Genomic DNA, 57671 nt, shown 5'->3' with positions numbered 1-57671 from the left:
CAGCGGGATCCCGGCGTGCTGGATCGCCTCGCGACGGGCCTGCCAGAGTTCCGGGAAGATCCAGCCCGGACGCTCCCCCTTCCCGGCGATCGCGCTGGCCACTCGGCGGTGGAAGGAGACCAGCGACTCGAACGCCGCCACCGCCACCGCCACCACGAGCACGTCTTCTCCTCCGGCCAGCAACGCCCAGGGAGCCAGGCGATCGATCGCCCCCTCCGGGGGGCCCCCCTCCTCCCCCGCGCCCAGGGTCGAATCGTAGACGACCGGCACCCCCTCGGCCGAGGGCACCGCCGCCGCCTGTGCCGAGCCGGGACCCAGCACCGCGCCGGCATACGGCCCGATCGCCAGGTCCGCCGCGATCGCCGCCGCCGGGCCGAGCTCCTCGGGCAATCCCACCACCCGAACCATCCCCACCCCCACGTCCCTCGCCTTCTGGGAGGCGATCACCGCCGCCCGGGCCAGAACCAGGGGGGGCAGCCCCCGCTTCGACTCCAGCACGGCCGTCGAGGCGTGCTCCGGCCCCACCCTCCCCTCTTGATTGGCGTCGAATTCTCCCCGCTCCAGCCGAGCGAGCCAGGTCACGAGCGAGGCGATGCCGAACTCGTGGGCAGCGACTGCATCATACCAGAGCAGCAATCGGGCCATCGCCGAGGCCCGCTCCCGGGCCAGGCCGGCTCGGGAGAGCAAGTCGGTGGCCAGTCGGCGCAACTCCTCGGGGCGATAGCGGTGGGATTGGCTCACGATCAGGACGCTCCGGGGCAGGCGGGGACCGCTCGGATCTTGCCGGACATCCCGAGTTTACCGTATCAACCGGGCGGAGCGCAACGCCGAACCGACCCGGCCCCGGTGGGTCGAGGTTCTCCCGAGAATCGCCGAGGGGGAGCCGGAGGCAATCCGATCAAGATCCGAGGATCAGGCCCAGTTGCCCCGAGGCCCCCTCGGCCCGCTCCCGTTCCCATTCCTGCCGGACAAGCGAGAGCCCGAACGCGCAGAGCTCGAACTCCACGCTCAGGCGGCGCAGGACGGGAGCCTCGTCCCCGCTGTAAGTGCTGGCGAGATAATACGATCGCTTTCCCTGCTCCTGGAAGTCGATCAGGTGGTCGGCCGACATCGCCGCCCGAAGCTTCGGCAGGGCCTCGGGGTACACTCCGGTCCAGAACAGGGTGAAGTCGCCGATGTGCCGGTGACACTCGCGTCGGCGCTCCTCGTCGGCTGACGACTCGGCCTGCGCGACCATCGCCGTCACCTCGGAAACTTGCTTCCCCTCGGCGTCCCGCAGCTTGTAAATCGCTTGCGAGGGCACGAACCGGGTGAGCAGCCCGGCCACGTAGTCCACCAGTCTCGGGTCGGCGATCCCTAATTCAGTCTGGAACGTGTTCTCCGTGATCCCCCAGAACAGGCGGTTCAGTGGATGACGCTCGGGCACGTCTCTCGTCATGGTTGGGCGCTCCTCACCCTGGACGGAAACGAGGACCTCGGGAGGCCGGGCGATGCGAAGAGAAGAAATGAGATCGCCCTTCAAGCAAATTCTACGCCAATCCCGGATACCGGACAAGCGAACATTCACCCCCCATCCCGCTGTGTCGCCTTGAAGGGACGGGCGAAGCATGGCAAGATGGAATTTTATAGAAGAGAGCCGGCATCCTCCGCAGACGGCGAGGGGGGGTTGCTCCGAGAATCGTCGCATCGGCGGGGGGAGGAGGGTCGTTTGCGTATCACGTTCCATGGCGCGACCAAGCAAGTCACTGGGAGCGCCCACTTGGTTGAGATCGGCTCCAAGCGAGTCCTGCTCGACTGCGGCCTCTTCGAGAGCGACCGCTTCAACCCCGACAGCCCGAATCGCCGCTTCGACTTCGATCCGGCTTCCCTCGACGCGGTGATCGTCTCGCACGCGCACAACGACCACATCGGCCGCCTCCCCGTGCTCGTGAAGGCCGGCTACACCGGGCCAATCTACGTCACCCCCCCCACGGCCGACATCCTCAACATCATGCTCCGGGACAGCGCCCGCATCCAGCGCGAGGACGCCCGGAACGCCCAGCTCCGCAACCCCGACGCCGAACCGCTGGACCCCCTGTTCGAGCTCACCGACGTCGAGTGGGTGATCGAGCGCCTCGTCCGCCTCCCCTACGAACGCCCGACCGAGATCCTCCCCGGCATCACCCTCACCTATCACGACGCCGGCCATATCCTCGGCTCGGCGATGGTCCAGCTCGACTTCAAGGAACACGACGCCCGCCGCCGCTTCCTCTTCACCGGCGACCTCGGCCGTCGCGACATGGGGATGCTCTCCAACCCCACGGTCGTCAAGGAGATTGACGTCCTCGTCTCTGAGAGCACCTACGGCGCCAAGCAGCTCGACACCTACGACACCCTGCTCAAGCAGCTCCACGCCATCGTCCTCCGAGCCATCCGGCTGCAGAGCAAGATCATCATCCCGGCCTTCAGCCTCGGCCGCACCCAGCGGATGATCTACAGCCTGCTGGAGCTCTTCCACCAGCACCGTGTGAAGCCCATCCCCATCTACGTCGACAGCCCGCTGGCCACCCGACTGACCGAGGTCCACCGCGATCACCCTTCCGCCTATACCGAGGAGTCCCGCCGGCTGCTCGACTCCGAAGGGGGCTTCTTCAACTCCCCCGACGTCCACTTCTGCCCCACCTGGGACGACTCCCGCCGCCTGAACTACCTGCATGGTCCTCTCGTCATCATCGCCTCCAGCGGCATGTGCGAGGCCGGCCGCATCCGCCACCACCTCCGCCACGCCGTCGAGGACCCGGACAACGCCGTCGTCATCGTCAGCTACCAGGCCGAGAATACCCTCGGCCGCCAGATCGCCGAGGGGGTCGAGCGCATCCAAATCATGGACCGCTGGCACGACCTCAACTGCGCCGTCTACGTCCTCGACGGATTCTCCGGCCACGCCGACCGCAACGATTTCGCCTGGTGGTACGAGCAGACCGGCGGCGGCATCGAATCCGCCTTCCTCGTCCACGGCGAGCCCGAGAGCATGGAGGCCCTCGCCCCGCTGCTCCAGTCCCACGTGCAGAGCCCGGTCATCATCCCCGAGAAAGGCCAGGGATTCGACGTCTGATCTTCCCTGGCTCCTCCCCCTCGCTCCCCCAATCGGCCGTCCGTCCCGGCGCCCTCGGTCGATCCTACCGGTGCCATCCACCCATTCCGCGGCAATCTCCCCGCCTCACTCCGGCACGAGAAGGCTCATCTCCTTGACCCGGAACCGGCTCGGCCTGTTGTCGGGCTGGATCCGGATCGCATCGATCGCCCCGGCGATCCACACCACCAGGCTCCGGTCCTTCCCGGTCGGCAGGGTCCAGCGATCGTACTGTTGGTCCGTCGGGAACCCGGACTGATCCGACCTCCTCCAGCCCAGCTTGAACCGTGCCGACGTCTCCGACCCGTTCTCGTGATCGTACCGGATCCGGATCCCCGCCACCCAGGTCCGCTCCGGCAGGGTGAAGGTCGCCCAGGGATCCACTCCGGTCGCCTCGATCGTGCGCGACTTCGGCTCCCAGCGCGCCAGAACCATCGAATCGGGGGCTGAGGTGATCGGGATCTCCCGCATCGGCGGATCGGGCTTCAGATCCCGGAACACGCCGAGTCTCGCCGCTCCGAGCATCGGCAGCGCCGTCGCCAGCTCGTCATGCGACGAGTGCAGGAAGCCGGAATGGCGAGCCGCCAGCACGAAGGGGGGCACCCCCGACCGGATCTCGGCGAGCACGGTGTCGGAGTTCGCCTTCCGCGCTCGAGCCTGATCCAGCCCAGACCGCGAGTTCGGCCAGAGCAGCAGGAGCAAGGCCGACAGGATCGTCATCGGAACGAGCCGACGACCCGTGTCGGACCCGAACCGAGCCCACGCCAGCGCCGCCAGAATCGGAATCGGCGCTGAGAGGGTGACGTACCTCGGCTCCAGTCCCGACCGATCGTTCCCCCCCGCCCTCCCCCAGGCCAGGCCCAGGCAGAGCAGGCCGAACCCCACCAGGACGGCCAGGAGCCCCAGCGCCGAGGCCCGGTCCCCCGCCTTCCGCCAGCTCACCGCGACGAGCATCGCCGCCGTCGCGATCGCCAGGAGGAGCACCAGGCCCCCTGCGATCCGCCAGCCTTCCCCTGCGGTCGGCCCCAGTCCGATCGAGAGAAACTGGACCCCGGTCCTCACGACCGCCCCCAGGCTCGACGCCCGGTCGATCTGCCGCGGCCGGTCGTAATTCACGAAGTAGAAGGCCGTCAGTGCCACTCCAGGAACCGAGGCGGCGATCGCTCCCCAGCCTCCCGACGCCTTCTTCCGGAGCCGGGCGATCCCGACACCCACCAGCCAGGCGGCCAGCGGGGGCACCATGGCCAGGCCGTTGGCCCCGCACAGGGGAAGCATCGCCAGCAGGACACCCAGCGTCACCAGGGTTCCAGGGCCAACCCGCCCTCGGTTCCCGGCGAGCAGGGCGGCGGCCCAGAGCCCCAGCATCGTCGAGAGGCCGAACTGGATCTGCCAGCTCCAGAGCAGGTTGTTGAAGTGCCCGAAGTGCAGCAAGGCGATCGGGAACACCGCGTCGGCATAGCTCGATCCGCCCCGGAACCTCCTCGAGGCCCCGATCAGCAGCGCCGAGGAGGCCGACAGGCACGCCACCGTGCCGAACATCCCCGCCCGAAAGTCATAACCCGCGGCGGGATAAGCGAGCAGGAGGACCAGCCTCGGCAAGGGGAGTCGATGCTCGTTATGCATCGACCACAAGTATCCGAGCGAGACCTCCTGGTTCCCCACCAACGCCGGCACGATCGCGAAATCGTCGTAGAGCGGCACTTCCGGGCCGAACCGGGCGATCAGCCACACCGCCGCGACCGTCATCGCCAGCCAGGAGCTTCCGCAGAACCAGGACGCCCCCGGCTCGGGATCGGGGAGAGGCATCGGCCGATCGGGGGGAGACGGATCGGACATCGATCAGCGAGCCCCCGCCGCCTGGGCCTCGGAGAGCATCGCGATCGCCTCCTGCCTGGTCGACTCGGCGGCCGAGTCTCCTCGGAGCATCGCGGCCAGCTCGTCGACCCGATCGTCGGCCACGAGTTCCTCGATCGTCGTCCGGGTCCTGCCCTTGCTCGTTCGCTTGCGGATGACCCACTGGTGCGAGGCGAAGCTGGCCATCTGAGGCAGGTGCGTGACGCAGATCACCTGATGGTGCTCCGCCAGCGCCGCCAGCTTCTTTCCCAGCACCGCCCCCAGTCGGCCGCCGACCCCGGTGTCGATCTCGTCGAAGACCAGCGTTGGCACCCGGTCGACCCCCGCCAGCACCGTCTTGATCGCCAGGGTGAGCCGAGACAGCTCGCCGCCGGAGGCGATCTTCCGTAGCGGCCGGATCGGCTCCCCGGGATTCGGGGCAAACAGGATCTCGATCCGGTCGGCTCCCGACTCCGGCGGGGGGCAGGCGGTCGGGTCGTCTCCCATCGGTTCCGGCTCGAGCTGGACCGCCAGCCGGGCGTCTCCCAGGTTCAGGTCCTTCAGGTGGGCCTGCACCGCCCTGGCGAATGCCTTGCAGGTTCTCCGTCGGGCGTCCGACAGCTCCCGGGCGGCCACCTTCAGGGCCTCCCAGGCCTGCGACAGCGGGGCGTCGAGCTGTTGGAGATCGGCGTCGTCGCGCTCGATCGCCGCGAGCTGGTCCTCCACCTCCTCCAGCCGAGCGGCCAGCCCGTCGGGCTCGCACCGGAACCGCTGGCTGAGCTTTCGATAGAGCGCCAGCCTCGATTCGAGCCGATCGAGCCGCTTCGGGTCGTCCCCGGTCTCCTCGGCGAGGTCCCGAAGGGTGTAGGCGATCTCTCTCGCCTCGTCCGCCAGGCGGGAGAGCGTCGCCGAGGCCGCTCCCAGCTCCGGGACCGCATCGGCCAGCGGCTCCAGCCGGCGGGAGACCTTGCCCAGCAGGGCCTGGGCCGACCGCTCCGCATCGTAGAGCAGCGCGTACCCCTCGGCGGCCGCCTCCCGGATCGCCTCCGAGCCCGCCAGCCGCTTCGCTTCTCGACTCAGCTCCTCGTATTCCCCCGGCTTTGGGTCGGCGGCCGACAGCTCGTCGCGCTCGAAGGCCAGGAGGTCGCGCTCGCGACGGCGCCGCTCGGCCGCCTCGATGAGGGCCAGCCGCGTTCTTCGGAGCGAGTCGTGGGCCGCCCGGGCCTCCCGATACGAGGCGACGACCGCCTCCAGCCCGCCATACGCGTCGAGCAGGGCCCGCTGCCGGTCGGGGTCCAGCAGCGTTCTCGTCTCGTGCTGGCCGTGCACGTCGATCAGCCGCGGGGCCAGCCTCCGGAGCGTCGCCACCGGCACCGGCAGTCCGTTGGCGTGCGCGACGCTCCGGCCGTTCGAGCCGATCCGGCGGGTGAGGATCAACTGGTCGTCGTCGATCGGGCCGCCGAGGATCGCCTCGACCTCCTCGCGCAGCTCCGCGTCGGCCGAGAGGTCGAAGACGGCGGCGGCGCGGGCTTCCTCCTTGCCGGATCGGACCAGCTCCAGCGACGCCTTGCCGCCGAGCACCAGCCCCAAGGCCGTCAGCAGCAGGCTCTTGCCCGCCCCGGTCTCGCCGGTCCAGGCACAGTAGCCGCCCCGAAGCTCGACCCGGGCGTCCTCGATCAGCGCCAGGTTCTGCACCGACAGTTCTCGGAGCACGGCGAGCGACCTCCGGTTGTCCTCACCACCCGAGCCCGGCCCTCCCAACGGGGCGATCGCCTAGCGCAGCCCCAGGTTCCGGGCGTGGAAGTCGACGGCCTCCCGCACGTGGGCGTCCCAGTACGCCCAGTCGTGGCCGCCGGGGAACTCCTCGTACTCATGCGGAATCCGCAACGCGTTCAGGTGCTCGTGGAAGGCCCGATTCTGGTCGAGGAGGAAGTCGTCGGTGCCGCAGTCGAGCCGGAGCTTCGGCAGAATCCCGTGGTCAATCCGCTCGACCAGGGCGAACGGGTCCTCATCCCCGTTGGAGGGATCCTCCCCGAAGATCCGGCTGAACTCCGGGCTTCGCTCCCTCCCTTCGCCGAGGCCGTGGACGAATCCCACCGCGCCGGAGTGCGAGGTGACGCTGGCGAACCGATCGTGATGCTTCACCCCGATCTTGACCGCCCCATAGCCTCCCATCGAGAGGCCGCCAATCGCCCGTCCCGCGCGCTCGGCCTTCACCGGGAACGTCCGGTCGATCAACCCAACCACCTCGAGCACGTCATCCTCGTAGGCCGCCCCCTCGACCGCGTTCGTGTACCATCCCCGACCGCCGTCGGGCATGACCACCACCAGCGGCAGGCCGGCGACGTATCGCTCGATGCTCGTCCGACGCATCCAGATCGAATGGTCGTCCGAAAGCCCGTGCAGCAGGTAGAACACCGACCAAGGGCGGGGCGTCTCCTCGTCTTCGGGAAAGACGACGTTGAACGAGGACGCCTTGCGCAGGGCCTTGCTGAAGGAGTGAATCGTGGCGAACGCCATGGGACGGCCTCCGTCGGCGGTCGGGGTCGCGAGCGACACGCTCCGGAGGCGTCACTTCACCCTTGAGCCGGGGGCGCAGTCCGGGTCGCTCGGGGACAGCAGGATGACCTTATCGCCCGAGCTGGCCGCCAGCAACATGCCGTTGGACGCCTCGCCGCGCAGCATCGCCGGCGCCAGGTTGTTCACCACCACGATCAGCTTCCCGACCAGCTCCTCCGGCTGGTAGTGCGGGCGGATGCCGGCGACGATCTGCTTCGTCTCGTCTCCCACGTCCACCTGCAAGAGCAGCAGCTTGTCGGCGTTCGGATGCGGGCGCGCCTCCAGCACCTTGGCCACGCGCAACTCGATCTTGGCGAAGTCGTCGTAGGAAATCGGATCGGCCATCGTCGACTCGATAGGCTCCGGGTCAAGCGGGACCGGGCCGGCCCGCCTCCCCGATTCGGCTGGGTCCTCGGTCGGGGCACGAACTCCGCACCCCTCGGCCGGTCATCCTATCGCCCCGTTGATCGGCCCGTCAAGCCATCGGTCTGAACTGGCGTTCACAATTTTCCGCCACGGCCGAGGGACCGATTCGGTCCCCCGGCCCGTCCTCCGGCCCCTGCCTCCGCGCTCGGCACGCCGGCCGATCGAGGCCAGGCGATCGCCCTCGGCGCTCGGGTCATTGCGCCGCCCGTTCCGGATCGAATCGGATCGAATCGGATCGGATCGGATCGTGGCGGGGAAGCGATCCTGGTCCCCTCCCCTGCTCGTTCCCCCGGCGAGGCGAGGCCAGCCGGCCCAGGCCCCGGGCGAGGTCCCGGACCACCGCCCAGGCGATCACGAACGGCGTGCTCGGCCGGGAGAGGATCGTCGGCAGGTTGCGCTCGAACAGGAAGTGCCCGGAGAACATGAAGGCGTAGCCCCCCAGGAACAGCCCCAGCGACCAGAGCGGCCGGAACGGCAGCAGCAGCAGGGCCGCCGCCACCATCGGCCAGCCGACACCGACGTGCAGCACGTGGTTGACCGGGTGCGAGTGGTCGCGGCGATACTTCGCCACGAACTCGGAGAGCCAGGGGGAGCCGGAGGCCGAGGGCATCAGCGAGGGCATCGGCGGTACTCCTCGCCCGATCGAGCGGGCGGCCAGCAGAGGGGAATCCGTTCCGGACCCGGCCCGCGGTGACGGCCGGGGCGCCCCACGCTATCCGGGACGCCGCCGGCCTCCAAGATCAGTCGCTCCCGGCCGAGGGTCAATCCGCCTCGCCGTCCGCCTCCGGGCCCGGGATCAAGGCGGGATCCAGCCCCGTCCTCGTCGCCGGGTCGTCGTAGCGGTCCAGGCCGGAGTGGACGACATCCGGCCAGCGCTTGGCAAAGTCCCAGTGCGGATCGTTGTCGCTGTCGTGGCAGCGGATGCAGAGCGACCGCTCCGCCTGTTCGAGCGTGACCCGGACGTGTTCCCGGTACTCCGGGTTCATCGGGTCGGAGACGTGCCGCGAGCCGGGCCCGTGGCAGTTCTCGCACTGCTGCCCCTTGAGATGGGGGGTCTGCGCGGCGTTGACAAACCCGGTCTCGAAGCCGAAGCCGGTCGAGTGGCAACTGACGCACTCGGCGTCCATCGTCCGGTTGCCCCGGCGTCCCGTCTCGATCGCCGGCCAGGCGAAGGCGTGCCTGGTGCCCGACCACTTCTCGAAGGTGTTCGGATGGCAGGCCTTGCACGTCTCGGCGCCGACGAACGTCGCGCCGCTGGGGTGCGGCCGGCGGGGGAAGTTCTCCAGCACGTCGTTTTGGTCGAGCCGAACGAGGTACTCCTCCGCCAGCAGCGATCTGATGGGCTCGGCGTCCTCGTACCGGAGGTCCAGCGGCACCCGACGATACCGAGGCCGAGCTCCGTCCCCTTCAAAGAGATCCACCAGGCCGACCTGCTGCCCCTTCTTCCCCACGAGCACCAGCGTTGTCCCGCCATCGTGGAACAACTCCGGCTTCATCGGGAAGGAGTCGAACTCGGATCGGCCGACGACGACCTCGACCTCGGGCATCGCCTCGGCCACCGATCGGGCCAGGTCGCTCGGCCCCTGCACCAGCACCACCTGCACGTCCGACTCCGCCTCCAGTTCGGGCAGGGCGTCGCGGGCCGCTTCGATCGGGTCGCGCAGCTCGGACAGGAAGAGTTCGAACTCGGGATCGCCGAGCGACGCGATCGCCTCGGGGTCGACCACCGCGAGCACCCCCACGGTCAACGGCCCGGCCTCGACCGTCACCCTGGGCCGGAAGAGTTCCTCGAACCCTTCGACCGGGGTCGCGTTGGTGACCACCACCGGAGGGGCGTCGGGCACGTTGAAATGCTGGCCGACGTACTCGCTGATACCGACTTCCAGGTCCTCCGCCCCCAGGGCCATCGCCTGGTAGCCGAGCCGAGCGAGCGCCTCGAGGCCGATACCGAGCTTGATCCGCTCCTGCTCCGGCCCCCCTCGGGAGGCGGCCGGGTCGGAGATCAGGCTGCCCAGGTCCAGGGGAACCAGTGGCGTGCCGTCCGCTCGAAGCCGGCTCATCAGGTCCGCTCGGCGTCCGAGCCCGCCGCTCTGCCCCTCGGTGCAGCCGCACGGTTCGAGATAGCCGAGCTGCTGGCCGGACACCAGCAGAATCACGTCCGGTTTCGGGCCGTCGTCCTCGGCGACAGCCTCCGAGGCGGAAGAACCTGCCCGGTCGGACGAGCCCGGCGTTGAGCCCGGCTTCGAGCCCGACGAACAACCGACAGAGGCGAGGATTGCCGCCGCCAGGCCGACGGCGGAGACGGCCCGCCAGGGGTTTCCTTCGTTCGCCATCGCTTCCGATCTCCGGGGCGGGTGGGCGTCGGAGGACCGGGCCCTCCAGGGCTCGGGGGGGGCCAGGCCCGTCGGCGATCGGCCGACGTCGCCTGCTACGCCGCCGGCCTCCGCTCGGTTCGACGAGAGGCGACGATCAGCCTCCCCGGATGAGCACCTCGACCGGGATCTTCACCTCCTCGGCCTGCGGATGATCGGTCTTGAGCACCACCGTTCCCCGATGAACCCCGGGCCGGGCCCCTTTCGGAACGCGGAGATCCAGCCGGTACTGGCGGAACTCAGCCCCCTCGGGGCTGATCGGCTCGGGGTCGATCGACGCCTCGAGCACTTCCTGGAGCGCCTCGGGGAGCTGGATCGTGAACGACGTCCGGTCGTGGTTGCGGACGTTGACCGTGACCGAGGTCGACCGGCCCCTGCTGCTGGGGACGCCGGGCATGTAGACCCGCTCGGGCATCGTCGCGATCGGCCCGACGACCTGGCCGCTGACCGGGATGCGGACCTCCGGCTTGATCGGGTGGTCGGTCGTCAGCGACACCTCGTCGGTGAATCTCCCCAACGGCAGGCCGGGCTTGACGGTCAGGGTCAGCAAGTAGCCGTTGCGAAGCTCGGGCGTTTCCTTCCGATCGCCGCCGATGGGGGGCCCGCCCGAAACCTGAGACGGCGGATTGATGAGCATCGGGGCCCGCTCCTCGTTGAATGCCCGAAGCTCCTCATCCGACAGCGGCCGGATCGTCGCCACCACCGTGTCGGGCCGGGAGGTGGACGGCCCCTTCGTGATCGCCAGGGTCTCTGTGCTCGGGGAGAACAGCACCGCGTCGGTCGAAACCTCCTCGTCGCTGGGAACCGTCCCCAGGTCCAGCCGGTTGGGATCGACCACCACCGAGGGGGTGACCAGCCCCTTGATATTGAGCGTCAGGGATGGGTTGAACTCGTAATCGTTGGTCGAGAAGCGGGCGAAGGTGCTGAAGGCGCCGATCTTCTGCCGGGTCTCCCAGACCAGGCTGATCTCGGCCCGCTCGCCCGGTTCAATCACGAACTCTTCCCCCTCGACCATCGACTTCTGATCCGGCCCGATCCGGACGCCGGTGCAGGTGCACGGCTTCTCGGCGAACCGGAGGCGCAGCGGGCCCTCCCCCTCGTTGCGGATGACCCAGGTCCGCTCCCCTTCGTCCTCCTCGCTCATGAGGCCGAAATCGAAGGTGTCGTCTCCCTCCACCACGGCTTTCGGGGGAGGACCGGCCTCCTCCTCCAGCCGGGCCGAGGGGACCGGGCTGCCGACGTCGGCCGGCAGGTAAGACACGGCCAGCGGGACCGTGGCGGCCACGAGGACGACCAGCACGGCCAGGATGATCCAGCGGACCATGATGGGACAACTCCGTGTCGGGGGTCGGCCGGCGACCGGGGATTGGATCGCGGCGGAGAGGTCGGCCCGGCCCGTCGAGTTCACGACGACGAATGAACGCATGAAGGCGGGGCGATTCGAACGGGTTCCGATGCCCCCCAGGATCTTACAGGATCTTAAGAGAACCGCTCCGCGATGGTCAAGCCGCCCACCCTCCGCACCCTCCGCTCCCCGGGCCGATCGGTTCGATCGGTCAGTCGGTGTTGGGGTGTCTCGAGGGCCGGGGGGCCGGGGCGGTGCGCCCGCGCAACGCAACGAGCCCACCGGACGCGAACGCGGGCCCGCCCTCAGCGGCTCTCCGACCGACGGACCAACCACCCTGGCCCCCGCCGGGGGGCGATCGGTTCGATTCGAGGAGACGGGGAGCCGCCGTTCCGGGATCCAGGAGCCTCGGGCCTTGCCGAAGCCCCCTCCCCGGCTCGTCTCCCCAGGCCGCCGGGGCCCTCCTCGATTGGTGGAAAAATCCAACGAACGGACGATTGACATGCGCATCCGGAGGCGTTACACATTCAAATCGCCTCCGTAGCGAATCCGGCTGTGGAGGGCATCGCGGGGAGGACCTCCCCGCTGTCGGTCGGGAGGAGCGTCGGATCGCGTTGACGACGTCATGACTTCGCAACCCTATCCGTCCCGCGCCGGGCCCCTCACGGTGCCCAGCACCTCCAGTTTCCCTTCTCCGTTTGCGATCGGTGGAGAGCCTGTCCCAGCCCAGGCGAACGTCATGGCGAAGCGACTCTACGTCGGAAACCTAGCCTACTCGGTCAATGATGCGGACCTGCTCGCCCTCTTCGAGCAATATGGTTCGGTCCGCTCCGCCCAGGTCCTGAAGGACCGGGAGACGAACCGGAGCCGCGGCTTCGGCTTCGTCGAGATGGACAACGACGACGAGGCCGACAACGCCATCTCGGCCCTCGATGGCCAGGACCATGCGGGTCGCCGCCTGACCGTCAACGAGGCCCGCCCGCGCACCCCGGGAGGCGGCAATGGCGGCGGCCGGGGCGGCTACGGCGGCGGTGGCGGCCGGGGCGGCTACGGCGGGGGCGGCGGCTACGGCGGGGGCGGCGGCTACGGCGGGGGCGGCGGCTACGGCGGGGGCGGCGGCTACGACCGATACTGAGCGACCCTTGCGATGAACCCCTCCCCGCCCGGCGCCCCCCGGCGGAGGAATCGCCCGGATGAAATCCACCCATCCCCCCACCTCCTCCGATCCGGACCCCCGCCATGCCCTGCGGCTTCGGATCGAGGAGGTGCTCGATCGGGACGTCCGCCCCGAGTTGCGGGCCGACGGCGGTGATGTCGAACTTGTCGGCGTCGACGAGGACCGGATTGTCCAGATCCGCCTCTCCGGCGTCTGCCAGGGCTGCTCCTCAGCGGCGATCGCCCTGGCGATGCGGATCGAAGCCGCGGTCAAAGCCCAGATCCCCGAGGTCCGGTTCCTCGAACCGGTCCCCTGAGCCCGACGGCCGATCGACCGCCCCGACCTGCCGGAAGACCGCGTCGGCCCTGCCGCCGGCTCCGCTCCGACCCCGGGGGCCGGCCGAGTTCCACCCCGGGGCCGCCTTCCCTCTCCCCTCGTCCCCGGGGATCCGCCGTCGATGACCGTCGTCCTCGCCCCGATCGACCGCTCCTGCCCGGCCGATCCCCCCTGGATCCGGCCCCGGGCCGCGTACATCCACATCCCCTTCTGCGCCCACAAGTGCGGCTACTGCGACTTCGCCTCGCTCGCCGGCGCCGATCACCTCGCCAACCGCTACCTTGACGCCCTCGCCGCCGAACTGGAGCTGGCCCTCGACGGCCCCCGCCCGGTCGCTTCCCTCTTCATCGGCGGCGGCACGCCCACCCGGCTCAACGCGGACCAGCTCTCCCGGTTGCTGGCGACCATCGCCCGGTGGTTCCCCCTCTTGGACGACGGCGAATGGACCGTCGAGGCCAACCCAGGCACCCTCGACCCCGACAAGGTCGACGCCCTGGCCTCGGGAGGAGTCAACCGGATCAGCCTGGGCGCCCAGTCCTTCCAGCCCTCCTCGCTCCGGGCGCTGGAGCGCAACCACGACCCCGACGACGTAAGCCGGGCCGTCGCGCTGATTGCCCCCCGCTTCGACCGCTGGTCGCTCGACCTGATCTTCGGCGCCCCCGGTTCAACGCTCGATCAGTGGCGGGACGACCTCGACCGCGCCCTGGCGCTCGGCCCTTCCCACCTGTCCTGCTACGGCCTGGTCTTCGAGAAGGGCACGTCGCTGTGGAAGCGGCGGCTCGACGGGCTCGTCCGGCCGGTCGACGAGGAGGTCGAGCACGCCATGTACGCCGAGACGATCGACCGGCTCTCGGCCGCCGGCCTGCTCCAGTACGAGATTTCCAACTTCGCCCGCCCCGGGCACGAGTCCCGGCACAACCTCGTCTACTGGGCCAACGACGCCTACTACGGCTTCGGCCTCGGGGCCGCCCGCTATGTCGCTGGCGTCCGATCCGTCAACACCCGGGACCTGCCCGCCTACCTCCGCCGGATCGAGTCCGGCCAGGACGCCACCGGCCCGGTTGAGCGCCTCGACCCGGAGGCCCGAGCCCGAGAGACGGCCGTGCTCATGCTCCGCCGCACCGCGATCGGAATCGACCGCGAGGACTTCCGCCTCCGCACCGGCTTCGACCTCGACGCCCTCTGCGGCCCGTCGCTCCGGCGCTCCTGTTCCCGAGGCTGGCTCGAGGATGACGGCCGTCGCGTCCGGCTCACCAGGTCCGGCCTCTTCCTGGCCGATACGGTGATGAGCGACCTGCTCTGACGGCGTCCCGGGAGGACTCCCGGGCCCGATTCCGCCCCAGGAGGGGATCTCCGATGCTCTCGAGCCGGATGCTCGTCACGACCCTGGCCCTGACCGCCCTCCCCGGCTGCGCCGCCGCCGGCCCGCGCCGCCCACTGGCCGATCGCGTCGTCCCCTGCCCCTGCGCGGTCGGCGACCTGGCCCTCCTGCCGGCCGAGCATCCCCGGATCGCGATTGACCGCGATCCGGACCGAGCCACCGAGCGCTACCACCCCGGCGCCCGGGTGTCCTACCGCCTCTTCGACCCCGACACCGATCCCGTCGCCGGCAACCAGTGTGCCTACGACGCCTCCGGCTCCCTCATCCCTTCCGGCCCCGCCGCCGGCACCCCCGACCGCGTTTCCCCTCGCCGCAGCCTCCTCGGCCACTGGCTCCTGGACGTCCGACCATTCCGCCGGCTCGGTTGGATGGAGTACCATCGTCGGGGATGGGCTCCCGTCTCCGAGCCGTGTTCGCCCGGTTCGGGCTGAGCCTGATCGGGCCGGCGACAAGCGTTCTGGAACCCCTCGGGTGGGTCGATCGGCGCGATGACTCAACCGAGCCAACTCCCGGGATGCCCCCCCGATGCTCACCGGCAACCTCGTCCGCGTGCGGATCTCCAAGAACCGGGTCATCCCGCAGTACCTCGACCGGGACAATCCCTATTGGCTGGAGGTCGCCGAGAGCCTGCTCCTCATCTTCCGGGAGGGCGTGGGCCTGACCCGGGGCGAGATCGCCTCGGAGATCGAGGCGGTCGTCGGCAAGGGGATGTCCTCGCTCGTCCACCAGGGACTGGCCAAGGTGCTGGAAGACCGCGCCGAGTTCGAGGTCGTGGCCGACATCCCTCCCGAGACCATCCGGGAGAAGGTCTTCACCGCCGCCGCCAAGCGGCGCCGCGTCCTGGCGGGCTCCTCCAAACCCGGGTGCCGTGAGCCCTTCCGGCGCGACGAGGTCCTGGCCGACGTCTCCCGGGAGCTGGGCCTGCCCCCGGAACAGCTCGTCTCGGCCATGTTCGCCGACCTGAAGGAGGAGAACCGCCTGCTCTCCTTCGACGGCCTCTCGGCGGTCGGCCTGATCGACCGCTACAACGTCGCGCTGGCCCAGGCGATCCTGCTCCGCTCCGTCCGGCTCGACGTCGAGGTCCGGGGAGAGCGGCCCTCCCGGTACCGTCAACTCTTCCGGTTCCTGAAGTTCCACCGCCTGCTCTACCAGGTGACCGGCTCGATGGCCTCCGGCTACACCTTCTCCCTCGACGGCCCGCTCAGCCTCTTCCTGGCGACGCAACGCTACGGGCTCCAGATGGCCCTGTTCCTGCCCGCCCTGCTGCTCTGCTCCGACTTCCGCCTCGACGCCGAGCTGCGCTGGGGCCCAAAGAAGGAGCACCGCACCTTCCACCTCGACTCCTCCGACGGCCTCGTCTCCCACTACCAGGACACCGGCCAGTACGTCCCGGCTGAGATCGCCGCCTTCCTCGACCGCTTCCGCCAGGTCGCCCCCGACTGGGAGGTCCTCGAATCCTCCGAGCTGGTCGACCTCGGCCGCGACGGGGTCTGGGTCCCCGACTACACGTTCGTCCACACCCCCACTGGCACCGATGTCCTGGTCGAGATCCTCGGCTTCTGGAAGCGATCGGCCCTGGAGCGCCTCCTCCGAGTCCTGCCTACCCACGGCCCCTCCCGCTACCTGCTGGCCATCTCCGACTCCATGAAAGTCGACGAGGGGGCCGCCACCAACCTCAGCGGCCCGATCCTCCGCTTCAAGGAAATCCCCAACGCCCGGGAGATGCTCGCCCTGCTCCGAGGCTTCCTCCCCGGCGCCTCGCAGCCCTCGCTCATCGACGCCGAATCACCTTGACGGATGGACACTCCCCCCCTGCCCTGGCCTTCGGACAGCAGCGGCGCCCCAAGCGGGTGAGCCGACCGGCCGCCTCGCAGCGACCGTCCGCCGTTACTTTGGGGCGACCCCGGGGAATCGAGTTCACAGGCATCCCGTCGCGAGCGCCGCACTACGCTCCGCGTAGGACCGCGCTCGCCGAACAAGACGGGTGGGCAGCGCCCGTCCTGGCCACTTGCCGCGCTGCTCCATCCGCCAGAACGACGACCGGCTGTTCGAGGACCGTTGCCCCGAGCTTCGCCGAGCGTTCGACCTTCCCGACGGCCTCGACCCCCTCTGAGGGCCCAATCGCCGGGGAGTCAACCTGACCGCTTCGATCCGATCAGCGGCTCTCGCCCTCCCGGTTCGGACCCGGAAGGGGGGCCCCGACCCGGGCTCGCCAGGCGTCCAGCTCCTCGAGCAACCGCTTCACCTCCTCGGGACGCTCGCCGGCCAGGTTGCGCGATTCGCCGAGATCCCGGGCCAGGTCGTACAGCTCGATCGTCCCGTGCTCCAAGAACTGCAACAGCTTCAGGTCCCCCGATCGGATCACGCTCACCGGGGTGGTCCGCCACTGCCCCTGGCCCGCTCCCAGGTAGCCCGGGAAGTGCCAGAACAGGGCCGGTCGATCGATCGAGTCGGCCTTGCCGGTCAGCATCGGCACCAGGTTTTCCCCGTCCAGCGGCTGTCCGGCCGGGGGATCGCCCCCGGCCAGTTCGAGGAGCGTCGGATACAGATCGACGCTGAGGATCGGCTCGACGCTCTCCGATCCCGCCGCGATCGTCCCCGGCCATCGGAAGATCCAGGGGACCCGGATCCCTCCCTCATACAGGCTCCCCTTGCCGCTCCGGAGCGGGGCGTTCGTCGTGACCTCCCGTATTCCGGAGATCCCCGCCGCCTCGTAGCCCCCCCCCCCGCCGTTGTCCGACGAGAAGATCACCAGCGTCCGATCCCGGATCCCCTCCTCGTCGATCGCCTCCAGCACCCGGCCGACGCTCTCGTCCAGGCTGGCGATCATCGCCGCGTAGGTCGGGTTGCGGTGCCCTCCCGCCCTCGGGAGCGACCGGAACCGTCGGATCAGGTCCTCCTTGGCCTCGATCGGGCTATGGACGACGAAATGAGGCAGGTACAGGAAGAACGGCTCGTCCGCGTGCCGTTCGATGAAGTCGACCGCCCGATCCGTCAGGAAGTCGGCCAGGTAGGTCCCCTCCGGGACCGCCACCGGAGGAGTCGTCTCGAAGTCGAAATGCTTCCCCTGGCTGATGATCGCCTCGTCGAACCCCTGCGCCGGCGGGAGGCACGCCTCCCGCTTCCCCAGGTGCCACTTCCCGAAGATTCCGGTGACGTAGCCCGCCGCCTTCAACGCCTCGGCCACCGTCACCACCCCCGGATCGAGCTCCAGGACGTTCTCCGGGGGCTCCAGCGGTCGAGTCCTCCAGGCGAACCGATCTCGGGAACCAACGGTGTACACCCCCGTCCTCGGCCCGTACTGGCCGCTCATCAGCGCCGCCCGGGTCGGCTGGCAGTTCGGCCCGCACGAATAACCGGCCCGGAAGACCATCCCCTCCGCCGCCAAGCGGTCGAGGTTCGGGGTCCGGTAGTAACCGCTCCCGAAGCAATGCAGGTCGGTCCATCCCAGGTCATCCGCCAGGATGAACACGACGTTCGGCCGGTCGTCGAGAGGTCCCGTCTTCCCCTTCGAGATCCCGGCCCCCTCCCCGAACACCGCCACCGCCAGGATCACGGCCAGCCAAGGGCCCCTCCCCCTTCCATTGCCCATCGCTCGACCTCCCCAAAGACCACGACGGCCCCCGCTCCCCCGGGAGCCCGACGTCTCCGATCGCCCCCACCATAGAAGGCGCGCCTCCGAGCTGCAATCGCCCCGGTTTCCCCCACCGCTTCCCCGGTGCCGATCGTCGCGGTGCGCTCCTGATTTGCGACTCAATGATTGACATTCGGTCCAATAACGGTTAAACAGCGTGATGAGACACCCGGCGTCGCGATCTGGCGACAGGGGAACGGATCGACGCTCCCGGGCCCTTGGCCCGGAAGCCGAACCGCCAATTCCACAGGGGAGTATTCCCATGCTGACGATCTTCGGGCGAAAGACCGGCGGATTCTGCGACGGCATCAGCCGGCGCGGGTTCCTGAAGATCGGCGGCCTGGCCTTCGGGTCGAGCCTGGTGACGCTTCCGGACATCCTCCGGGCGGAAGAGGCCGGCCGGCGCGCCGGCGTTCCCCCGAAGCGGCACAAGGCCGTCATCAACATCTTCCTCGCCGGCGGCCCTCCCCACCAGGACATGTGGGATCTGAAGCCCGACGCCCCCGAGGAGATTCGGGGAGAGTTCAAGCCGATCGAGACGAACGTCCCGGGCATCTTCGTTGGCGAGTGCTTCCCGAAGCTCGCCGGCCTGATGGACCGCGCCGCCCTGATCCGATCGGTCGTCGGCGCCACCGGCCGGCATGACCTGTACCAGTGCAACGCCGGCTACAAGTTCGACGACCAGCAGGCCATCGGCGGCTGGCCCAGCATCGGCTCGTTCGTCAGCAAGATGCACGGCCCGGTCGACCCCGCCGTTCCTCCCTTCGTCGGCCTGGCCGAAACCACTCGGCACGTCCCCTGGAGCGACCCGGGCGCCCCCGGCTTTCTCGGGCCGGCCTTTGCCGCGTTCAAGCCTGACGGCTCGGCCCTCCAGAACATGACCCTCAACGGCATCACCGCCGAGCGCCTCGCCGACCGCCGCGCCCTGCTCTCCAGCTTCGACTCCCTCCGCCGCGAGGTCGACGCCAGCGGCGCCCTCGAGGGAGTCGATTCAGCCACCGCCCTGGCCTTCGACGTGCTCAGCTCCAGCAAGCTCGTCGACGCCCTCGACCTCTCCAAGGAGGACCCCCGCGTCCGGGAGAGGTACGGCGACGGCAAACCGTACAAGTACCAGTACGACGGCGCCCCGACCGTCAACGACCAGCTCCTGATGGCCCGCCGGCTCGTCGAGGCCGGCGTCCGCTGCGTGACCCTCAGCTACGGCCGATGGGATAGCCACGGCCAGAACTTCGACCTGGTCCGCGACCACGGCTCCAAGCTCGACCAGTGCCTCTCCGCCCTGATCGAGGACCTGGAGGTCCGCGGCATGCTCGACGACACCGTCGTCATCGCCTGGGGAGAATTCGGCCGCACGCCGAAGGTGAACAACCAGGCCGGCCGAGACCACTGGCCCCAGGTCGGCGCCGCCTGGATCGGCGGCGGCGGCCTGAAGACCGGCCAGGTCATCGGCGCCACCAACCGCCTCGGGGAGCAGGCCGTCGAGCGCCCCGTCCACTTCAAGGAAGTCCTCGCCACCCTCTACCACTGCCTCGGCATCGACGTCACCAAGGACACCGTCATCGACCCCGCCGGCCGTCCCCAGTACCCGGTCGACATGCCCCCCATCCACGAGCTGATCTGACCCGATCCCCCGCTCCCCCGACCAGGCCGGGCCTCCTCCTCCGCCCGGCCCCCCCTCCCGCCCGGGAGCCCGACGGTTTCCCCACCGTCCGGCATCCCGGGCGTCGTCGTCTCCGATCATCCCCCTCCCCGCCTCCCGGCCTCCTCCTCCGCCTCCCCTTCCCCTCGGCTCCCCTCCTCCTGGCAGCGGACCGATCGCACCTCCTCCCCACTCCGACGATCCCTCCGCGACCCACTTGTGCGTCAGGTCCCGTTCAACCCTCCTCCTGAGCAACCCCCCTCCTCACTTCGATGATATCGATACCGACGGGCGCTCTCGGCCCCGAGGGACCGGCATTCGCCAATCAAAAACCGCATCCAACTTTTATTGCAATCATCGACTCTTGAGGTTCTCGCTGTGACCGCCGCGATCGAAAACGCTGCTCTCCGCTTCCTGATCTGGTTCATGGAGGACAGGCTGCCTGCCGAGTGCGCGGCGTCGGGCGCCGAACGAACCCATCGCGCGGTGTTCCGTTCGCCGCAATCCCTTTTGGGCTATGTCGTAACAGCGAACCAGCGTCGTTCGCGATTCGCGCACCGGTTCCGGCCTTGCTCCCGGCGAGCGGATGGGCGATCGCGGATCAAGGGCCGGCGTGCTGCCGCCCCCGGTGCGGACGATCTCCGGCGGGAATCGGAGGAGCGTGCCGAGCGGAGCGAAGCCAATTTTCCTCCGACTCGCCGCCATAACCCTTCTTGTGGTCGACGATTCCGGCGACGGCCATGGCGTGGATCCGAGCGTACCGCTCCGATCGCGGTGGGTTGGCCCGCCTGGCTCAAGGATCGGTCCCGTCGCTCTCGGCGGACGGCGGAGGTTCCGATCCCTTCCAGGGGGGCGAAGCGATCGTTACGCGAGGCTCGCCGCCTCCGGTTGAGTCGAGGCGAGTGCGATTCCCGGCTCGACGGCCCTCCGAGGGCTTGGCGGGCTGGGGAGTCCCTCCCGGGGCGGCCTCGGGTCGGTTACGATCGGCCGTCGCTGCGAATTCCCGTCGCATCGACGCCGCCGCCTGTCTCGATCCACCCCAGGGAGGTCCCGACGATGACCGGATCGAACCCGAATCGCCGATCGTTCCTCAAGGCCGCGGGAGCCGCTGGCCTCTGCGCCGCCGCCGCTCGGTTCTCCCGGGCCGCCGACGACCAGGACGGCCCGCTGCCCGTGGTCGGCTCGGGCGAATACCAGTATGAGTGCCTCCACGGCTGGGGGAAGGTTCCCGATCACATCGAGTGGTACGAGACGCACGGCGTCGCCGTCGACCGCGACGGCCTGATCTACGTCACCCACCGCGCCGGCCCGGATCGGCCGTCGTCCGACGCGATGGCCCAGGACACGATCGTCGTCTTCGACCCCGACGGCACGTTCGTCCGCTCCTTCGGCAAGCGGTGGCACGGCGGCGGCCACGGCATCGACATCCGGGAGGAGGGGGGCCAGGAGTTCCTCTATCTGGCCTTCATGTTCCCGGTCAACCTCGTCGTGAAGACCGACCTCAAGGGGGAGGTCGTCTGGATCAAGGAGAAGCCCGAGGAGCCCGGCGTCTACGCCGATCCCGAGGCCCGCTTCAGCCCGACCAACGTCGCCTTCTCCCCCGATGGCGGGTTTTACGTCGGCGACGGCTACGGCTCGAACTACATCCATCAGTACGACAAGAACGGCGAATGGGTCCGCACCTGGGGAGGCACCGGCACCGAGCCCGGCAAGATGCGCACCCCGCACGGCATCTGGTTCGATGACCGCCCCGGCCGGGAGGCCGACGTCGTCGTCGCCGACCGCGCCAACGCCCGCCTCCAGTACTTCTCCCCCGACGGAGCGTTCAAGGCGATCGTCGACGAGGTTTCCTTCCCCGCCCACTTCGACATCCGGGGAGACGTCCTCCTCGTCCCCGACCTCCACGCCCGGGTCAGCCTGTTCGACCGAGAGAACAACGTCATCAGCCACCTGGGTTACGACCCCGACTGGACCGCCGAGGTCCTCGACGGCTTCACGGTCCGGGTCGAGCCCGATCGCTGGCGCCCCGGCCGCTTCGTCCACCCGCACGACGCCTGCTTCGACGCCGAGGGCAACATCTTCGTCGCCGAATGGGTCCGCCCCGGTCGGCTCACCAAGCTCCGCAAGCGCTCCTGATCCTCCCCGTGACGGCGGCGGCCGGCCCGAGCGCCGGCTGCCGCCTCCTCCGAGGGAATTCGTTGACTCGACGACGCCCGACGATCAGACTCGGGGCGAGGACCCCCGGCCGGTCCCGGGACGAATCGCCCTGACCCTGCAACCGAACGTTGCGACTCCCCGGCCGGTCGGTCACTGCCTGTCCCTTTCCCCTGCCGGAGTCTCCCCGAGATGACCCGCCGCCTCCTCCTGATCGCCCTGCCGGCCGCGTTGGCCGGCTGCTCCTCCCCGGAAGGGACCGGCTCCGCTTCCCCGGCGGAAGACCGCGTGGTGGTCTACACCGCCCTGGACCGCGAGTTCTCCGAGCCGATCCTCGACGCCTATGCCAAGGAGACTGGCGTCCAGGTCGACGCCCGGTACGACGTGGAGAGCACCAAGACCGTCGGCCTGACCAACGCCCTGATCGCCGAGGCCGACCGGCCCCGGGCGGACCTCTTCTGGAACAACGAGATCCTCAACACCCTGCGCCTCCAGCAGCTCGGCCTGCTCTCCCCGTTCACTCCCGAGCATGCCGACGCGATCCCCGAGCCGTACCGGGCCTCGGACGGCTCCTGGTACGGGTTCGCCGCCCGGGCTCGGATCCTGATTGTCAACACCGAGCTCGTCCCCGAGGACGACCGCCCGACCGGGATCCGGGATCTGGCCGACCCGAAGTGGACGGGCAAGGTCGGCATCGCCAAGCCCCTGTTCGGCACCACCGCCTCGCACGCCGCCTGCCTGTTCGAGGCCTGGGGAGACGAGGAGGCGAAGCGCTACTTCCTCGACCTGAAGGCCAACGACGTGAAGGTCCTCTCCGGCAACAAGCAGGTCGCCCAGGACGTCGCGTCCGGCCGGCTCGCCTTCGGCCTAACCGACACCGACGACGCGATGGTCATGATCGAGGAGCTTGGGGCCCCGGTCGCCATCATCTACCCCGACCAGGGAGAGGACGGCCTCGGGACCCTCTTCATTCCGAACACGATCGCCCTGATGAAGGGAGCTCCTCACCCCGAGGCCGCCGCCGACCTGGCGAGCGCCCTGCTCAGCTCCGAGGTTGAGGCCACCCTGGCCGCCGGCCCCAGCGCCCAGATCCCGATCCTCCTGGGGACCGAGGCCTCCGCCCGAGTCGAGACGCCGGCCACCGTCAAGGCCATGGCCGTCGACTTCGAGGCTGCCGCCTCCCGCTGGGACGAGGTCGCCACCTTCATCCGGGAGGAGTTCTCCCCCGAGTGACCGGCTCCGCAGCCGGGGGGCGAACCTCATCCCGGTCGTTCCCCTCGGCCCTTCGGCTTGGGCCGTCCGGCCCTCCCCATTCCCGACCCGATCGGAGGCCGTCCTCCTCCTCGTCGTTTCCTCGAAAAGTCCCCTGGACACGACCCGGAGGATTTGGGAAGACCATCCTCGCACCGACGTCCGCATCGAGGCGGGCGTCACTTGCGCTGGAGCCTTGAGGAACGCACGGATGGGCACCCTGAAGCGTGGCCGGCCGGGGCGGCTGAGCCTGGCCCTGATGATCGCCGGCATTGGGATGGGCATCGCGACGGACAACCGGGCCAGGGCCTCCGCCATCGAGCCGAAGGTGGAGCAACGGGCGGTTTACTACTCGACCTCGGGGACGATCGGAACGCCGGGCGATGGCTCGGCGGAGTTCATCGGCTTCGAGGGGATTGGCGGCTCGTGGTCATCGTCGGCGCCGGCGGGCGTCTTCTATGCGCCGGGGGTCTTCTCCCTCGGCGCGTTCCAGGTGAGCGGCCTTTCTCCCGGCAAGGCCCGGGAGTTCGACGCCCTGCCGTTCTCCATCACCCTGAACGTGTTCGGGGATCCCTACGCCGGTCAGGCGATCTCCCGGATCCGGATCGACGGCGTGCTCGACGGCGAGCTGTCCAACACCCCGGGACGGGGCCTGCTCGCCTCGGTGAAGTCGGTTTCTCAGATCGGCTCGCCGATCGGGACTCCGCCGTTCCGCCTGGAGGACCTGCAAATCCTCGCGCCGCAGTTCCTCCTGCCGGCCGGCTCGATGCCGTCCCGGTTGAATCCGATCTACGGGTATGTGGGATCGGCGGTCCCCGAGCCGACGGCGCTGGTCACGCTCGGCCTCGGAGCGGCGGTGGTCGCCTGGCGATCGATCCGACGTTCGCGACGCCCGGCGAGGCCGCCGGTCTCGGCAGGCTGATACGAAGGTGGAGCCGGGCATGAGGCGGCAACCACCGATGGTTGTCGCCTCTTGCGCCGGGAGAGGACGCCTGGGATCCCTCAGGAGAAGAGGGCCCGACTCGGGTGGCCGCCGTCGGTGATCGGCACGGGGCGGGGCCCTCCTATCAGCGACTTCGAGGGATCGATCCCGAGGGCCGCGTGGATCGTGGCGTGGACCTCGGGGATCGTGATCGGGTCCTGCTGGATCGCCCCAGAGCGATCGTCGGTTTCGCCGAAGGCGCCGAGGTGACGAAACCCGCCGCCGGCCTACGCGGGGCTCGGATCGACCCCCCAGCCGATTCAGCACACGACCAGGGCCCATCTCGGAGCGAGGAGCAGCCACCCATCCGAATCATCCATCCCGAGGGGAATTCCATCCGGGTTCGATCGGTCGATCCGGATCCGACACGACCGGTCCCCTCGCGTCATGCCGTCAGGGCGGGGAGGAGGGCTGTGGAGGCGGGGGAGTCGCTTGGGGGGGAGATCAGATCGGGGAGAGGTTGATCAGGCGGGCCCGGGTGACGACCGTGACGGAGCTGAGCGACATCGCCAGGGCGGCGACCATCGGGCCATAGGCTCCGAAGAGCCCCAGGGCGGCGACGGGGATGCCCACGGCGTTGTAGAAGAACGCCCAGAAGAGGTTCTGCCGGATCGCCCGGAGCGTGGCTCGGCCGAGGGCGAGGGCTCGGGGGACGCCGCGGAGGTCGCCGGTGGCGATCACCACATCGGCGGCGGCTTTGGCCACGTCGGTGCCGGTGCCGAGCGCGATGCCGACATCGGCGGCGGCCAGGGCGGGGGCGTCGTTGATGCCGTCGCCGACCATCGCCACGCGACGCGCTCGCCCTCCCTCCGCCATGCGGAGCGCCGCGACCTTGCTCGCCTTCTCGTCTGGGAGGACCCGGGCGAAAACGTGATGCGGAGGAATGCCGACCGCCTCGGCCACCGCTCGCGCGGGGGAGGGATCGTCTCCGGTCAGCAGGAAGACCTCGATGCCCTGGCGGCGGAGGGTGTCGATGGCCTCCCGGGAGTGGGGCTTGGGAGCGTCGGCCAGCACGATCGAACCGGCGAGGGCGCCGTCGACGGCGACGTGGACTACGGTGCGTCCAACACCCCCCGCGTCGACATCGGGAACGGCGATCCCCCTTCCTTCCAGGAACGCGGCGGAGCCGACAAGGACCATCCGGCCGTCGACCGACGCCGAAACCCCGCCTCCCCGAACCGCCCGGAAGCCGTCGACGGCGATCTCCCGGCCGTCGGCGAAGGCCGAAAGGGCATGTGCGACCGGGTGCTCGCTGCCTCGCTCGGCGGCGCCGGCGAGCAGGAGAAGGCGGTCGCGGTCGAGGGAACCGTGCAGGATCACGTCGGAGACGGTCGGCTTCCCCTCGGTGACGGTGCCGGTCTTGTCCAGCACGACGGCGCCGATGCGATCCATGCGCTCGAACGCCGAGGCGTCTCGCACGAGCAGGCCCGCTCGGGCCCCTCGGCCGGTGGCCACGGCCACGGCGACCGGGGTGGCAAGCCCAAGGGCACAGGGGCAGGAGATGATGAGCACGGCCGCCGCGTTCAGCACGCCGGCGCGCCAGCTTCCCGACCCCAGGCCCCAGCCGAGCAGCGTGATCAGGGCGATCACCAGCACGGTCGGCACGAAGACCGACGCGATCCGGTCGGCCAGGCGCTGCACGCCGGCCTTCGAGCCCTGCGCCTCGCGCACCAGCTCGACAATCTGTTGCAGCGCGCTGTCCTTACCCAGCCGGGTCGCCCGGACGAGGATCGTCCCCTCGGCGTTCCGGGAGCCGCCGACGACGGTGTCTCCCGGCCGCTTGGTCACGGGCAGCGACTCGCCGGTCAACATCGACTCATCGACGTCCGATTCCCCCTCGATCACCTCCCCGTCGACCGGAATCGACTCTCCGGGGCGGACGCGGACCACGTCTCCGAGCGCGACGTCGGCGAGGGGCACGTCCTCTTCCCGGCCCCCCGGTCGGACGACTCGGGCGGTCTTGGGGGCGAGGTCGAGCAATCGCTCAATCGCCTGGCCGGCCGCCCCCCGGGAGCGAGCCTCTAGGAACGATCCGAGGGTGATCAGGGTGAGGATGATGCCGGCGTCCATGAAGAAGTGCGTGCCTTCATGGTCGCCAACGGCGAGGTGATAGACGCTATAGCCGAAGGCGGTCGAGGTGCCCAGCGCGACCAGGGTATCCATGTTCGTCGAGCCGTGCCGCAGGCGGTCGATCGCCCCGGCAAGATACGGCCCCCCCAGGTAGACCTGGAGGACCGTCGCCGGAAGGAGCATCGCCCAGCCGATCCACCGCGCCTGCGCCCAAGCCCCGCCGAGCAGCATGGGCCCCAGGCCAAGCACAACCAGCGGCGAGACCAGCACCAGCCCGACGATCAGCCGGCGCCTCCAGTACGCGACGCGACCCTCCCGATCTCGGCGCATCCGCTCGGCGGCGCGCGAGGGATCGGCGTCGTCCTCGACCGGACGGGCGTCATAGCCTGCCTCGGAGACGGCGAGGCGGAGGGCCTGCTCGTCGAATCGGGAGGGGTCGACGACGACCCGGGCGCGCTCGGTCGCCAGGTTGACCCTCGCCTCGGAGACTCCCGGAACCCCGGACAGGGCACGCTCGACCCGGGCCACGCAACTGGCGCAATGCATCCCCGAGATCGCCAGCTCCCGAGGCTCGCCCGCCCCGACCGGGAGATCGGGGGCCTCCCCGGCGCGATCGGCCCCCGGCATCGACCCGATCGAGACGACCGGCGGGAGGGGGGCGGAGGCGTTGGCTGGCGAAGGCCGAGGTGGGGGCCCTTCCGAATCGTCTCCCGAGCCGGCTGAGTCCTCGTCCGAGGCATCGGCGGTGTCGGCGGCGGCCGGGACCTCCCCGCTGGAGGCCTCGATCTCCCCCTCGTAGCCGGCCTGGGAGACGGCGGAGCGCAGGCCCTGCTCGTCGACCCAGCCGGGGATGACGCGGACCTCGGCGCGACCGGAGGCGAGGTCGACGCTCGCCGATCGGACGCCGGGGACGGACTCGATCGCCTTGCGGACCGTCCGGACGCAATGGTCGCAGGACATGCCGGCGATCGTCATGCGGACGAGCTTGCCATCGGTCTCGATCATCTCGCCCCCAGGGCACTGGCCCGATCGCGGCCCGAGCCCGACCGTCGGGCCGGATGGGGCCGCCTCGCTGGTCTCCGGCTCCGCTCGGGAACCCGCGTCGATCCGGGGCCGACCGACCGGCCGGGGACGACGGGCGGCGCCCCAGTCGCGCTCCCCCGGATCGGGAGGACCGAGGGCCGGCCTTCGGGTCGTTCTGGTGATCGCCGCGCCAGGCGCCTTCCCCGTGAGGGGGGGCCGGTCGCGATGGGCCTGGGAGATCCGCGACGGCCACCAGGACCGGCGACCGCCCCGGACCGAGGGATCTCGGTCGGGGATCCCCTTTCAAAGGGGAGCCCCTCGAAGCCCCTCCAATTATTACGACGCAGCCGTCTGGGAAACCAGTTCCTTCCGCCCGAATCGGCCTCCCCGCCCCGCTCCCCCCGACCGGCCGGCATTGACCGGCCTCGGCGACGCCCGCGATAATGCCCTTCTGATCGGCCCCCGCCGACGGACCTCCCCTTGCCTCCCACTCCGGTCGGGCCCCGACCTCCCCGCCCTCCCGAAGCTCGATCCCGCAACGAGGACCCCGTTCGGTGCTCATCGTCGACCGTCTGGAGCCGGTGCCCGATCGCCTGAGGCGAGCGGTCATTTCGATCGGGAACTTCGACGGCGTCCACCTCGGGCACGTCGCTCTGCTCGATCGCCTGATCCGGATGGCCCGCCGGCTCGACGCCCCGGCCGTCGCCCTTACCTTCGACCCGCACCCGATCGCCCTGCTCCGCCCCGACCAGGCGCCTCCCCCGCTGACCTGGACCGGACGCAAGGTCGAGCTGATGCGACGGGCGGGGGCCGACGAGGTCGTCGTCTTCAAGACCGGCCCCTGGCTGCTGGGCCTGACGGCTCGGGAGTTCTTCGACCGGGTGATCCGGGAGCAGTTCCAGGCGGTCGGGATTGTCGAGGGCCCAACCTTCGGCTTCGGCCGAGATCGAGCCGGGACGGTGGAGACGCTCGACGACTGGTGCGCCGAGGCCGGCCTCCACTTCGAGATCGCCCCGCCGGCCGACCGGGACGGCCGGATCGTCTCCTCCACCCGGATCCGGCACGCACTGCTCGACGGCAAGGCGGACGAGGCCGCCGCCCTGCTCGGGCGCCCGCACCGGCTGCGGGGGACGGTCGTTCGGGGAGCGGGCCGGGGCCGGGCGATCGGCGTTCCCACAGCCAATCTCGGCGGGATCGACACGCTCATCCCGGCCGACGGGGTGTACGCCGGGGTCAGTTTCCTCGACGACGGCGAGGGGCCGATCCCCTCCGCCGTCCACATCGGCCCGAACGCCACCTTCGGCGCCGAGATCCGCACAGTCGAGGTCCACCTGCTCGATTTCGAGGCCGACCTGTACGGCCGAGGCCTCGAACTCGATGTGCTCGCCCGGCTCCGCCCGACCGAGACGTTCGCCGGCCTCGAACCGCTGCTGGCTCAGATGCGGATCGACGTGTCCCGGGCCCGGGAGGTCATCGCCTCGGCGGCCGCTCAGGGCCGCCCAGCGGACTGACTCGGGGACGAGATCAGGGGATCACGGAGCTGGCGGTCCCTCGGGGAACGGTGGCGAGGCCGGCGATCGGCCCCGCCCCCGGAAGCGGGGGCGCGTCGACCCGATGCCGCCTCGATCCGGCTGCTTCCTTCTCGGCCAGGGCCTCCGAGAGGGTGTCGATGATCGTCCGAGCGACGCGGTCCCAGTTGTAGCGCTCGTCGAGGGATTTCGTCGCGAGGTCGACCGGACCCCGGGCCTGGAAGGCGAGCCAGGCCTCGTCGACCGAGGACGGGTCTGCCGGGTCGAAGAACGAAATGCCGGGGGTGTCGAACTCCTTCAGGGCACTGTTGTAGCTGGCGAGGACCGGGGTGCCGTGGCGGAGGGAGTCGAGCACGGGGAAGCCGAAGCCCTCGTAGAGGGACGGATAGATCGACCAGCCGGCCGTCCGGTAGAGGCGGCAGAGTTCCGTGTCGGGCACCACGCCGAGGAAGCGGACCCGGCGGCCGTTCGGGAGGCGTCGGTACCGCTCCAGCGATCGCCGGGAGGTCATCCAGCCGAGGGGCCCGACCCACCAGAGCTCGCTCGAGGGGGGCAGAACCCGGGTTTCCCGGAACCAGTCCAGCAGGAAGAAGGCGTTCTTCCTCGGCTCCAGGGTCGAGACGACCAGGCCGACGTTCGGCCGGCGCTCGACGGGGCGGTCGTCGCCGTGGCGGGACACGCAGAGGCTCGGCCCGGAGGGGCAGACGACGATCCGGTCCTGAGGGAAGGGGGTCAGCCAGCCGGCGTCCGCCTTCGTGGCGTGCGAGACCGCCAGGGCGCGATCCGACGAGAGCAGGCTCTTGGCGAAGAAGCCGCGGAACATCCCCCGGGTCTTCTCGGAATGCGTCCAGGGAACGACCAGGGGAGTGAAGTCGTGCAGGATGCTCAGCTCGACGGGGAAGTGACGCTCGATCGGCCGCAGGCAGCCGAAGACGCCGGCCCCCCGGGGCGGGGGAGGCCCGAGCGGCACCCTTCGGCTCTTCCAGATGCGGCGTCCCAGCTCGGCGAGGTCCTGGTCGGGGTCCGGGTCGAGCGGACCGCCGAGGATCAGCTCCTTGCCGTTGGAGAAGAAGCGAAGCGGGACGTGCCTCGACAGCGCCAGCACGATCCGGGCCGTGTAGCGGCCGATGCCGGTCAGGTGCCGATCGGCCAGGGGATTGGCGTCGATGAAGAGGGTGAGACCGGCGCCGGGACCGGCCTCCGGGAGGCTCGGGGAGTCGTCCATGTCGGGATCGATCCGATCGCCCTGGGAAGGTCGAGGCCGGGGCGCGCGCACGCCCGTCGACCCGGGGTGAGTAGCCCAGGAGCGGGAATCGGTCAAGGTCGATCTCGGGACGCTGGGCGGAGCGCCAACGCACTCGGCGTCGAGAAGCGAAGGGAACGGGGAGACGGGGAGGACCGCAAGCAGCGTGGCCCGATCTGGTCGAGGCGAGGGGACCGTGATAGGGTGCGATCGGCGGCTCTCCATCCCCCGGGGATGGGAAGCGGGAGCGAACCGGGGAGCGGAAAAAGGCCGGATGCGATGGAACACTTCGGGCTGCTCTACGACCTGCTGATCGTCTACGCCGTGGCGGGGCTAGTCGTTTTCGCCTTTCAAAAGCTGAAGATCCCAACGGTGGTTGGCCTGCTGGTCGCGGGGCTGGTCGTCGGGCCGACGGGCCTGGGACTGGTCGAGGAACAGGAGGACGTGCAGATTCTGGCCGAGGTCGGCGTGGTGGTGCTGCTGTTCACGATCGGCCTGGAATTCTCGCTCTCCCGGCTGCTGACCCTCGGCCGGGAGATGATCGGCATCGGCCTGCCGCAGGTGATCACCTGCATCCTCGTGCCAGCGCTGGCGACCCGATGGTATCTCGGCTCCTGGGGGCCGGCGATCTTCGCGGGGATGCTGGTGGCGATGTCGAGCACGGCCGTCGTGCTCAAGCTGCTGCTGGAGCGGGGGGAGATCGGCACTCCGCACGGGAAGATCGCCGTGGCGGTGCTGCTGCTGCAGGACCTGCTGGTGATGGTCTTCATGCTGGCCATCCCGCTGCTGGCTCCGTCGGGGAGCGGAGGGGAGCGCGGCTCCCCCTGGGCCCAGCTCGGCCTCGGGGTGGGCGTCGTGCTGCTGATCCTGGTCGGCTCTCGATACGTGATCCCCCCGATCCTGCTCCGGGTGGTCCAGACGCGAAACCGAGAGCTGTTCCTGATCTTCATCTTCCTCTTCTGCATCGGCATGGCCCTGCTGACCGCCTGGGCCGGGCTGGCCCTGGCCCTGGGGGCGTTCCTCGCCGGGCTGGCGATCTCGGAATCGGAATACGCGCATCAGGCCCTGGCCGAGGTCCTGCCGTTCCGGGACACGCTGAGCAGCCTGTTCTTCGTCTCGGTGGGGATGCTGCTGGACCTGAGGTACCTGGCCGACCACCTCCCGCTGGTGCTGGTGACGGTGGCCGCGCTGCTGGCCCTGAAGTTCTTGGCGGCGGCCGGGCCGAGCTGGCTGTTTGGCTATCCGATGCGCACCGGGACCCTGGCCGGGCTGTCGCTGGCTCAGATCGGCGAGTTCTCGTTCGTCCTCGCCGGCCGGGGGGTGGAGGCGGGGATCCTGGGGGCCGACGACTACCAGACCTTCCTCGCCGCCGCGGTGCTGACGATGGCGATGACCCCCATCCTCATCGCCTTCGGCCCGGCGGCCTCCGGCGCCCTGGAGCGGATCCCTCCGGTGCGGAGCCTCTCGGATCGGCGGCGGGCCCGTCTCCGATCGGTGGAGGCGGAAGTGCCGGCCGAATCGTTGAGCGAGCATGTCATCATCGCCGGCTTCGGCCTCGCCGGACGAAACCTGGCTCGGGTGCTCCGGGGCATCGACATCCCCTACGTCATCCTGGAGATGAACCCGGATTCCGTCCGAAGGCTCCGAGGGCAAGGGGAGCCGGTCCTCTACGGCGATTGCACGAGGGCGGCCGTGCTGGAACACGCCGGGATCAACCGGGCCAAGATGCTTGTCGTGGTCATCTCCGACCCCCAGGCCACCCGCCGAGCCGTCCAGATGGCCCGGTTCCTCCGGCCCGACCTCTTCATCGTCGCCCGGACCCATTACGCCCACGACATCGACGAGCTGATCCGCCTCGGCGCCGACCAGGTCGTGCCCGAGGACTTCGTGACCTCGATCGAGTTGTTTGATCGCGTGCTCGTTGAGTACCAGGTCCCCCGAAACCTGATTCTCGACTTGATCGACCGCGTTCGGAGCGACCAGTATCAAATCCTGCGGTCGTCCCGACCCGTGCGGCTCGACATGCCGATGTCGCTGCTCGAGGGAGGGGCGGAGGTCGATTCCTGCCTCGTCAAGGACTCCTCTCCCGTCATCAATCGGACCATCGCCGACCTCCAGCTCCGCCCCCGGACCGGCGCCACGATCCTCGCCCTGCGCCGGGGAGGACGCGACCTGATCAACCCCGGCCCGGACCAGGAGATCCGGGTCGGAGACGTGCTGGTTCTCTTCGGCGACCGCTCCCAGCTCGACCGGGCCATCGCCCTGATCGCGCCGGAGACCGACTTGCCGGCGGGCCAGGATCGCCGGGGGGCCCCGGTCTGAGCCCGTCCCGGTCAGGATTCTCGAGGAGCCGCCGGCCGAAACCAGTCATCCGACAGCGTCCGGGACCGCTGGCACCTCGACGTGGCTCCGGGGCCAAGGTCCAATGGTCGGCGATTTTGCCGACCCATCCCCGTCCCGAGGAGCCCCGCATGATGATCGCGACGATCCCCCCGATCCGGTCCCTCCTGATCGCCCTTGCCTCCTTTGGGCTTGGGGCGATCCCTGGAGCGACGGCGAGGGCCGGGCAGGACGCCCCCCCCGATCCGGACCCCTCCCGGTTCTCGAAGGAGATCGAGGCCTTCGAGCTCGCCGATCGCCAGCGGCCTCCCTCCCCTGGCGGCATCCTGTTCGTGGGGAGTTCCAGCATCCGGCGCTGGGATCTCGAGGCCAGCTTCCCGGAGATCGAGGTGACGAACCGAGGCTTCGGCGGCTCCCAGCTCTCCGACGCGATCCACTTCGCCGATCGGATCATCGCCCCGCATCGCCCCCGGCTGATCGTGCTCTACGAGGGGGACAACGACATCAACGCCGGCAAGTCGGCCGAGCGGGTCCGGGACGACCTGCTCCGGCTGGCCGATCGCTGCCGGTCGATCGCCCCCGAGGCGACGCTGATCGTCCTGTCGATCAAGCCAAGCCCGGCCCGGGCCGACCTCTGGCCCGAGATGCAGCGGGCCAACGCCCTGTTCAAGCGGCTCGCCGCCGAGCACGATCGGATCGACTTCGTCGACGTCGCCTCCCCGCTGCTCGGCCCCGGCGGGGAGATGCGTCCGGAGCTGTATGTCGAGGACGAACTCCACCTGAACGACCTCGGCTACGCCCAATGGGCCGAGGTGCTCCGTCCCATCCTGCTCGGCCGATCGCGATGACCCCCCCCGGTGCCCGGGACGAACCCCGGTTGGGAGGAATTCGGCCCCAGGGGTCCACACGGCGGCCCCGGGTGGTATAGACTGCCTTCCAGGGCCGCGATCGGTACCGGAAACTGGATGACCCCCGTCGCAGGATGCAAGCACCCGACCTCGCGGCGAATTTGCTTGCAATCAGCCCGGTCCGCCACTACATCCACCCTTAGCCTCCTCGGAGGGGCAGGGCGAGCGACGTTGCTCGCCCCCGAGTCCTGTCGGGAGGGCCGGAGCATGAGCACCCACGATCCTTCCCTCTCGGACACCGGCGAGTTCCCCGCCGTCCCCACCGCCTCGGGGCCTCGGGTCCAGGTCCGAGCCGCGGCGCGCTCGCACGTCGGCCGGGTCCGCCGGAACAACGAGGATCACTACCTGATCGCCCGGATCCGGCGCCAGCTGGAAATCGCGTCAACCAACCTCGACCCGTATCTCATCCCTCCGCTTCGCGAGGAGATCGGTTACATTTTCGCCATCGCCGACGGCATGGGGGGAATGGCCTCCGGGGAGGAGGCCAGCCGGCTGGCCCTCAGCGCCGGGCTGGAACTGGTCCGAGACGCCAACAAGTGGCACCTCGACTTCACCGACCCGGCCGAGGTCGACGACCTGAAGGAAACCTGCCTGCGTTACTTCCGTCAGATCAACCGGAGGGTCTACGAGCGGGCGACAAGCCACGCCGCGATGGAGGGGATGGGGACGACCCTGTCGGTCGCCTACAGCGTCGGCCTCCGACTGTTCGTGATCCACGTCGGCGACTCTCGGGTCTACCTCTCGCACGGCGGCGGGCTGGAGCAGCTCACCCTGGACCACACCGTCGCCCAGGATCTCGCAATCTCCGGCAAGATCACCCAGTCCCAGGTCAAATCGCACCGGCTCCGGAACGTGCTGACCAAGTACGTCGGCTCCCCAGGGGAAGGAATCGACGCCCAGTTGCAGAGCCTCGACCTCGTCGACGGCGACCGCCTGCTCCTGTGCAGCGACGGCCTCACCGACCTGGTCGACGACGCCACCATCGCCGAGTTGCTGCGCGCCGCGGACGACCCCCAGGACGCCTGTGATCGGCTCATCGACGCCGCCCTCCAGGCCGGCGGCCGGGATAACGTCTCCGCCATCGTCGTCCACTATCTGGTTGAGGACGACTGATCGCATCGGCTCCCCTCGAGCGCTCCCCAAGCGGGCGGCGCCGATCGCCCTTGGGGGACACGCCGCCGGGGAGTGGTCCCGCACCCTCCGGACCAACCGGACGAGTGCCTCCCCGGCGGTCGTGTCCAACCGCCTCGGCCCGGGGCCCCCCGACGCCTCGGCGGTGGCTCGACGGCCGGCACGGGCGGCCCGAGGCCGCCCCCACCTCGGAAGGCCCCGGCGGCGCTCTCCCGCCGCAGCCCCCCGCTTCGCCCCGATGCCGGCGGGATCAGCGCCGGTTTCGGAGCGAAGGCCACTTTGAGATTGAGATCGAATGTCACCCAAGCGCGATCGCCTCCGCTTCCGGCGCCTTCCCCCTGCTCTGGAGCGGCGATCCTCCCCCAAGAACCTTGGGATGAGGACACGGAACCGGCCAGAAAGGCAACTGAGACTCAATCTCAATGCGAATGAAGGTATCGCACCACCCCCCGACCTGTCAAGCACCGACCCGACCTCCCGACCTCGTGATTCGGCCAACCGAGCCTCGGCAGGCATCGGCCTCTCCGGGATCTCGGCGGGGGCCGGGGTCGTCGCGCCGGCGCTCCTGGGAAGCGCTCGATTCCCCTCCTCTGGGCAGGGCTCGCCGCGTGGATCGACGCTCGGACGTTGGCCGAGCGGTCCTCGCGGCGGGCCTTGCAACGATCCGATCCCCGGTTGGAGGGGGGCCGAGATCAGGCTCCGGAGTCCTCGGCGGGGGAGGCGTCGGCCTGGTCCTCGTCTTCCTCGGTGTCCTCGGCGTCCTTCGAGATCCTGGCCGGGCGGTCATCGGACTGGGCGAGGGCCCAGCCGAGGCGGTAGGCCGCCCGGGCGATGCGGGAGGCCTTGCCGATGTCGGCCTTCTCGACGTCGTCTCCCGGGCGGTGGTAGTCCTCGTGCAGCCCGGAGAAGAAGAAGATGATGGGGATGCCCATCCGGGCGAAGTTGAAGCTATCGGTGCGGGCGTAGAACTGGTCGGCGTCGTAGTCCGGCTCCATTCCCTCGGCGGCCAGCGCGTCGACGGCAACGGGGATGATCGTTGAGTAGTCGGGGTGGTCGGGGGACGGGGTGATGCTCACTCGGTTCGGGTCGTTCCGAGAGACCATGTCCATGTTGATGTCCGCCACGAGTTCGTATCCCTCGGGCAGAGTCATGTGCTCGCTCCACCACCGAGAGCCGAGCAGCCCTTTCTCCTCGCCGGAGACCCAGAGGAAGGCGACCGATCTCCTCGGCCTCGGCCCGGAGCCGAAGGCGTCGGCGATCTCCAGCAGGGCGCTCGTGCCGGAGGCGTTGTCGTCCGATCCGTTGTGGATCTCGTCGTTCATCACGCCGACGTGGTCGTAGTGAGCGCTGTAGATGACAACCTCCTTCCTCAGCTCCTCATCGGAGCCGGGGAACAGGCCGATGACGTTGCGGTCCTTGACGCGCTCGACCTCGGCCGCGAACGAGAAGTGGGCGGTGGCCCCAGACAGTTCCCGGGGAGTGGCCGGGTCGTCCGAGAGCCCGACGGCCTCATCGATCGCATCCCGGATGTGGTCCTCGACGAAGATCATCGGGGTCCCCTCGGGGGACGACGAGCCGAGTGACATCGACCGTCTTCCGAACATCCGGACGGCGAACGGGTTGGTCTGGGAGTAGGGCTGGGACTCCTCGAGGTCGAACGGGTGGACGATCAGCAGGGCGAGCGCTCCCCGCTGCCGGGCCTCCTGGAGCTTGGCGAACGAGTTCGCGCCCATCCCCCGCCGCCCTCGGTTCTCCTGATCTTCCTCCTCGCCGGGAGGAAGCCCGTCGAGCACCAGGACGATTCGGCCATCCACCGCCACCGCGTCGAAATCATTCGGCGCGTCTGCTTCGCCGGTTCGGCCGTAGCCGAGGTAGACCAGCGGGGCCTCGATCTCGCCAGGAGCGATCCCCCGGGGGACGAGGATGAAGTCCTTCTCAAAGACGCCGTTGATTTCCCTGGTCGCGCCGTCCTCCTCGATGCGAACGGAGAGTGAGGTCCCCTCGACCTGCGGGGTGATGAACTCCAGGGGGAAGTGGGCGAAGTAGGTCGGCTCGCCCTGCTCGACATCGCCGCTTGGCTCGGCGCCGAACGATCGGAGACGGGTGGCCAGGTATTCGGAGGCGATTTTGATCTCGGGGCTGGCCGTGTCGCGTCCCTTCATCAGGTCGGAGGCCAGAAAGTGCAGGTGCCCGGACAGCTCCCGCTCGGTGATGGAGGCCGCCGCCGGGGCCGAGCCGACCAGGGCCGACAGGCCGCCCGCCGGCCCGTCGGCCGAGGCGGCGGTTGCCGCAAGCGACGCCCCGAGGGCCAGCGCCGCCGGGGTCAGGTGCAGGGGGTTCATCGGAGGCGATCTCGTGCTCTGGGGGTGGGCGGATCGTCGACATCGAAACCGAAGCCCCTAGGATATCCCCACCGACGACTCCTCGGACAGGCCCTCGCTGGCGATCGAGCCGGTTCGGAGCGGGCGCCGACCGATCGTGGTCGGCACCGAGCGTCTTGGTTAGCATGGGGGTTGGTTCCGTTCCGATCCCCGCACCTTGAGCGCACTCGCCCATGGCCGCCAGCTTTGTCATCGACATGGACGGGGTCATCTACCACGGGCACCGGCTGATCCCGGGGGCCCGGGAGTTCGTCGATCGCCTGAGGGCCGGCGGGCACCCCTTCCTGTTCCTGACCAACAACAGCCAGTGGACCCCGCGCGACCTGCGGCACCGGCTGGCCCAGATGGGGATCGACGTCGACGACTCCGTCTTCCAGACCTCCGCCCTGGCCACGGCCGAGTTTCTCCGATCGCAGCGGCCGGGGGGGTCGGCCTTCGTCGTCGGAGGGGCGGGGCTGACCAACGCGCTGTACGAGGTCGGCTACCACCTGACCGAGCGCGACCCCGACTACGTCGTCGTCGGCGACACCCGGCGCTACGACTACGAGACGATCGAGCACGCCATCCGACTGATTCTCGGCGGCGCCCGGTTCATCGCGACGAATCCCGACCTGACCGGCCCGTCGGAAACCGGCCTGCAACCGGGATGCGGGGCCTTGGTGGCGCCGATCGAGCTGGCGACCGGGCGCAAGCCGTACTTCGTGGGCAAGCCGAACCCGCTGATGATGCGGACCGCCCTCCGGAAGCTGGGGGCTCATTCGTCCGAGTCGTACATGGTCGGCGACCGCATGGACACCGACATCATTGGCGGCACCGAGGCCGGGATGAGGACGATCCTGGTCCTGTCGGGCGTCACCGGCCGGGATGCGATCGACGCCTTCCCCTACCGGCCGACTCACGTGTTCGACGACGTCGGCCAGATTCCGGTCGATCAGCTCCCATGACCCGCCCTCCCCCGATTCTGCCCGACGACGACAACCCGTTCTCCCCGCCTCGGGCCGACCTCCGGCCGGCCCCCCGGGGGGAGTCGCCGATGGGTTCCGTCGCGGCGAGCGCCTGGAAGGCTGGGGATCAATTCGTCATGGGCCGGGCGGCTGACCTCTCGACCCACTGCGCCCGATGCGGGCGTCCCGCCTCGTCGAGGCTCCGACTGGAGCTGATCGCCGAGGGGAAGCGGATGCTCTGGGTCGGCCTCTGCTCCCGACACCGCAGGAATCGGTCGATCGTCCGACGGCTGCTCGCCCCCACCCTGCTCAGCTTCGTTTTCGGCGCCGGCTGGTTCGTCGTCATCGCGTTGAAGACGATGTCGCTGCCCTGGACGCTGGGCATCGGCTCGATGGCCTTCGTCCTCCTGGTCCTGCTCTTGCTGGTCGGCGAGCGTCCGCTGGTCACGGTCGAGGGGATCGAGGCCGCCACCTCCCCCGGGCCGTTCGTCCGGCTGGGAGGGCTCCATCCCCGGGTGCTGGAGGGCCTGGAGGAGTGGCCCGGCCCCGCTCGACCGGCCGGTTGAGTCCCGGGCCTTCCGATCTCCCGCGTCTCTCCCGGGCCATTGGCCGGCGGCCCCGCCTCTTGCCGGTCGATCGCGGGAGGATGGCCTCACCACCTCCGAGCCCCGCCCTCCCGGTTCCCCAGGGTCGATCGGGCCGCGTTCCGTCGCAGGGAAGTGTCGGGGAGCGTCCCGCTCGCTCCCCCGCCGAACCCAAGGGATCAGGAGTTTTGGACCGAGAAGCCGTGTTGCTCCTGATGGTACGGGCCGTCGAAGGTCTTGGCCGACTTGAACAACTCGTACCGGCCGTCGCCGGCCAGCTCGAGCACGCCGCGCTCGACGGCGGCGCGCTCGTCCTCGCTCATCGGGGTGAAGTTGCGGACGATCTCGAGATTCTGCTTCAGGATCTCAGGCGACTCGATCCCGGAGACGAGCGAGGCGATCGGCAGAGAGAAGACATAGCGCAGGGCGTCCTCGATCGACACGCCGGCCTCGGAGACGATCTTGCCGGAACCGCCGAGGCTCTTCATGCCGATCGGCGCGATGCCCCGCTGCAGCAGCACCGGCAGCACGTTCTTCTGGAAGCTGCGATAGGAGCCGTCCATCACGTTCAGCGGCATCTGCACGCTGTCCCACTCGTCGAACGGCATCCCGAGCATCTTCAGGTGGATCCAGGGATCTTTATGTCCGGTGAAGCCGATGTAGCGAATCTTTCCCTCTTCCCGGGCCTTCAGCGCCACGGAGAGGGCGCCGTCGGCGGCGAAGATCCACTCGGGGTCGTTCCCGTAGTTGATCTCGTGGAACTGCCAGAGGTCGAGGTGGTCGGTGCGGAGCCGACGGAGGCTCTGCTCGAGCTGCGCACGGGCGGTTTTGGCGTCCCGGGCGCAGACCTTCGTCATGAGGAAGACCTTGTCGCGCAGGTTTCCCTGCTCCAGGGCCTTGCCCATGCGCTCCTCGGAACCGCCGTCGTGGTAGTCCCAGGCGTTGTCGAGGAAGGTGATTCCCTCGTCGATGGCCATTTGGATGAGTGAGAGATCCTCGGCCTCGATCGGGTTCCGGCCGACGTGGTGGCCGCCGAGGCAGATCATGGTCACCAGCTGGTCGGCGTGGCGCCCAAACGGCCGCAGGGGGATGCCGGCGTCATTCTTCGGAGTTTCCTGGGCCTGTGCCGGCCCGACGATCCCGGCGACGGTCAGCCCGGCCAGGCCGGCCTGAACGAACTCGCGACGGTTCGGCGACGCGTCGATCGGCTTCGGATGCATCGTTGGGTCCTCGTGTCCTCGGCGTTCGTTGTGGTGACGACGACGGAGCGGGCAGCCCCGCCGGGGGGAGCACCCTCATGCTCTCGGGATGCTCGGTCGACCGCAAGGACCGTGCCGCCCCGGCCAGCGGCACGGCGCTTGCATCGGTCGCCGGTCAGACCGCCGGCCCGTCGCGGTCCGCCCGGTCGGGCGGACGGGGCCTCGAGCCGGTCTGGGGTCGACGAGGATCAGGGACGATCTTCCCCCGATCCGCGACACCACACTCCGACGAGGGAATTCCGATGGCTGACGAGATGACCCGTCCCGACCCGACCGACGTTCTGGCCGTGCGCAGCCGGGTGAGCTGGCAGGCGATCTTCGCCGGCGCGATGGTCGCGGTGACTTTCTACGCGGTGCTGATGCTCCTGGGCGTCGCCCTGCTTGGCGAGGCGGTCGCCCGCAACGCCGAGGGTGCCTCCATCGGCGTCGTCGGTGCCCTGTACACGGCGATCACGCTGCTGATCTCCTTCTTCTTCGGCGGCTGGGCCACGAGCCGGCTGGCCGTGGGAGAGAGCAAGCTGGAGGCCGTCCTCTACGGCCTGATCCTCTGGGGGCTGCTGTTCATCGGCCTGTTTGGCCTGCTCGCCTCGGGAGTCCGGGCCGGCTTCAGCGGCATGGTCGGCGGCGCCACCGTCGCCTATGCCGAGCCGGCGGCCGTCGAGGGGGGCGGCATGAACGTCGATCGCATCACCTCGATGATGGAGCGGGCCCAGGTCCCCGCCGATCAGATCGCTCGGTTCCGGGACTTCGCCGAGGACCCGGGCAACGCCGTCACCCGGGAGCAGGTCGTCCGAGTCTCCCGGGAGGCCGCCTGGTGGTCGCTGCTGGGCGTGATCGTCTCGCTGGCGTCGGTGATCTTCGGCTCGCTGGTCGGCTCGGGAGAGCTGCCGGTGCCGGTGCCCGTGATCGGCGTCCGCCGGACGACCGTGGTGCGACGCTCCTGACCGCGAGACAGGCCGCGCCCCGCCCTTCGGGGCGCGGCCCGACTCGACGATCATCCTCCCCCCCCCTGTCCCAACCGTCACCATTCGCCCCCCTTCGGCGCCGAGAGGTCCCCACCCGTGGCCGACCGCACCGTCCGCATTCGGATGAACCACCCGGTCATCGTGACCGTGCTCATCCTCGCGATCATCGCCTTCATGTACTTCGCGGCCGAGGTGCTCCGGCCGCTGGCGCTGGCCCTGCTGCTGAGCTTGGTGCTGGCTCCTCTGGTCGGATGGCTGGAGCGTCGCGGGCTGCCCCGCGTGCTCGCCGTGGTGTTGACCGTCGTGCTGACCCTGGGCGCCCTTGGGGGTGTGGGCTTCGTGGTGATTCAGCAGCTCGGCCAGCTCGCGACGGACCTCACCGAGCACCGAGGCGAGATCGAGCGCAAGATCAGCGAGGTGGTCAGGACGGGGAAGCCCTCGACCGTCGGCGAGCTGAAAGACATGGCCGAGGACATGTCCCGATCCATCCTGGAGCCGGACCGGGCCGACGGGGAAGACGCCGGGGTCGCCCTCGCCGAGCTTCCCGAGGCGCCCGGGGTCGGCCCCCCTCCCTTCTCCGGCAGGCCCGAGGAAACGCCGGAGGACGAGGAATCGGCCATCTACAAGGTCGAGGTCGTCGAGCGGCCGACGATTCAGGATCGCTTCCGCACGGCCGTCGGCCCGCTGCTGGAGCCGGCGGCGATCTTCGGCATCGTCCTGGTGCTGACGGCCTTCATGCTCATCACGCGCGATGACCTGTTCGGCCGGGTCATCCAGGTCATCGGCCTCAGCCACATCAGCCTGACCACCCGCACCCTGGGCGAGGCGGGCGAGCGGATCAGCCGCTATCTGATGACCTTCTCGTTCTTCAACGCCGTCTGCGGCCTGATCCTGGGGATCGGGCTCTTCCTGATCGGCGTCCCCTACGCGGTGCTCTGGGGCTTCCTCGTCTTCGTGCTGCGGTTCATCCCGTATGTCGGCCCGTGGACGGCGTTCCTGATGCCCCTGGGCTACTCGTTCGTCTTCAGCGAGGGCTGGCAGGAGCCGATCCTGGTCGCCGTCCTGTTCATCAGCTTCGAGGCGTTCTCCGAGTACGTGTTGGAGCCGGTTCTCTACGGGAGGACGACGGGGATCACCGCCGTGGGGCTCCTGATCGCGGCCATGTTCTGGACGTGGCTCTGGGGAGCGCCGGGCCTCTTGCTGTCGACGCCGCTGACCGTCTGCCTCGCCGTGCTGGGCAAGTACGTGCCCGCCCTGCGGTTCTTCGCCACGATGCTCGGCGAGGACGCCGTGTTGGAGCCCGGCGCGCTCTTCTATCAGCGAACGCTCGCTCGTGATTCAGACGGGGCGATCGACGTGGTCGAGGAGTATCTCGACGAGGGGAAGCCGATCGAGGCCGCCTTCGACGAGATCCTCATCCCCGCCCTCTCCCACGCCGAGCGAGATTTAGCCCGGGGGGTGATCGAGGAGAAGGACCAGGTGTTCCTCTGGAACATCGTCCGGACGATCCTCGACGACCTGGACGCCCGGACCTCGGTCGAGGAGGACGAGGCAAGGCGCCGGCTGGCCTCGGCCGAGGGCCGCAAGGTGATCGGCGTCGCCAGCAACGACGACGCCGACGCGATGGTGCTCCGCATGCTCGCCCTGGCCCTGCGGCCGAGCGGCGTTCCGGTGGAGGTCGTCTCCTCGGGCGCCTCGCCGCTGGAGGCCGCCGGGCACGTCTCCGAGGGGGGCGGCCCGCAGGTCGTCGTGCTGTCGCACCTCCCTCCGGTCGGCCTCAGCTCCGCCCGCTATCTCGTCCGACGCCTCAAGGCGCTCTACCCCGACGTCCCGCTCTGGGCCGGCCGCTGGGGAGAGGCCGGCGGCGAGAAGGCCCGCGTCCGCCTCTCCCGCATGGGCGCCGATCGCCTTCTCAATAGCATCGCCGATGCGAAGCTCAGCATTCCCGAGCTTCTGCTCACCCGCCAGTCCCGCCGAGACCACCCTCGGGGGGCTCCCACTTCGAGCTGATCCCGGAGCGGCCTCCGGCCCGATCGAGAACGGACCCGAGACGACCCCGACCAGCCAGGGCCGGGGTCTGTCACCCGAGCGATCGGTCGTGGTTCCTCCTCCCGAGCCAGCCGCCGGTGTTCCTCGCCGTTCCGAGTCCTCCTCGCTCCCCTCCGCTCGCGCAACCGGACCACCGATCGGTTATGATGGCCGCTTGCCTGCTTCGGCGCTCGCCCCCCATCGAGCGCCTCGCCGGCGGCCCTGCCTGCCCACCGTCCGACTGATCGGAGACGACCGCGATGCGCGTGATCCTCGACTACGGCCGCAATGGCCTCGAGGTCGAACTGCCCGACGATCGGGTCATCGGCCCGCTGGAGATCCGGGACGTCCCGCCGCTGGACGACCCCGACGCCGCCGTCGTCGCCAGCCTGGAAGCCCCCATCGGCTCTCCCCCCCTGCGCGAGGTGGCCAGGGGCAAGAAAACCGCCTGCATTCTTGTCTGCGACATCACCCGACCGGTCCCCAATGAGACGATCCTTCACCCCACGCTCCGGGTGCTGCACGAGTCCGGCATCCGGCGCGAGGACGTCCTGATCCTCGTCGCCACCGGCCTGCACCGGCCAAGCACCGAGGCCGAGCGCGTCGAGATGCTCGGCGAGCCGATCGCCCGGGAGTACCGCGTCGAGGACCACCACGGCACCGCCCTGGAAGAACACACCTTCCTCGGCACCACGCCGAAGGGAGTTCCCGCCTGGATCGACTCGCGCTACGTCCAGGCCGATCTGAAGATCGCCACGGGCCTGATCGAGCCGCACCTGATGGCCGGCTACTCCGGGGGCCGCAAGCTCATCTGCCCGGGCATCGCCGCCATCGAGACGGTCAAGATCTGGCACGGCCCCGACTTCCTCGAACACCCCAAGGCCGATTGCGGCATCCTCGACGGCAACCCCGTCCACGAGGAGAACACCCGCATCGCCCGCATGGCCGGCTGCGATTTCATTGTCAACGTCACCCTCGACAAGCAGCGCCGGATCACCTCCGTCGTCGCGGGAGACATGGAGGCCGCCTTCCTGGAGGGCGTCCGGTTCATCGAGCACGTCGTCACGGCCCCGGTCCGAGAGCCGGTCGACGTCGTCGTGACCAGCTCCGCCGGCTACCCGCTCGACACCACCTTCTATCAGGCCGTCAAAGGGATGACCGGCTGCCTGCCTATCGTCAAGCAAGGCGGCACGATCATCCTCGCCGCCAGCCTGAGCGAAGGAATCGGCAGCCCCGAGTTCCAGAGCCTCTTCCGAGAGAACCCCTCGCTCGACGTCTTCATGGAACGCATCCTCGGCAAGGAATACTTCGTGCTCGACCAGTGGCAGCTCGAGGAGCTCGCCAAGGTCCGGCGCAAGGCCCGGGTGAAGGTCGTCTCCGACGGCCTCCCCGCCGAGACCCTGGCCGGCCTGTTCGTCGAACCCGCCGAGACCGTCGAGGCCGCCCTCGCCGCATCGCTCGCCGAGTACGGCCCGAACGCCCGGGTCGCCGTCATCCCCAAGGGCCCCTACGTGTTGCCCACGATCGAAGGCTAGATCCCCGAGGGTTCCCGCCGATGGAACGCCGATCGCTCGACTTCCGCGATGCCGACTCCGTCATCGCCGAGATCCGCCGCCTCCAATCCGGCGGCTACACCATGCTCGGCAAGTGGAACCTCGCCCAGATCTGCGACCATCTGACGGCCACGATGCGCGTCGCCCTCGACGGGAGAGAACGGCGCCTGCCCTGGCCGATCCGGGCCCTGGTCTTCGGGCCGCTCTTCCGCCAGGTCATCCGCACCCGTCGCATGAGGGCCGGGCTCCCGACCCTCAAGCCCCTCGTCCCGACCTCCCCGAGCGGCCCCGACGACCCGGCGTCCATCGACGCCTGCATCGCCACCCTCGAACGCGCCCGGAATTGCTCCAGCGCCGACCTCCAGCACCCGGCGGTCGACCTGACCCTCCAACAGTGGCAACAACTGAGCTGGATCCACGCCGCCCATCACCTCGGCTTCCTCATCCCCGGGGACTCCGAGGCGACCACTCCCCCGGCCGGCTTGGGAGCCGTCGGCCAGCCCTCCTGATCGTCCCTCGCCCGATTGGAGTCCGCTCCCCATGCTCGGCGCCCGCTGGCGGCTCCCTTGAGCGACCCGACACTCTCAGCCGCGGTCGTCGTGGTGATCGCATCGGGCACCTCGGCGGACGTCGCGATCACTGCCCGGGACGGTCGACTCCTCGTCGGCCTGGCGTGCACCGTCGGGCTCGGACTCAGCGTCACCGCTGCGCTGGGATCGGTCGAGTTCGGCGCCGTTGTGGCCGCGAGCCAGTGCTCCGTCGCGATCCTCGCCATGGTCGGCCGGCGAGATCGGCCGACGCCCGGCGAGGTCAGCCCCCCTCGGGACGATCGCTCCAGGAGAAGATCGTGATCGGCGTCCCTTCCGGATCCGAGAGCCGGACCTCCCGGTAACGCTCCTCGAGGTTCTCAGCCTGCTCGCCGACCGCGACGCCGAGGCCGAGGAGTCGATCCCGCTGCTCCCCCACGTCCTTGACCTGGAAGACCAGCCGCATCCCCTTCGGCCGCTCCGTCGCGTCCTCCCTTCGTTTGATCGCCAGCCGGCCGCCCTCGGGGGCCTCCAGCAAGACAAACCCCTTCGGCTCGTCCCGCAGCGAAACCAGGAGGCCAAGCGTCCTGGCATACCACTCCGCGAGCCGAACCGGATCGCCCGCGTGGATCTCCGTCATGAAGAGGGTCATCCCGATGCGCTCCCCGCCCGATCCCCGTTCCTCCCGCACCGGTTGACGTTGACCGCCCCGGCAGGATGACTAAAATTCGTCTCATCTTACGTCGACGATCGCCCCCGCCGCTCGCACCGAAGGCCCGAGGATGTCCGAGGAGAAGAACGACGACCTGGAAGCCGTCCGCGCCGAGAAGCTCCGCAAGATCGAGGCCCTGGGCGTCGATCCCTGGGGCCGCCGGTTCGACGACCACTCGGCGATCGCCGATGTCCGAGCCCGAGCGCCCGAGGCCGCCCAGCCCGGCGACGAGGTTCCCGGCCCCCGCGTCCGGATCGCCGGCCGGATCATGTTGCGCCGGGTTCAGGGAAACGTCCACTTCCTGGAGCTGCGCGACTGGACCGGCCGCATCCAGCTGTTCGTCGGCAAGAAGCAGGTCGGTCCCGAGGCCTGGGAGCTGGCGAAGCAACTCGACCTCTCCGACCTGCTCGGCGTCGACGGCACCCTCGGCTTCACCAAGACCGGCGAGCTCACCGTCTTCGCCGAGTCGCTCACCTTCCTCGGCAAGTCGCTGCTTCCGCCTCCCGAGAAGTGGCACGGGTTGACCGATATCGAGGCGCGCAGCCGAATGCGCTACCTCGACCTGTTCAGCAATCCCGAGAGCCTACAGACCTTCCTCGGCCGCTCGAAGATCGTCTCGTCGATTCGACGCACGCTGGAATCCCGAGGCTTCGTCGAAATCGAGGGCCCGACGATGCAGTCGATCGCCGGAGGAGCCGCTGCCCGGCCGTTCGTGACGCACCACAACGCGCTCGGCCTGGACCTTTACTTGCGGATCGCCCTGGAGCTGCACCTGAAGCGACTGCTCGTCGGCGGCATGGAGCGCGTCTTCGAGCTCGGTCGCGTGTACCGCAACGAGGGCATCAGCCGCAAGCACAACCCCGAATTCACCATGATGGAGGCCTACCAGGCCTACGGCGACTACCACACCATGATGGAGCTGACCGAGGCCCTCATCGGCAACGCCATCCTCGCCGTCGACGGCAATTACACCCGCACCATCCATGTCGGCCCCGAGGGCGAGGCCGCCCCCGTCACCGTCGACTTCACCCCCCCCTGGCCCCGGAAGACGTACAACGAGCTCGTCCTCGAACACGCCGGCGTCGATCCGGCCGACCCCGAGGCCGTGAAGGCCAGGGCCGAGTCCCTCGGCCTCGAGACCGCCGGCAAGGATCCCGTGGTCATCCTCGGCGAGCTGTTCGAGGAGGCCGTCGAGGACCAGCTCGTCGGACCCGTCTTCGTCATCGACTACCCCGCCCCGCTCTGTCCGTTGACCAAGCGGAAGGCCGGACGCCCGGAGATCGCCGAGCGGTTCGAGCTGTTCGTGCTCGGCATGGAGCTGGCCAACGCCTATACCGAACTGAACGACCCGATCCTCCAGGAGCAGCTCTTCCGCCAGCAACTCGCCGGGCTCCCCGAGGAGGAGTCGATGGCCAAGATGGACGAGGACTTCATCAAGGCCCTCAAGCACGCCATGCCCCCCGCCGGCGGCCTGGGCATCGGCATCGACCGCCTCTGCATGCTGCTGCTCGACCGGCCGAGCATTCGGGACGTGATCCTCTTCCCCCTGCTCCGACCGCAGTCGTCGTTGGGAAGCGTAGGGGGCTGAGCGTCCGATTTCCGAAAAAGCCGGACGCCTCCGGTCGACCGAGACTCAGCCCGACCCGGCGTAAGGAGACGCCCGACCATGTACAAGTATCTGCTCTGCTGGCGCTACCTGCGGACCCGGTACATCGCGCTGGCGAGCATCATTAGCGTCATGCTCGGCGTGGCGACGATGATCGTGGTCAACTCGGTCATGGCCGGGTTCTCGACGATGATGGAGGAGCGGCTGCACGGCACGCTCTCGGACATCATCGTCGAGTCGTTCAGCCTCAACGGATTCAACAACCCGGACGAGGTCCTGGCCGCCATCGAGGAGGCCGCCGGCGACCAGATCGACGCCCTGGCCCCCTCGCTCCAGCTCTTCGGCTACGCCATGATCCCCGTCGGCGGCGGCGAGTACCTCACCCGGGAGGTGCAGATCATCGGCGTCCGCCCCGAGGACCGCGCCCGAGTCTCCGAATTCGCCGAATATCTCGTCCACCAGCCTCGAGAGGGCCAGGCCGACCTTCCTCCCGCCGAGCCCACCTTCCACGTCCCCGAGGAATTCCGCCTGAACACCTACGCCGGCCAGGTCTACCAGCGGACCGACCCGGACGACCCCTTCGCCGACATTCTGCTGGAGGACATGGCCAACCTCGTCCCCGCCGACGGGATGATCCTGGGCTACGCGCTCGGAACCATCCACCGTCCGGAATCGGACGAGGACCTGTTCATCGCCCCCGAGGGCTCGAAGGTCATCCTGCACTTCCCCTCCGCCGGCAAGACCCCCGAGGCCAAGACGGGCGAGTTCACCGTCGTCAGCTACTTCAAAAGCGGCATGAGCGAGTACGACTCGATGCAGGTCTTCGTGCCCATCGAGCGGCTGCAATTCCTGCGCGGCCAGGACGGGTTCGTCAACCAGATCCAGGTCAAGGCCCGCCCCGGCGCCGACCTGGAGGCCATCGCCTCCGCCATTCGCCTGACCCTGGAGCGGAAGTGGCCGACCCGATTCCTCGTCTCCACCTGGGAGCAGAAGCAAGGCCCGCTGCTGGCCGCCGTTCAGGTCGAGCAGAACATCCTGAACATCCTGCTCTCCTTCATCATCGCCGTGGCCGGCTTCGGCATCCTCGGCATCTTCTCGATGATCGTGGTCGAGAAGACCAAGGACATCGGCATCCTCAAGGCCCTCGGCGCCTCCGATTCCGGCGTCCGCGGCATCTTCCTCGGTTACGGCCTGACACTGGGGCTGGTGGGCAGCCTCGTCGGCATGACCGGCGGCCTGCTGTTCGTCCGCTACATCAACGAGATCGAGGACGCGCTGAGCGTGATGACCGGTCGCAAGGTGTTCGACGACGCCATCTACTACTTCCCCGAGATCCCCACGCTGGTCGAGCCGCTCACCGTCGCCTGGATCGTCGGCGGGGCGCTGCTGATCGCCGTCGCCGCCAGCGTCTGGCCGGCGCAGCGGGCGGCGCGGATGCACCCGGTCAAGTCGTTGCGGTACGAGTGAGCCGAAGGAAGGCGGATCGGGGGCCTGTCGGCCAGGGCAGAGCGACCCGGATGAGGAGGCATTCCTCCGACCCCCGCGCTCCCGGCCCGGCGGCCCCGATCCCCCGCCCTCCGCTCCCCCGCGGCTCCGCGTGAGACCCCCATCCCCATGCCCGAGGAGGGCCCCGATGGACCCCCACCTCTCGACCGTCGGCCTGTCCAAGTCCTACCGCAAGGGACGAGACCCCGTCCCCGTGCTCGACGGGGTCGATCTGGAGGTCGATCGCGGGGAGCTGCTCGCCATCGTCGGTGCCAGCGGCTCGGGCAAGAGCACGCTGCTCCACCTGATCGGCCTGCTCGACGCCGCCGACTCCGGCCGCATCTTCCTCGACGGCCGCCGCATCGACGACCTGACCGGCCGCAAGCGAGACGCCCTCCGCAACGGAACCTTCGGCCTCATCTTCCAGTTCTACCACCTCTTGCCCGAACTCTCGGCGCTGGAGAACGTTCTGCTACCGCTGGCGATCCGCCTCGGCCCGCTCTCCTACCTCTCCCAACGCCGATCGATCCGACGGGAGGCCGAGTCCCTGCTTGACCGCGTCGGCCTCTCCCACCGGCGGACCCACACTCCGGGGGAGCTCTCCGGAGGGGAGATGCAGCGGGTCGCCATCGCCCGAGCCCTGGCGGCCGGTCCCTCGGTCGTGCTGGCCGACGAGCCGACCGGCAACCTCGACGCCAACACCGGCCGGGAGGTCCTCGACTTGCTCCGGGACTTGAACCGAGAACGGCGACTCACTATGATCCTCGTCACCCACGACCTGGCCATCGCCGCCAAGGCCGACCGGGTCGTCCGGCTCGCCGAGGGCCGGCTCGAGGAGTGGTCGCCCGTCTTCGCCTGACCGACGCCGCACCCTCCCCCGACTCCCCGGCCACCCCGACGCCCCCGCCTCCGGCCCTTCCCGGAAGCGGGTTCCCGATCCCCGTCGGATCCGGAATCCGCCGTCCCGGACCTGGGCCCTGGCGTCCGGCCTCCGGAATCCGGAACCTGGAACCAGAGACAGGAATCCGGTATTCGATCGCGATCGGCCCAGCCCCGACCTCCGACCCGGGGCGAACCGGGCATGGCCCCGCTGGGTCTGGCTGGATCCATACCCCACGCGCCCCGATCGGCCGGCCGAGCGCCGAGGAGCCCCCGCCATGAGCCTGAAGGTCTACATCAACGGCAAGCTCTTCGACAAGGCCGAGGCCAAGGTCAGCGTCTACGACCACGGCCTGCTCTACGGCGACGGCGTCTTCGAGGGACTCCGTTCCTACGGCGGCAAGGTCTTCAAGCTGGAGGAACACATCCAGCGCCTCTACGCCTCGGCCCGGGCCATCCACCTGGAAATCCCGATGGCCCGAGACGAGCTGGCCGAGGCCGTGCTCGACACCCTGAAGGTCAACGACCTGACCGACGCCTACATCCGCCTCGTCGTCACCCGAGGCGCCGGCAGCCTCGGCCTCGACCCCCGCAAGACGACCGACCCCCAGGTCATCATCATCACCGACTCCATCTCCCTCTATCCCGCCGAACTCTACGATCACGGCTTGAAGATCGTTACCGCCGGCACCATTCGCAACCACCCCGCCGCGCTGAACCCCCGCATCAAATCGCTCAACTATCTCAATAACATTCTCGCCAAGATCGAGGGGACCAACGCCGGCTGCCTCGAAGCGCTGATGCTCAACCACACCGGTCACATCGCCGAGTGCACCGGGGACAATATCTTCGTCGTCGAAGACGGCGTGATCCACACGCCGTCGGTCGATTCCGGCATCCTGGAAGGAATCACCCGAGAGGCCGTCATCGACCTGGCCCGCTCGATCGGCCTGACGGTCATCGAGCGCACGATGGACCGGCACGACGTCTACACCGCCGATGAGTGCTTCCTCACCGGCACCGCCGCCGAGGTCATCCCCGTCATCGAGTGCGACGCCCGCCTCATCGGCGACGGCCGGCCCGGCCCGATCACGAAGGATCTTCACCACCGCTTCCACGCGCTCGTCCGAGGCGAAGCGGCGTCGTGAGTGATCGGCCCGGCGCCGGAGGGCCGCCCTCCGAGGGCGGGCCTCCTCGGCCGTCCGATCGGGGAGGGAGGTCACCCCCGGGTTCCCCGCCTTCCTCAGTCTCGCCGCTGCTGTCTTGTCCGCGTCCTCCTCATCCAGAAGGCGACCGCGGCGAGCAGGACGGGGACGGCGACGATCAGCAGCGCCCCCAGGCCGATCAGGAGTCGTTCCCAGATCATCGTCCACCTCTCGCCCGGTTCGATCCGAAGGAATTCCCCGGTTCCATCATACGGCACTCTTGACCGCCCGGGTCATCCCCCCGCATCGTGGATGCCGGCGCCCGATGCCTTGGGCATGCTCGTCGAAGGGGCGCTCGGCCCATCTCCCCTCGCCGGTGGTCCATGATCCAGATCGACCGCATCCTCGCCCCGACCGACTTCAGCAAGCACTCCGAGGCCGCCGTCCGCTTCGCCTGCGAGCTGGCCGATCGCCTTGGGGCCGAGCTGCACCTGCTGCATGTGCTCTCCGAGGTCGTCGTCCCCGCCGGGCCCGACCCCATGCTCGTTGCCAGCATGCCTCCCGAGTACTACAAGGAGATCGAGGACCAGGCTCGTCAGACCCTCGCCACCATTTGCGCCGCCGACTGGCCCAAGCCCCGCGCCGTCGTTTCCGAGATCCGGTGGGGAGACGCCGTCGATGAGATCCACGATTACGCCACCGAGCATGGCATCGACCTGATCGTCGTCTCCACCCACGGCCGAACTGGGCTGGCCCACGTGCTGCTCGGCTCGGTCGCCGAGCGCATCGTCCGGGAGGCCCCCTGCCCCGTTCTGACGATTCGGGACAAGAAACCTTAATGACGGGCGGTCGACCGCCGGAGGTTCCCCTTGCGATCGTTCCGCGTCACCGTCTCGGCCTCGATGGCGTGGATCCTGGTCATGGCCGGCACCGTGGCGTTCGTGCCGCCTCTTGTGCCCTGGATCGAGCGGCCGATGGGAAACCTGCTCCTGGCCACGGCGGTGGCCGACACCCTCTTCGACGTGTTCACCGCGCCGGCTCCCTAGGACTCGCCGGCGCCGCCCGCTTTCTCGGTGATCGAGTCCTGGTCCCGGGTGGACCGAGCGCCCACCCACCCGGTTCTCGGCTTCCAGGGAAGGCATCTGGGAGGAGCCGTCATGCCGCAGACCGCTTCCGCGGCGAGGCAGCGCATCGTCGATGGCCTCGCGGTCCCGCTCTCATCGGCCATCGGGGCCGGCTTCGCGGGCCGCTGCCACCGTCGGGCGACCTCCTCGACCCGATCGGGAGCGTCGGCGCCGAGTCCGGGTCCAGGCCACTGATCTCAACGTCCCCCCGCTGCTCGAGGCCCCACCGTGAGACTCGCCCCCGCCGCCTCGATCGCTCCCTCTCGCATCCGGGCCATCGCCGCGCTGGCCGATCAGCATCCCGGCACGCTCCGTCTGTTCTACGGCGAGGACACCCTCCCCACCCCCGACTTCATCAAGAACGCCGCCAAGGCCGCCCTCGACGCCGACCGCACCTACTACACGCCCAATCCCGGCTACCCTGAGCTCCGGCTCGAGATCGCCCGACAGGTCGGCCTTCTGCACGACCGGACCATCGACTCCACCGAGGTCGTCGTCACCGCCAGCGGCATGATGGCCATCCACCTGGCGATCGAGGCCACCGTTGGCCCCGGGGATTCCGCCCTCGTCGTCTCCCCCCTCTGGCCGAACTTCGTCGGCGCCATTCGGGTGGCCGGGGCCGAGGCGATCGAGGTGCCGCTCTCTCTCGACGGCGACCGCTTCATCCTCGACTTCGACCTCCTCGCATCCGCCGTCCGGCCCAACACCCGGCTGCTCGCCGTCGCCAGCCCCGGCAACCCCACCGGCTGGACCGCCTCCCCCGACGACTGGCGACGGCTCCTCGCCTTCTGCGAGCGGCACGACCTCTGGCTGCTGGCCGACGGAGTCTACGAGCGGATCGTCTTCGACCGAGCTCCGCCGATCGCCCCCAGCCCGCTGGCGATCCCGGAGGCCCGATCTCGGACGATCGTCGCGCAGAGCTTCAGCAAGGCGTACCGCATGACCGGCTGGCGCGTCGGCTACGCGATCGCCCCGCCGGAGGTGGCCCAGTCGATGGCCGTCCTCCAGGAGTTCGCCGTCAGCCACGCCTTCGGCGTCGCCCAGGAGGCGGCCCGAGCGGCCCTCCGGGACGGCGAGCCCTTCATCGCCGACGCACTGGCCCGATACGCCCGCCAGCGCGACCTGGCCGTCGATCGCCTCCGCCGGATCGAAGGCGTCCATGTGCCCGTCCCCGAGGGCGCCTTTTACGTCTTCCCCCGGTTCGACGGCCTGGCCGACTCGGTCGCGCTGTGCGAATCGCTCGTCCGGGATCACCGCGTCGGCGTCGCGCCGGGATCGGCCTTCGGCTCGGGGGGAGAGGGACACGCCCGCATCTGCTTCGCGGTCGACGAGGCCACGCTGACCGAGGCGCTCGACCGCATCGAACTCGGCTGGCTCTCCTTCCGCGACCGAGGCCCGAACCGATGAGCCGTCCTGCGCAGTCCCATCACGCTCCCGGCCAGGATGACCGCATCCTCTACCGGGGGAAGAAGATCGACCTGGCCCTACGACCCGTCACGCTCTCTGACGGCACGACGGCCGAGCGTGAGGTCGTCCTCCACCGCGGGGCGGTCGCCCTGCTCCCTCTGCTCGACGGCGGCGCCCGAGTCTGCCTGATCCGCAACCGCCGCTACGCGATCAACAAGACCCTGCTCGAGGTCCCCGCCGGCACGATTGACCCCGGCGAGCCCCCCGACGCGTGCGCCCTCCGAGAACTCCGAGAGGAAACCGGCTACATCGCCGGCCGGCTCTCCCTGCTCACCGAGTGGTGGGTCTCCCCCGGCCTCTTCACCGAACGGATGTACCTCTTCCGCTGCGACGACCTCCGCCCCGGGCCCCACGCTCGGGAGCTCGACGAGCAGATCGAGCCCGTCGAGGTCCCCTGGGAGCAGGCCGTCGCCATGGCGCTCGACGGCCGCATCGAGGACGCCAAGTCCATGCTCGCCATCCTCTACTGGGACCGGATGCGTCGAGAATCGGGAGCGTGATCCCGTCCCGCCGACCGGACTCGAAGGCACCGAATCCGGGCCCGTCGGCCTCCAGGCCCGCTCCGTCCCGGGCGGTCGGCCGGTGGGAAGAAACGAGGGGCCGGCCTCGGAGGCGATCCCCGAGGCCGGCTCCTTGTTTGTGAGCATCAATGCTCGACCATCGCGGTGCGGTGCGGTGCGGTGCGGTCAGGGCTGGAACCGCATGATGCACGGGCTGAGCACCGCGTCATCCTGATGGACACCGGGGCCGATGTCCTTCAGCTCGTTCAGGTAGAGGTCGGTGTCCTTGGCGTCGATCCACCGGGTGCGCTTCCAGGAGACGCTGCCGTCGGTGAACAGCACGTTCTGACCTGCCCCGCCGTGGTTGGGGCTATTGCCGGCCAGGATCACGCCCCCGACCGGCGCCCGGGAGGAGGAGGCCGAGTCGTCCAGCCGGAAGGGGGGCTGGTCGGCGACCAGCGGCACATGGTTCGAAACTCGGATCGTCATCGGGACAGGATGACCGTCGCCGCCCCGAACCCCCAGATGATAGGCGTAGTCGACGTGGATGTCTCCCCGGCACGTGCCGGGAGACCGGCGCTCCCGGTCCAGGATCACGTCAAACGCGGGCAGTGACCGCGAATCCTCCGTGATGCCGCCGCAGGGGCAGTCGAGCACCGCCGGATCCGGCAGCAGGCCGGCGTCCCGGAGCTGGACGAAGGCGGCCCCCACGTAAGCCGCCGGGCACGACGGATCGACGAACGGGTAGTTCTCGTGCGTCGTGGCGTACTGATTCAGCGCCAGGCCGACCTGCCGGAGGTTGTCGGTGCAGAGGAGCTGGTCGGCCCGGCGATGCTGCTCCCGGACGGCCGGGACCAGCGACATCAGGCCGATGAGCATGACCGCCGCCGCCACGCCGACGTCCGCCCAGCGGAACCGGGGGCGATTCGGAGCGAATTCCAGGGTACGGGGCTCGTCGGCGTGTCGGGCGATGCGGTGCAGGGTCCGCTCGGCCAGGCGGGGGGGGGGTTCGAGGTCGTCGTCGCCGTCGTCGAGCAACAGGTCGAGGGCGCGATGCAGGCGGTCGCGACGGAAGGCGAGGGCCGGATCGGCGGCGACAGCTCGCTCCAAGAGGGTGCGCTCTTGGGCGTCGAGCTGGCCGAACGCCTCGTCGAAGAGCGTGGAGTCGTTCATGGAACCGAACCGTTGTCATCGGGTCCGGCCGCGTGGGCCAGCTCGGCGAGCTTCGCCACGGCGGCGTGCAGGCGGGATTTCACGGTGCCGACCGGGATCCGGAGGATTTCGGCGATTTCTCGGTACTTCAGGTCTTGGTAGTAGGCCAGAATCAAGGTCTGCCTCAGCCCTTCGGGCAACTTGGCGATCGCCCCACGCACCCACTGCCGACGTTCCTCGCTCTGCATCTCGGCCAGCGGTCCGGGCTCCTCCCCCGTCAGCAGGTCGACCAGGGCGCCGGGATCGCTGTCCGAGCCCTCGATCCGCTGGTCCAGGCTGACCGTCGGGTGCCGGCCTGCCTTCCGCAGCGCGTCGACGGCCTGGTGGGTCGCGATCGCGTAGAGCCACGGGCGCAGCGGGCGCCCGTCCTCATACAGCCCTCGCTTCAGATGCAGCTGCAGGAACGTATTCTGGAACACGTCGTCGGCCAGGGCTCGATCGCCCACGTACCGGGCGAGATACCGGTACAGTTCGCGCTCGTAGCGCCGGACCAACTCGTCGAAGTCCTCCGTTCGGGCCTGCTCCCGATACCGACTCATCAGCTGCTCGTCCGATTGCTCGGCGAGGAGGTCGGCGGTCGCAGGTCCTGTGGCCTTCACCATGGTTACGCCGAGTCCCGGCGGGGGGTTCGGTCCCGCCTCCCGATTGGGGTCCGATCGCTTTTGGCGCCGCGCCGGGATGGCCGGCGCGCCTGGTCGAATCGGCCCATTCTCCCGGCCCCAGGACGGGGTCGTCAAGTTGTCCGCGAGGGCTCATGGCCGACGCACCGGGGATCGAGGCGGCAATGACCGGGCCGAGGCTCAGGCCAGCAGGCCCGTCAGCACCCGGCCGCCGACGTCCGTCAGCCGCTCATCCCTCCCGCTGTGCAGATAGGTCAGGCGGGTGTGGTCCAGCCCCATCAGGTGCAGAATCGTCGCGTGCAGATCGTTGATGTGCGCCGGTTCCTCCACCGCGTTCAGGCCGATCTCGTCGGTGCTCCCCAGGATCGTCCCTCCCTTCACTCCGCCGCCGGCCATCCACATCGAGAAGCCGGTCGCGTTGTGGTCCCGGCCCCGGCTCCCCCCTTCGCTGGCCGGCGTGCGGCCGAACTCTCCTCCCCAGACCACCAGCGTCTCCTCCAGCAACCCGCGCCGCTTGAGGTCGGTCAGCAAGGCGGCCACGGGCCGGTCGGTCCGGCCGCACATCTTCTCGTGATTCTCGTTCACATCGGCGTGAGCATCCCACTGCATCGCCACCGGCCCTCCTCCCGAGTACACCTGGACGAACCTCACCCCGCGCTCCACCAGCCTCCGGGCCAGCAGGCAGCGCGTTCCGAATTCATTCGTCCTCGGGTCGTCCAGGCCGTACAGCCTTCTCGTCTCGTCCGGCTCCTCCGACAGGTCCACCGCCTCCGGAGCCTCGGCCTGCATCCGGAAGGCGAGCTCATACGAGGCGATCCGGGCTTCCAGCTCGGGTTCTCCCGGGTCGGGCCCGTCCCGGTTCATGGACTGGAGCAGGTCGAGCGTCCTCCGTTGCTGCTCCCGGGAGAATTCCCCGGTGGCGGGCTTCAGGTCGATGATCGGCTTCGGGCCGGGACGGAACAGGGTCCCCTGGTAGCTCGCCGGCAGGAACCCGGCTCCCCAGCAAGGGGCTCCCCCTTCGGGAGTCCCCTCCGGCTGGGTCATCACCACATACGCCGGCAGGTTCTCGTTCTCGGTCCCCAGGCCATAGCCGACCCAGCTCCCGAGGCTCGGGTACCCCATGAACACCCGGCCGCAGTTCATCTGGTAATGCGCCGGCGCGTGCACCACGCTGTCCACCGAGCACGACCGGATCAGCGCGATCTCGTCGGCCAGCGGGTGCAGGTGCGGCACCAGGTCCGACATGTCCATGCCGTTCTCGCCGTACTTCCCCCACGTCCGGGTCGATCCCAGACAGATCGGGTCCGACTCCAGGAACTGGCTGTGGATCTTCCCGAAGCTCGGCGGCACCGGCTGGCCGTGCAGGCGGTTCAGCACCGGCTTCGGGTCGAACAGGTCGAGGTGGCTCGGCCCGCCGACCATGAACAGGAAGATGCACCGCTTCGCCTTCGCCTCGAAGTGAGGCGCCCTGGGCGCCAGCGGGTTGATCGCTCCTCGCTCGCCGTCCGACGCCCCGGCCTCGCGCCGCAGGAGGTCCGCCAATGCCAGCAGGCCGAAGCTCGCCCCGGTCGACTGGAGGAACGACCGCCGGTCGATCGTCGCCGACGCGGGGAGGGGTCCGGGGCAAGTTCGGCTCGGTCGGGGCATCGGGAGGAGCTCCGAGGGGTTCTCGGCGATGAGGGGAGGTCGACGTCGGTTCCAGGTTGGGGCGAGTGCCTCGAACCGCGATCGGATCGGCGCCGCGCCTCCGGTCAGGAGGTCATCACCGTCGATTCCATCAGGGAACGTACAGGAACTCGTTCCGGTTGAGCATCGCCAGGGCGAAGTCCACCCAGGCCGCCGCCTCGGCCGGTTCGACTTTCGCCGGGATCGGCGACGGGGACGCCAGCGGAGGGTCCCCGTCGGACCGCTCGAGCAGCAGCTCCGCCTGGCCGTCGAGGAAGGCCATCGCCTGCTCGAGCTCCCGGTCGTTCGGCTCCCGGGCCAGGAGGAGTCGGTAGGCGAGATCGATCCTCGCCGTCTCGTCCGACGGCTCCTCGGCGAACAATCGGCCGGCGAGGGCCTTGGCCCGGTCGATCGCGAACCGGCTGTTCATCAGGATGAGCGACTGGAGCGGATGCGTGCTCTCGGGCTCTGTCGCAAAGAGAGCCGAAATGGGGGTGGGCCCGGTTGACAGTTTCGATGGAAGGGGAGGCACCTTCGTGGTGGACTGGGTCACAGCGACAATCGCCAGCACCCCGAAGGGCCCCCCCGATG

At 69.5% G+C, this 57671-nt stretch carries 49 protein-coding genes and 1 pseudogene (1 of these 50 running past the window's edge); 29 read left to right on the top strand and 21 right to left on the bottom strand.

The window, feature by feature from the left end; genetic code table 11:
• Both TsocGM_RS27620 and TsocGM_RS10975 read right to left on the bottom strand, forming a co-directional pair.
• A protein-coding gene (locus TsocGM_RS27620) for an Ldh family oxidoreductase (protein WP_158633495.1) crosses the window boundary here: on the bottom strand, positions 1-741 show its 5' portion. 75 nt of this gene lie to the left of the window's left edge; the window shows 741 of its 816 coding nt (coding positions 1-741); its start codon is at positions 739-741; its stop codon lies off the left edge, out of view.
• 157 nt (positions 742-898) lie between these two features.
• The gene (locus TsocGM_RS10975; protein ID WP_126725411.1) at positions 899-1438 is read right to left on the bottom strand and encodes a hypothetical protein; all 540 of its coding nucleotides are present in this window, start codon (positions 1436-1438) and stop codon (positions 899-901) included.
• A gap of 270 nt (positions 1439-1708) precedes the next feature.
• Here TsocGM_RS10975 and TsocGM_RS10970 point away from each other — a divergent pair, with 270 nt between their 5' ends.
• Entirely contained in the window at positions 1709-3094 is a 1386-nt protein-coding gene (locus TsocGM_RS10970) for an MBL fold metallo-hydrolase (RefSeq protein WP_126725410.1), read from the top strand.
• 105 nt (positions 3095-3199) lie between these two features.
• On the opposite strand, the gene TsocGM_RS10965 is transcribed toward TsocGM_RS10970, so the two are convergent.
• The 7 genes from TsocGM_RS10965 to TsocGM_RS10935 form a co-directional block, all read right to left on the bottom strand.
• A complete protein-coding gene (locus TsocGM_RS10965) occupies positions 3200-4918 on the bottom strand; it encodes a hypothetical protein (protein WP_126725409.1) in 1719 nt (572 codons plus the stop codon).
• 33 nt (positions 4919-4951) lie between these two features.
• A complete protein-coding gene (recN, locus tag TsocGM_RS10960; protein ID WP_126725408.1) occupies positions 4952-6658 on the bottom strand; it encodes a DNA repair protein RecN in 1707 nt (568 codons plus the stop codon).
• Between the two features lie 60 nt (positions 6659-6718).
• Entirely contained in the window at positions 6719-7465 is a 747-nt protein-coding gene (locus tag TsocGM_RS10955; protein ID WP_126725407.1) for an alpha/beta hydrolase, read from the bottom strand.
• 51 nt (positions 7466-7516) lie between these two features.
• Positions 7517-7849 carry a methionine--tRNA ligase subunit beta gene (gene metG, locus TsocGM_RS10950; RefSeq protein WP_126725406.1) on the bottom strand — a complete coding sequence of 111 codons (333 nt, stop codon included), beginning with the start codon at positions 7847-7849 and terminating at the stop codon, positions 7517-7519.
• A 274-nt stretch (positions 7850-8123) separates the two neighbouring features.
• Positions 8124-8552, bottom strand: coding sequence for a DUF962 domain-containing protein (locus tag TsocGM_RS10945; RefSeq protein ID WP_233578740.1), 429 nt, complete (start codon positions 8550-8552; stop codon positions 8124-8126).
• Between the two features lie 139 nt (positions 8553-8691).
• A complete protein-coding gene (locus TsocGM_RS10940) occupies positions 8692-10263 on the bottom strand; it encodes a multiheme c-type cytochrome (protein ID WP_126725405.1) in 1572 nt (523 codons plus the stop codon).
• Positions 10264-10399: 136 nt separating this feature from the next.
• The gene (locus tag TsocGM_RS10935; RefSeq protein WP_126725404.1) at positions 10400-11626 is read right to left on the bottom strand and encodes a DUF1573 domain-containing protein; all 1227 of its coding nucleotides are present in this window, start codon (positions 11624-11626) and stop codon (positions 10400-10402) included.
• Positions 11627-12386: 760 nt separating this feature from the next.
• Here TsocGM_RS10935 and TsocGM_RS10930 point away from each other — a divergent pair.
• The 6 genes from TsocGM_RS10930 to TsocGM_RS27615 all read left to right on the top strand — a co-directional run bounded on the left by TsocGM_RS10930 (position 12387) and on the right by TsocGM_RS27615 (position 16633).
• Positions 12387-12782: an RNA recognition motif domain-containing protein gene (locus tag TsocGM_RS10930; protein ID WP_126725403.1), complete on the top strand. Its 396-nt coding sequence runs from the start codon at positions 12387-12389 to the stop codon at positions 12780-12782.
• A 109-nt stretch (positions 12783-12891) separates the two neighbouring features.
• Positions 12892-13119 (top strand): NifU family protein, encoded by a 228-nt coding sequence (locus TsocGM_RS10925; RefSeq protein ID WP_391732193.1) that lies wholly within the window; start codon positions 12892-12894, stop codon positions 13117-13119.
• Between the two features lie 141 nt (positions 13120-13260).
• A complete protein-coding gene (gene hemW / locus TsocGM_RS10920) occupies positions 13261-14442 on the top strand; it encodes a radical SAM family heme chaperone HemW (RefSeq protein WP_126725401.1) in 1182 nt (393 codons plus the stop codon).
• 53 nt (positions 14443-14495) lie between these two features.
• Positions 14496-14951, top strand: coding sequence for a hypothetical protein (locus tag TsocGM_RS10915; RefSeq protein WP_126725400.1), 456 nt, complete (start codon positions 14496-14498; stop codon positions 14949-14951).
• Positions 14952-15045: 94 nt separating this feature from the next.
• Positions 15046-16314 (top strand): DUF790 family protein, encoded by a 1269-nt coding sequence (locus tag TsocGM_RS10910; RefSeq protein ID WP_126725399.1) that lies wholly within the window; start codon positions 15046-15048, stop codon positions 16312-16314.
• A 190-nt stretch (positions 16315-16504) separates the two neighbouring features.
• Positions 16505-16633 carry a hypothetical protein gene (locus TsocGM_RS27615; RefSeq protein WP_261341638.1) on the top strand — a complete coding sequence of 43 codons (129 nt, stop codon included), beginning with the start codon at positions 16505-16507 and terminating at the stop codon, positions 16631-16633.
• A 42-nt stretch (positions 16634-16675) separates the two neighbouring features.
• Here the strand turns inward: TsocGM_RS27615 and TsocGM_RS10905 are convergent, their stop codons facing one another.
• Positions 16676-18112, bottom strand: a complete 1437-nt coding sequence (locus tag TsocGM_RS10905; protein ID WP_126725398.1) for a sulfatase — start codon at positions 18110-18112, stop codon at positions 16676-16678.
• A gap of 304 nt (positions 18113-18416) precedes the next feature.
• Here TsocGM_RS10905 and TsocGM_RS10900 point away from each other — a divergent pair, with 304 nt between their 5' ends.
• From TsocGM_RS10900 to TsocGM_RS10885, 4 genes are all read left to right on the top strand, one after another.
• A complete protein-coding gene (locus tag TsocGM_RS10900) occupies positions 18417-19775 on the top strand; it encodes a DUF1501 domain-containing protein (protein ID WP_126725397.1) in 1359 nt (452 codons plus the stop codon).
• Between the two features lie 1074 nt (positions 19776-20849).
• Entirely contained in the window at positions 20850-21929 is a 1080-nt protein-coding gene (locus TsocGM_RS10895) for a twin-arginine translocation signal domain-containing protein (RefSeq protein WP_126725396.1), read from the top strand.
• Between the two features lie 210 nt (positions 21930-22139).
• Positions 22140-23180: an extracellular solute-binding protein gene (locus tag TsocGM_RS10890; protein ID WP_126725395.1), complete on the top strand. Its 1041-nt coding sequence runs from the start codon at positions 22140-22142 to the stop codon at positions 23178-23180.
• 229 nt (positions 23181-23409) lie between these two features.
• Positions 23410-24120, top strand: coding sequence for a PEP-CTERM sorting domain-containing protein (locus TsocGM_RS10885; RefSeq protein ID WP_126725394.1), 711 nt, complete (start codon positions 23410-23412; stop codon positions 24118-24120).
• An 80-nt stretch (positions 24121-24200) separates the two neighbouring features.
• On the opposite strand, the pseudogene TsocGM_RS10880 reads toward TsocGM_RS10885, so the two are convergent.
• Both TsocGM_RS10880 and TsocGM_RS10875 read right to left on the bottom strand, forming a co-directional pair.
• Positions 24201-24395: pseudogene (locus TsocGM_RS10880) on the bottom strand (DUF1501 domain-containing protein); the annotation flags it as partial.
• A 229-nt stretch (positions 24396-24624) separates the two neighbouring features.
• Entirely contained in the window at positions 24625-27255 is a 2631-nt protein-coding gene (locus TsocGM_RS10875) for a heavy metal translocating P-type ATPase (RefSeq protein ID WP_126725393.1), read from the bottom strand.
• Positions 27256-27827: 572 nt separating this feature from the next.
• Here TsocGM_RS10875 and ribF point away from each other — a divergent pair.
• Positions 27828-28784 (top strand): riboflavin biosynthesis protein RibF, encoded by a 957-nt coding sequence (ribF, locus tag TsocGM_RS10870; protein WP_126725392.1) that lies wholly within the window; start codon positions 27828-27830, stop codon positions 28782-28784.
• A gap of 13 nt (positions 28785-28797) precedes the next feature.
• On the opposite strand, the gene TsocGM_RS10865 is transcribed toward ribF, so the two are convergent.
• A complete protein-coding gene (locus tag TsocGM_RS10865) occupies positions 28798-30027 on the bottom strand; it encodes a glycosyltransferase family 4 protein (protein WP_158633494.1) in 1230 nt (409 codons plus the stop codon).
• A gap of 297 nt (positions 30028-30324) precedes the next feature.
• Between TsocGM_RS10865 and TsocGM_RS10860 the strand changes: the two genes are divergently transcribed.
• The 3 genes from TsocGM_RS10860 to TsocGM_RS10850 all read left to right on the top strand — a co-directional run bounded on the left by TsocGM_RS10860 (position 30325) and on the right by TsocGM_RS10850 (position 34406).
• Positions 30325-32367: a cation:proton antiporter domain-containing protein gene (locus TsocGM_RS10860; protein ID WP_158633493.1), complete on the top strand. Its 2043-nt coding sequence runs from the start codon at positions 30325-30327 to the stop codon at positions 32365-32367.
• A 149-nt stretch (positions 32368-32516) separates the two neighbouring features.
• On the top strand, positions 32517-33233 hold the full coding sequence (locus tag TsocGM_RS10855) for a GDSL-type esterase/lipase family protein (protein WP_126725390.1): 717 nt from the start codon (positions 32517-32519) through the stop codon (positions 33231-33233).
• A gap of 267 nt (positions 33234-33500) precedes the next feature.
• Positions 33501-34406, top strand: coding sequence for a PP2C family protein-serine/threonine phosphatase (locus TsocGM_RS10850; protein WP_158633492.1), 906 nt, complete (start codon positions 33501-33503; stop codon positions 34404-34406).
• Between the two features lie 710 nt (positions 34407-35116).
• Here the strand turns inward: TsocGM_RS10850 and TsocGM_RS10840 are convergent.
• The gene (locus TsocGM_RS10840; RefSeq protein WP_126725388.1) at positions 35117-36766 is read right to left on the bottom strand and encodes a M28 family peptidase; all 1650 of its coding nucleotides are present in this window, start codon (positions 36764-36766) and stop codon (positions 35117-35119) included.
• A gap of 212 nt (positions 36767-36978) precedes the next feature.
• Between TsocGM_RS10840 and TsocGM_RS10835 the strand changes: the two genes are divergently transcribed.
• Together TsocGM_RS10835 and TsocGM_RS10830 are read left to right on the top strand one after the other, a co-directional pair.
• Complete coding sequence (locus tag TsocGM_RS10835) at positions 36979-37749, top strand: HAD-IIA family hydrolase (RefSeq protein WP_126725387.1); 771 nt, start codon at positions 36979-36981, stop codon at positions 37747-37749.
• On the top strand, positions 37746-38315 hold the full coding sequence (locus TsocGM_RS10830) for a hypothetical protein (protein ID WP_126725386.1): 570 nt from the start codon (positions 37746-37748) through the stop codon (positions 38313-38315). Before TsocGM_RS10835 ends, TsocGM_RS10830 begins: the two co-directional genes overlap by 4 nt.
• 197 nt (positions 38316-38512) lie before the next feature.
• On the opposite strand, the gene TsocGM_RS10825 is transcribed toward TsocGM_RS10830, so the two are convergent.
• Positions 38513-39553, bottom strand: a complete 1041-nt coding sequence (locus tag TsocGM_RS10825; protein ID WP_126725385.1) for an aldo/keto reductase — start codon at positions 39551-39553, stop codon at positions 38513-38515.
• Between the two features lie 281 nt (positions 39554-39834).
• Here TsocGM_RS10825 and TsocGM_RS10820 point away from each other — a divergent pair, with 281 nt between their 5' ends.
• The 4 genes from TsocGM_RS10820 (at position 39835) to TsocGM_RS10805 (ending at position 44647) form a co-directional block, all read left to right on the top strand.
• Positions 39835-40536 carry a hypothetical protein gene (locus TsocGM_RS10820; RefSeq protein WP_126725384.1) on the top strand — a complete coding sequence of 234 codons (702 nt, stop codon included), beginning with the start codon at positions 39835-39837 and terminating at the stop codon, positions 40534-40536.
• A gap of 117 nt (positions 40537-40653) precedes the next feature.
• Entirely contained in the window at positions 40654-42567 is a 1914-nt protein-coding gene (locus tag TsocGM_RS10815) for an AI-2E family transporter (RefSeq protein ID WP_126725383.1), read from the top strand.
• Positions 42568-42845: 278 nt separating this feature from the next.
• Complete coding sequence (gene larA, locus TsocGM_RS10810) at positions 42846-44120, top strand: nickel-dependent lactate racemase (protein WP_126725382.1); 1275 nt, start codon at positions 42846-42848, stop codon at positions 44118-44120.
• Between the two features lie 20 nt (positions 44121-44140).
• Complete coding sequence (locus TsocGM_RS10805; protein ID WP_126725381.1) at positions 44141-44647, top strand: DUF1569 domain-containing protein; 507 nt, start codon at positions 44141-44143, stop codon at positions 44645-44647.
• A gap of 301 nt (positions 44648-44948) precedes the next feature.
• Here TsocGM_RS10805 and TsocGM_RS10800 read toward each other — a convergent pair whose 3' ends face one another.
• Entirely contained in the window at positions 44949-45317 is a 369-nt protein-coding gene (locus tag TsocGM_RS10800) for a VOC family protein (protein WP_126725380.1), read from the bottom strand.
• A 130-nt stretch (positions 45318-45447) separates the two neighbouring features.
• Between TsocGM_RS10800 and lysS the strand changes: the two genes are divergently transcribed.
• The 4 genes from lysS to ilvE all read left to right on the top strand — a co-directional run bounded on the left by lysS (position 45448) and on the right by ilvE (position 50495).
• Positions 45448-46965, top strand: a complete 1518-nt coding sequence (lysS, locus tag TsocGM_RS10795) for a lysine--tRNA ligase (protein WP_126725379.1) — start codon at positions 45448-45450, stop codon at positions 46963-46965.
• 78 nt (positions 46966-47043) lie between these two features.
• Positions 47044-48450: an ABC transporter permease gene (locus TsocGM_RS10790; RefSeq protein WP_126725378.1), complete on the top strand. Its 1407-nt coding sequence runs from the start codon at positions 47044-47046 to the stop codon at positions 48448-48450.
• 166 nt (positions 48451-48616) lie between these two features.
• Positions 48617-49327: an ABC transporter ATP-binding protein gene (locus tag TsocGM_RS10785; protein ID WP_126725377.1), complete on the top strand. Its 711-nt coding sequence runs from the start codon at positions 48617-48619 to the stop codon at positions 49325-49327.
• Positions 49328-49625: 298 nt separating this feature from the next.
• A complete protein-coding gene (gene ilvE, locus TsocGM_RS10780; protein ID WP_126725376.1) occupies positions 49626-50495 on the top strand; it encodes a branched-chain-amino-acid transaminase in 870 nt (289 codons plus the stop codon).
• Positions 50496-50590: 95 nt separating this feature from the next.
• Here ilvE and TsocGM_RS27610 read toward each other — a convergent pair whose 3' ends face one another.
• Positions 50591-50713, bottom strand: a complete 123-nt coding sequence (locus tag TsocGM_RS27610; protein WP_261341637.1) for a hypothetical protein — start codon at positions 50711-50713, stop codon at positions 50591-50593.
• A gap of 162 nt (positions 50714-50875) precedes the next feature.
• Between TsocGM_RS27610 and TsocGM_RS10775 the strand changes: the two genes are divergently transcribed.
• The 4 genes from TsocGM_RS10775 (at position 50876) to TsocGM_RS10765 (ending at position 53583) form a co-directional block, all read left to right on the top strand.
• Positions 50876-51331 carry a universal stress protein gene (locus tag TsocGM_RS10775; protein WP_126725375.1) on the top strand — a complete coding sequence of 152 codons (456 nt, stop codon included), beginning with the start codon at positions 50876-50878 and terminating at the stop codon, positions 51329-51331.
• A gap of 30 nt (positions 51332-51361) precedes the next feature.
• On the top strand, positions 51362-51538 hold the full coding sequence (locus tag TsocGM_RS25990) for a hypothetical protein (RefSeq protein ID WP_158633491.1): 177 nt from the start codon (positions 51362-51364) through the stop codon (positions 51536-51538).
• 306 nt (positions 51539-51844) lie between these two features.
• Positions 51845-53023, top strand: a complete 1179-nt coding sequence (locus TsocGM_RS10770; protein ID WP_126725374.1) for a pyridoxal phosphate-dependent aminotransferase — start codon at positions 51845-51847, stop codon at positions 53021-53023.
• A complete protein-coding gene (locus tag TsocGM_RS10765; RefSeq protein ID WP_126725373.1) occupies positions 53020-53583 on the top strand; it encodes an NUDIX hydrolase in 564 nt (187 codons plus the stop codon). Before TsocGM_RS10770 ends, TsocGM_RS10765 begins: the two co-directional genes overlap by 4 nt.
• 186 nt (positions 53584-53769) lie before the next feature.
• Here the strand turns inward: TsocGM_RS10765 and TsocGM_RS10760 are convergent, their stop codons facing one another.
• From TsocGM_RS10760 to TsocGM_RS10745, 4 genes are all read right to left on the bottom strand, one after another.
• Positions 53770-54756: a hypothetical protein gene (locus TsocGM_RS10760; protein WP_126725372.1), complete on the bottom strand. Its 987-nt coding sequence runs from the start codon at positions 54754-54756 to the stop codon at positions 53770-53772.
• Complete coding sequence (locus TsocGM_RS10755; RefSeq protein ID WP_233578738.1) at positions 54753-55334, bottom strand: RNA polymerase sigma factor; 582 nt, start codon at positions 55332-55334, stop codon at positions 54753-54755. The genes TsocGM_RS10760 and TsocGM_RS10755 overlap by 4 nt, the downstream gene beginning before the upstream one ends.
• 261 nt (positions 55335-55595) lie before the next feature.
• The gene (locus TsocGM_RS10750; RefSeq protein ID WP_126725370.1) at positions 55596-57062 is read right to left on the bottom strand and encodes a DUF1501 domain-containing protein; all 1467 of its coding nucleotides are present in this window, start codon (positions 57060-57062) and stop codon (positions 55596-55598) included.
• A gap of 130 nt (positions 57063-57192) precedes the next feature.
• Positions 57193-57671: DUF1553 domain-containing protein (locus tag TsocGM_RS10745; RefSeq protein WP_126725369.1), on the bottom strand; the 479-nt coding region annotated here is incomplete at its 5' end.

Source organism: Tautonia sociabilis, from assembly GCF_003977685.1.
In the GTDB taxonomy this organism is placed as follows: Bacteria; Planctomycetota; Planctomycetia; order Isosphaerales; family Isosphaeraceae; genus Tautonia; species Tautonia sociabilis.
This window is presented reverse-complemented; position numbering and strand designations above follow the sequence as displayed.

Coding starts and splice junctions, on each gene's coding strand:
- TsocGM_RS10975 (WP_126725411.1), bottom strand. CDS start 1,438: ATGACGAGAGACGTGCCCGAGCGTCATCCACTGAACCGCCTGTTCTGG.
- TsocGM_RS10965 (WP_126725409.1), bottom strand. CDS start 4,918: ATGCCTCTCCCCGATCCCGAGCCGGGGGCGTCCTGGTTCTGCGGAAGC.
- TsocGM_RS10955 (WP_126725407.1), bottom strand. CDS start 7,465: ATGGCGTTCGCCACGATTCACTCCTTCAGCAAGGCCCTGCGCAAGGCG.
- metG (WP_126725406.1), bottom strand. CDS start 7,849: ATGGCCGATCCGATTTCCTACGACGACTTCGCCAAGATCGAGTTGCGC.
- TsocGM_RS10945 (WP_233578740.1), bottom strand. CDS start 8,552: ATGCCCTCGCTGATGCCCTCGGCCTCCGGCTCCCCCTGGCTCTCCGAG.
- TsocGM_RS10940 (WP_126725405.1), bottom strand. CDS start 10,263: ATGGCGAACGAAGGAAACCCCTGGCGGGCCGTCTCCGCCGTCGGCCTG.
- TsocGM_RS10935 (WP_126725404.1), bottom strand. CDS start 11,626: ATGGTCCGCTGGATCATCCTGGCCGTGCTGGTCGTCCTCGTGGCCGCC.
- TsocGM_RS10930 (WP_126725403.1), top strand. CDS start 12,387: ATGGCGAAGCGACTCTACGTCGGAAACCTAGCCTACTCGGTCAATGAT.
- hemW (WP_126725401.1), top strand. CDS start 13,261: ATGACCGTCGTCCTCGCCCCGATCGACCGCTCCTGCCCGGCCGATCCC.
- TsocGM_RS10915 (WP_126725400.1), top strand. CDS start 14,496: ATGCTCTCGAGCCGGATGCTCGTCACGACCCTGGCCCTGACCGCCCTC.
- TsocGM_RS10910 (WP_126725399.1), top strand. CDS start 15,046: ATGCTCACCGGCAACCTCGTCCGCGTGCGGATCTCCAAGAACCGGGTC.
- TsocGM_RS10905 (WP_126725398.1), bottom strand. CDS start 18,112: ATGGGCAATGGAAGGGGGAGGGGCCCTTGGCTGGCCGTGATCCTGGCG.
- TsocGM_RS10900 (WP_126725397.1), top strand. CDS start 18,417: ATGCTGACGATCTTCGGGCGAAAGACCGGCGGATTCTGCGACGGCATC.
- TsocGM_RS10895 (WP_126725396.1), top strand. CDS start 20,850: ATGACCGGATCGAACCCGAATCGCCGATCGTTCCTCAAGGCCGCGGGA.
- TsocGM_RS10890 (WP_126725395.1), top strand. CDS start 22,140: ATGACCCGCCGCCTCCTCCTGATCGCCCTGCCGGCCGCGTTGGCCGGC.
- TsocGM_RS10885 (WP_126725394.1), top strand. CDS start 23,410: ATGGGCACCCTGAAGCGTGGCCGGCCGGGGCGGCTGAGCCTGGCCCTG.
- TsocGM_RS10875 (WP_126725393.1), bottom strand. CDS start 27,255: ATGATCGAGACCGATGGCAAGCTCGTCCGCATGACGATCGCCGGCATG.
- TsocGM_RS10865 (WP_158633494.1), bottom strand. CDS start 30,027: ATGGACGACTCCCCGAGCCTCCCGGAGGCCGGTCCCGGCGCCGGTCTC.
- TsocGM_RS10860 (WP_158633493.1), top strand. CDS start 30,325: ATGGAACACTTCGGGCTGCTCTACGACCTGCTGATCGTCTACGCCGTG.
- TsocGM_RS10855 (WP_126725390.1), top strand. CDS start 32,517: ATGATGATCGCGACGATCCCCCCGATCCGGTCCCTCCTGATCGCCCTT.
- TsocGM_RS10850 (WP_158633492.1), top strand. CDS start 33,501: ATGAGCACCCACGATCCTTCCCTCTCGGACACCGGCGAGTTCCCCGCC.
- TsocGM_RS10840 (WP_126725388.1), bottom strand. CDS start 36,766: ATGAACCCCCTGCACCTGACCCCGGCGGCGCTGGCCCTCGGGGCGTCG.
- TsocGM_RS10835 (WP_126725387.1), top strand. CDS start 36,979: ATGGCCGCCAGCTTTGTCATCGACATGGACGGGGTCATCTACCACGGG.
- TsocGM_RS10830 (WP_126725386.1), top strand. CDS start 37,746: ATGACCCGCCCTCCCCCGATTCTGCCCGACGACGACAACCCGTTCTCC.
- TsocGM_RS10825 (WP_126725385.1), bottom strand. CDS start 39,553: ATGCATCCGAAGCCGATCGACGCGTCGCCGAACCGTCGCGAGTTCGTT.
- TsocGM_RS10820 (WP_126725384.1), top strand. CDS start 39,835: ATGGCTGACGAGATGACCCGTCCCGACCCGACCGACGTTCTGGCCGTG.
- larA (WP_126725382.1), top strand. CDS start 42,846: ATGCGCGTGATCCTCGACTACGGCCGCAATGGCCTCGAGGTCGAACTG.
- TsocGM_RS10805 (WP_126725381.1), top strand. CDS start 44,141: ATGGAACGCCGATCGCTCGACTTCCGCGATGCCGACTCCGTCATCGCC.
- TsocGM_RS10800 (WP_126725380.1), bottom strand. CDS start 45,317: ATGACCCTCTTCATGACGGAGATCCACGCGGGCGATCCGGTTCGGCTC.
- lysS (WP_126725379.1), top strand. CDS start 45,448: ATGTCCGAGGAGAAGAACGACGACCTGGAAGCCGTCCGCGCCGAGAAG.
- TsocGM_RS10790 (WP_126725378.1), top strand. CDS start 47,044: ATGTACAAGTATCTGCTCTGCTGGCGCTACCTGCGGACCCGGTACATC.
- TsocGM_RS10785 (WP_126725377.1), top strand. CDS start 48,617: ATGGACCCCCACCTCTCGACCGTCGGCCTGTCCAAGTCCTACCGCAAG.
- ilvE (WP_126725376.1), top strand. CDS start 49,626: ATGAGCCTGAAGGTCTACATCAACGGCAAGCTCTTCGACAAGGCCGAG.
- TsocGM_RS27610 (WP_261341637.1), bottom strand. CDS start 50,713: ATGATCTGGGAACGACTCCTGATCGGCCTGGGGGCGCTGCTGATCGTC.
- TsocGM_RS10775 (WP_126725375.1), top strand. CDS start 50,876: ATGATCCAGATCGACCGCATCCTCGCCCCGACCGACTTCAGCAAGCAC.
- TsocGM_RS10765 (WP_126725373.1), top strand. CDS start 53,020: ATGAGCCGTCCTGCGCAGTCCCATCACGCTCCCGGCCAGGATGACCGC.
- TsocGM_RS10760 (WP_126725372.1), bottom strand. CDS start 54,756: ATGAACGACTCCACGCTCTTCGACGAGGCGTTCGGCCAGCTCGACGCC.
- TsocGM_RS10755 (WP_233578738.1), bottom strand. CDS start 55,334: ATGAGTCGGTATCGGGAGCAGGCCCGAACGGAGGACTTCGACGAGTTG.
- TsocGM_RS10750 (WP_126725370.1), bottom strand. CDS start 57,062: ATGCCCCGACCGAGCCGAACTTGCCCCGGACCCCTCCCCGCGTCGGCG.